Genomic DNA, 51,798 nt, shown 5'->3' with positions numbered 1-51,798 from the left:
TACCGACGCACCCACACAGCCGCATCGACGAACTGCTGCCGCATCGCTGGCAGCAAAGCTGACCACCCCGTCACGCACGCTGCCGTCCGTTGCGGCCATCGTCAAGATGTGTTCGCCGCGTGCTTACAATGCAGCGGCAGGGCATCGAGAAGGCCAAGCAGGCAAGCAGGCAAGCAGGCAAGCAGGACAACCCCGAGAAGTATTCCGGCAGGCCGCCCAAAGCCGACGCTGCTGTGGTGAACTCGTGGCGAGCAGAGCAAGGCGCGAGCATCGCCGCCAATGCGGCGCACTTCGGTCTCGGAAAGGCCACAGTGGCGCGGTACTGGGCCTCTCGGTAGCGCCTATGTCGCCCTAAGGCGGTGCCGCACACCACGCCCTGCGTGGGAGTGATAGAGCACCACATAGAGACGGCCTTCCCGGATCATTCTCAACACCCCCTCGTCTTGGTCGCAAAGCCCGATCCATTGACCGCCCGCTTCGAACCTGTACGGCAGTTTTTGAGCCTGCGAAGGGTCCGTGACGATGAAGGCAGCAATGTTCTTGTTTCGCCGGAAGGTTGCGTCGAACCAGTTGCGGTAGTGCAGAAAGCCGAGGTTCGTGATCGTCGTCGGGCGGTCGCCTCGATTCACTGCCGTCACAGAGACGTAGGTCTTGTCGCCGGGCACGGCGCCGCCGACGAGCTTCATGCCAGTTGAAGCGGTTATCAAAATCTTTGGCCCGGAATGCAGCCACTTGTAGGCATCCCAGCCCAGGACGAACGTCGAGACAACCGCTGCGTATCCTGCGATCCCGAGTGTCCACAGTTCGTTCGTGGTCATGGTGGAGTGATCTGGAATGTCGATCCCAACCTACGCTGGTGCGCTACCGTCCCGCGGTCGGCTGTTCAGTTTGCACTCCAACGCCATGACGTAGGCACGTTGGAAGTGAGGAGCAAGGTCTTGGCCGAGTGCGTTGTGTTGATCAATCACCACAGCCGTGTCCGAGTCCCCAAGGCGATCGCAGAAGATCAACCATGAAAACAAATGCGGAGTTGTCTGAACATACGAGTGCCCGGCGTCCAAGGCCAATCTGCGAGCTTTTTGATCATCGGTAAGAACCGCCTGTCGAATCCTCATGGCGAAAGCAATCGACGACAGCTCTCCTTTGCCCAAGCGCTTGCGCTTCTCCAGCACCTCCACCGATTGAAGGTCGTCAATCGAGCAAGCATGCGCCTTGAAGGCCCCTCGGCCCTGCTCCGAAACCAAACGCGCCATTAGCGTCTGACCCGCTGCATCAGGTGCGGTTCGACGCTTGACCAAACACTCGTAGCGGACGAACTCCGTGATGCAGAACTCACACCGCGCTTCTTTGGCCGCGTTATAGAGACGCAAAGACGACAGAACATTCCACACGGCGCAAGTGTCGACGACGTTGACCAGCTGGAACTTTGACGGATCAAGTGGCATTGAGACTCCGCCCGTACAGCGAGGCCAGACTGGCGAGTTCGGCTCGGCTACTCAACAACGCCTCCGATAAACGCCCCACACTGATGACCCCTTCCTTTAGGGCGTCGAAGCACAGCCCCACGTAGAAGTCCGACAAGCCGAGCTGAAGCAGGTGAGCCTTGCGTTCGCGCTGAGCAGCGCTTAGGCCCTCCTGCAGTTCGGGGTCGAGCTTCGCATCTCTGGGCACCCTTAGACGCTGAATCTGTTGGCTACGCTCTTCGCTAATGAGATTCGCTGCCCGCAGCGCGATCCCGAGCGCGTGACAACTCACACGCAACTTGTTGGCCCACTCGATTGCAACGGCGTCAGTCCATTGCCTTGGAGACGGCAGCCCCGCCAGGAACGCGGGTGGCATGATGAAGCAGGAAGCAAAGCGGTTCGCCCTCACCTCACGTAAATCTCCACCGGTCGGCCGCTCGTACGTCACGCTCGCAACTTGGTCCGCATCAAAAATCGCATGCGCCATCTCGTGCGCTGCGCTGAAGCGTTGTCGGTAGATGTCCTCGCTGTAGTTCACAAGCGCGCATTTGCCTGCGACGGGATGCTTGATGAACAACCCGGAGATGTTGGAGTTTCCCAAGCGCCGTCGGAAAAGGTGAACGCCGGCCCTACGAATTTCTGCGTACACATCGCGTGGAACCTCCCTGTCGCTATAGCCGTGGGCCACTCGCAGGGCGCGGGCAGCCTCCTCGCCGTGGGCCTTCATAAAGTTGCCTGTTGGAGAGAACACGAACTCAGTACCAGAACGTCCCAGTTCCGAGAGCAAGAACGCCTCCGTCTCGCACAGATACAGAAACTCCTGCACTGCCCGCCTGTCGCTCTTGGTGAAGTCTTGACCATGCGCACGATAAAGCGTCTCGGTCTGTTCGAAGGGGGCGACTCGCTCGTTCGAGATGAAGAATTTGAAATCGCACTGAAAGTAGTCAGCGAGGATCAAGACCTCATCGCCGGTCGGCTCCAGATTCCCGGCCTCGATTGAGGCGAGCCGGGCAGGCTCGATGCCTGTCGCTGCGGCGACTTCAGCGATGGTCTCCTGGAGTTGATCCCGATACTTGCCCAGCTTCGCACCTAGCATTGAGAGATTGATACCCATGGGGCGCGATCATAGGTCGGGAGTGCGTGGGGTGTTGGGATCGATGCGCTGTCCAAGACTGCGGGCCGCAACATCGACAAGCACGGGCCACGCTGTCGAAAGCCTTCAAAACGAGACCCCGGTAGGAGACCTCAGCCTTGCTCGGGCTGCTCGCCGACTATGATCTTCGCCACAAGCACAGGAGAAGATTCGATGGCGCAACCCGACCCGGGTGCTGACTCAAGGGTGGCGGTCCTGGTGGACTGCGACAACACGACGCCGGAAATTTTGGAGTACGCCCTGCGCGTCGTTGCTCAGTTTGGCCGCGTGGTGCTACGTCGTGGCTATGGCAACCACGGCACGCTCGCCAACAAATGGCAAGATGCTCTGGTCCGTCTAGCCTTTACCCCGTGCCTGCAATACCAGTACGTCGCTGGCAAGAACACTTCGGACATCGCGCTCGCGCTTGACGCGATGGAAGCCCTCTTCGACCAACGCGCCGAGACCTTCTGCTTGGTGACGAGTGATTCGGACTTCGCCTATTTGTGCCGCAAGCTACGCGAGCGCAGCGCCACAGTGCACATCGTCGGCGAAGCCAAGACTCCTGACGCGCTGCGAAATGCCAGCGACCAGTTCTTCGAATGGACGCCTTCCGAGCCTTCCATTGGTTCAAGCACCTCGGCCCAAGCCGCAAGAGCCGCCGCACCGGCTAAGACCAAACTTCGACCCAAGTCCGTTGTGAACGCCGTGAAGCTCATGGCTGCAGACAGCCCCGACGGGCGAGTGCACGTTGGCAGCCTTGGCGCATACCTGCGCCGCACCGATCCTGCGTTTTCGCCTCAGACCTCCGGACATTCTGGGTTGGTCAGCATGCTCAAGACCTATGACTTGCTCGGACTTCGCCAAGAGCTGGGCGGACATTGGACGGTGGCGCTCGCGGCGCCGAAGGAAATCTCGGAAACGGGACACAGCATCGACACGCCTCCTGAGGCGCAAGGTCATGCATAACATTCCAGATCTTAGAGCGCTGGCAAGTCTGCGAGGCGGAGAGGAGTCAGCGGAGGTGCACCATTGCTGCGAGCCAACTGCAGAATCAGCTTCTGGACCGCCTGTTCCAGCCATAAGTGCTCCTCTGATTGGAGGGGGCGTGCGGCATCCGGTCGCTTTCGTGCCGTAAGGCTGTCGCCGCGTGTTGATGACAACTCGCCGATCTTGCGTAACACGCTCTCCTCGACGTTAAACGTCCTTGCAGCAGCCGGTCGGGAGTTTCCTCCCAAGGCCTCAACAACCGTGAGAACAAAGTAGGCCATGCTTAGAAGCGGTTCTTTGCCTCGCTTGTATCCGCAGTATCGTTGCCAAAGAGAGCCTACATCCGGCGTGACTCTTAGAGTAGCGTCGGGAGCCGGGGGATGGCGGTTGAACGTTCGAACAATCGTCGCATCCATGAAAGTGGCGCCGAACGCGATGCTTTCTGATTGAAGCTCGACGACGCCGGGCGTCGGGGCGCGATCCACCAACTCTGTCTGCTCGTATTTGAGCCGAACATCGACCGAACCAAAGTCCACTGCAATCATCAGTTGCCACGCCCGCACAAGGGGCTCACACGCGACGAGCACCGCCTCGCTGCTCGGGTAATGTGCCTGCGGCAAGAGGACCACGTGTCGCCCATCGACCCGAACGGTGAACTCTGTCAGGCTGTATTCCACAGGTGCTTCCGGTGGCTGATAGATGACAGTTTCGTCCAATTCCAAGTTGTAGTGGACAGCGACAACGTGCGGATCGTTCATGCATTGATAGTAACGATCGATTCGGCCCGAATTTCGATGGGGGATTTCTGCGGGTGCACGCCGCTCGCCCGCGCCCAGCCGCCCCCATGGCCCCAGTCCGGCGAATGCCTGCGACAGCCACCGGCTGAGGGGCGACGTCACGGCGGGGCCGTGTCCGTCTTCATGGCGCAGCCCGCAAGCAGGTTGCCCTGTCCGAGCTTCTCAGGGCCGGATTTTCCCGCCAGTGTCCCACGGAGGCCTGACGGAACGACCTCAACATTGTGCGGACGAGGAGATCAGTCGCCCGGATAGCCCGTGCCCGTCTCCGCCTTATGGATGGTTGCCGGGCGGGGTGGATGCACGGGAGAAGTCGGAAGTCGATTCGCTTCGTTGAACCATCCACACCTGATGGCTACCTTCACTGTGCCTACCCAGCCCGTAGAGGACTGCCATTCTGTGATGGCCCTCGAGGAGGTCATACGGAACTGAGTACCTAAGCCCCCAAGGCGCCGCAAACACTCCATCTGAGTTGTCGAAAACGAGAGGCGGTACAGGCCATGTTCCGTGTGCGGAGATGTATTCGCCGAGACGGTTCATTCGCTGGCTTGGTGTGCCTCTCATAAAGTAATCCCGGTATTGCACAACGGTCTCGTGTTCTTGTAAGCAACGCAGACCCAAAACGTCGGGCCCGATCTCAGTCAACACGAAACGAAGATTGGAGTAGTCCAGCCAAACGTATTCTTCGATGCACTGGTGGTGCTCAAAGAACCACTGTGTGACTACCTGCTCGGGGAAGTTGGGCAAGACTTGCCGCACCCGGTGCGCATACGCTGATGGCGTCTCTATCGGCTGCTCCTGGTTGTCGAGCTTCGGATGCAGTTCTTCGATCTCTTTTCGGGATAGTGTCATCGGACACCATTTTGGCTTGGCCCAGGGCAAAAAATTGCCGGAGATTTTCCCGGAGCCTCACGCCCCCGTCCGCACTGCTCCCGCCCCCCGTGGCCCCGGTCCGGAGAACACTCGGAAATGGCGGCACGAGCAACATGCCGCAGAAGGGCCGTTGGCAGTGCGCCGCACCCTTGCCTACCCGCCGCACTATGGCCCCGCGTGCGGCGATTGGACACGCGAAAGGGCAGTGCAGCAGGAGAGCAGAGCCTTCGCTGACTGGCTGGTACTTAATCGACCGTATCTGTACCAGCGTGAGCGATACGCGAAGAGTGGTACGAAAGTCCTTGACGCCGAATTGTGTACCAACGATGATTCGTACCACGTCAACGTACCAACACAGAGGAACCATGTCCCGCACCTTCTTGTACTGCCGCGTCAGCACCGCCGAGCAAACCACCGAGAACCAAACCCTTCAGGCCAAGCAGGCGGGGTATGAGGTCAAGCCCGCCCGCGTGGTGGCCGAGACGATCAGCGGCACCGTCCCGGCGATGGACCGGCCGGCCTTTGCCAAGCTGGTGGACAAGCTGGAGGAGGGCGACACGCTCATCGTCACGAAGCTGGACCGCCTCGGGAGAAACGCCAGCGACATTGACCGCACCGTGGAGCATCTGCGGCAGGCAGGCATTCGTCTGATCGTGCTGGACCTGCCCGTGGCCGAGGTCACGTCAGCAGCCGGCGACTTGGTGCGGCGCATGTTCTCGGCCTTTGCTCAGTTCGAGCGGGACCAACTTGTCGAGCGCACGCATGCTGGGCTGGAGCGGGCCAGGGCCGAGGGCAAGCGTCTTGGTAGAAAGCCGGCCCTGTCGGACGCACAGCAGGCGCAAGCGCGGGCGCTGCTGGTCGAGGGCAAGGGGGTGCGGGAAGTGGCCCGCATGCTCGGCGTGTCGCACCCGACGATCCTGCGAATGCAGCCGGCCTAGGCAGCCGCCATCCCACCAGCCCAAGGCGCCCCTCGCGGGCGCTTTGTCGTTCCTGGCCCTACGAGACGCGCACGAGGCACTCCGCACCGTTGCCCTAGTCCGATGCGCAGCGTGTGCTGGGCGCCGTCTGGACACGCGGAATCGGTATGCGTGTCTGCGCTCCTCATCGGATCAGTGCCAAAGGCTCGCCTCGGGGACTGTGGGCCATCCTCCAGCTACGCGGGAGCGCGGGCAGGGCGCCCCTTCCCGTACAGACAGGTAGGCCCGGCAGACAGCCTCGCCTAGCCCGCGTCACCTTGCCGCAACCGCAGTTCGGCTTTTTGTCCTCCTATCCGGACAAACCAAACGTCCGTCTAAGTGCGCCAGCGCGCCGAGCCGCGCCTTTCCATAAGCACGGCCAGCGGCCCAAAGACGGCCCATTCCCTCACTTCCACCCCGCCGGAACCCGCGCCGATGCTGGATTCCTGCTGTTTCCCCGAATACACATCAAGGAGCGATCGAACATGAGAAGCACCAGCGCAACGCGCATCACCGGAACCGAAACGGTGAACCTGGACAGCCTCGCCATCTGGTCCGTGAACCTGACAAAGCGCGGCAAGGTTCGGAGCATCGGCGAGTACCTCGACACCGCCACCGGAGAGATCATCCCGGCCGAGCAATTGACCGTCTCGACCTTGGACATTCGGAACAAGCTTCCCGCTCGGGATGCAGTGTTTGATTCCCTGCGGCCCGAGGTGCGCAAGTTCGCCAGCTTCGTCCTCAAGTTCGCCAACAAGCGCCGGGGCATCACGCCGGGCATCGATGCGCTGTGCAAGTGGTACGCCGACCTGCACGGGAAGCGCATTGACAACGTGCGCCGCTACGTCCGGCCGCTGATCGACGCGGGCGTGCTCGTGCATGGAAGCCTCCTAGGTCCGCTGTTCCAGCGCACTGGCGGATCGGCCCGCGCCCATCTCTCGGAGGCTGCGGAGGCGAGCGGCATCTACATGCGAATGCTGAACAGAGCGAAGCCCGTCCGGACCGAGAAGCACCCCGGCGCGGCGCCTGTGCTTGTGTCGCAGGAAGTAGCCCGACTCGATGCAGAACTTGACGCCGAGCGCGAGGCGTGGAAAGCCATCCGCACGGCACAACTCCCGGTCGCGGCCTTCGCCTGACCGACCAAAGGAACGAACATGAACAATCACATTCTTGAGAAAAGCGCGAGCGCGAGAGCCTTCGTCGCGCAGGCACGCGCCGCCGACAACAGCAACGCACTCGCCGGGTATCGCCGGGGCGTGCTGGACGCGACAGGCGCGCTGCCGTCCTGGCTGGAGCGAGGCAAGGGCGGCAGGCCGCGTGCGGCGCTCGACGTGGCGCGGGCAATCGCGCTATGGAAGCAGGAGGAATCTTGGGCCAGCATCGCAAGGGCGCTCGACTCCAGCAGCACCACGGTACGCCGCGCTGTCCTGCGGGCTATTGGCGTTCTATGAGCAAGGGCGCCGGCCGACGCACGCACGATGCGCAGTGGTCCGCATGGCAACAACAGCCACGGGCGCAGAAACTAACCCGGCGCACCCGACAGATTGCGCAGGCTGACGACCAGTTCGCGCAGGCGCTCAGGCTTCGCACCGAGCCGGCCCGCATTGATGCCCTTGTGGCCGGGCGAGGGCAGTTCACCAGCGCCACAGCCTGCCCGCGCTGCGGCAACGCTGAGCGCCGCGTGTCTGACCGCGCCTGCTGGCATTGCTGGCAACGGCACAGACCGGCCGCGCAGTGGGCAACAGTCCGGGCTGGCACGGGCTACACGGGCGGCAAACGAAGCCGGGACGGACACCTCGCGCATCTCGCATGGCAGCGCGAGCAAGCCGCGCAGGGCGTGCGGACCTACCAGCGCGGGCCGTGGACTGTCCACCAGCACCCGGACCAGCGCGTAGAGCTTTGGAACAGCGTGCGCGCCTCGCACTGCCCCGACCTACAGCGCGAATTCAACAACAACGCTGCCGCATGGTTCGCACTCGCTCAGGCGGATGCGGACTTGACGGCACTGCTACAGGACGACCTTGGATGGTGAACCAACCGACAACCATGCCACCCTTCCCCACGGAGCCCGACAGGGGCGACTGGTGGGAAGCCGCGATGACGCTCTACACCTTGCCGTCATGGTGGACGACCCCGATTCAGCACGCCGACCCGCTTGGCCGAATCGCAGCACGCGCCCGCGACATCATGCGGACGCGGCACACCCGCACCCCGGCCTATCAAGCATTCCTCGCAAGCGAGGAGGCGAAGCGTCGCGCCGCTGCCGCCGCAGAGGACGCCGAACGCGCCCGCCGCAATGCCGCCACGACCGAGAAGGAGCGTGCCGAGGAAGCTGCCTTCTATGCCGATGGCGGCACCGCTCTCGAATGGTCGATACAGCAAGAGGCGAACCAGCAGGCCAAGGCCGACGCCGCGAAGAAGCGCGCTACGTCCCGCATGCGTGCGAAGGCACGAACAACCCCAAGGCGGAAGCGCACCAGCGCGACCGCTTGACCAACCCACAAGGAAACCATGAACGAGAACACATCCCCCTTCAACGGCCAGCACGGTCCTACCGGCTTCTCGGGCCGCAGCGTCACCAGCGCCCGCGCTGAGATGGCCCAAGCAGGCCGCAACGAGTCTGCGCTTGTCAGCACCAGCCCAGCCACGTACAGCCGCAGCGACGCGCCTACGTCCCGCGAATTCCTGGCGCACCAGCACCAGCAGCAGGCTCGCGCAGATGCATCGGTCTGGTACGACCACAGCACCGCCGCGCCGGTCGTATCGGGCAACGTCCATTCGGACCACAACCCCGAGTCGTTCCTGGCGGCACACGGCTTCCGCGCCACCAACGCGCAGGGCGAGGACGTTGCGCTTACGCCGCGTCAGGCACGCGGGCTGATTGGTCGCTACATGGATTCGCTGACCCGTGGCGCGAACGAGAGCGTCAGCTTCCGCGACGACAGCCTGCCCCCGGCGCGAGCGACGGTCTTTCTGCGTCGTCGCTGAGAGCCACACCTACCCACCACGGGGCGCCGAGTGCGCCCCTTTTCACATCCCCAAGGAACATACATGACCACCAACCACATCGCCGCCGTCAAGGCAGAACTCTCCACCGTCACGGCCCTGGCCGACCAACTCCGCGCCATACAGGCCGCAGTCGCCCGCGAGGCCGACCTGAAGCGGAAGCTGACGCAACTTGAAGCGCAACAGGCCGACGCCGACCGTGCTGCCGCTGGGAAAGCCGCTGCCGTCGCACGGTTCCAGAACATCCGCGTTGAGGGCACCGGGAAGGGCAACCCACGCATAGACGACTACACGATCCACTACACCGCGTCACACTGGGATTCGATGCTTGGCGAGCAGGTGCGCCGCCCCGGCAAGCAATCTCTCACGGGTCCGACGCCCGAGCTTTACGCCGCCGTCCTCGCCGACCCTAGCGTGCTGCCCGCTGCGATCCTCGCCTTGGATGCAGACGCGGACGCCGCCGTGCGTCGGTACTGCCGCGATAAGGCCCGTGGCTACGTCAGCGCCTGAGGGGAAAGAGCATGTCGAGAAACACCCAGAACCGCCCCTCCTTCGCCCAGTTGGCCCGCCGCTACCTTGGCACCTTAAACGAGTACCGCGACGCCAAGGCGGCTGTCAGCGTAGCCGAGCACATCGGCCACGATGTCGGCGATCTGGGGTACCACGCGGCGCAAGCGCACGCCCGCCACCAGGATGCGTTCGGCGAACTTGTCCGCCTTGCTGTGCGCCTACACGAAACAGGTGCGCTGGCATGAGCGCTGAGTACACCCTGATGCACAGACAGGGGGCTGCAGCTCGAAGCGGCAACAGCGCTGCGTACACCGCCGCGAGTGCCGCTGTTGAAACTGCGCGAGCCGAGGACTTCCTGCTGCGGGAGGTTGAAGCGCGGACCGAGCAACTACTCGAATCCCGGCAGAAGATCGAGCGCGCCAAACGGGCGCTTGCGGATGCCCGCGCTGCGTTGATCCAAGGTGCTTGGACGGATGGCACGTTGGCCGACGCACATCCGCTCAGCGTTGAGGTAGCTCGACTACTGGAGCGGCCACGGGATTGTGGCGGGCGAGCTACGGACTGAAAAATTGCTCTTGTCCCACACGTGTCCCATGCGGGGGGGCGATGCGGGCTCTGACCGAGTTGGCGCGGGTCGTGTGTCACCTGCATTGCCGGTGCTGGGTCTGTGTTGACGGCCTTCAGTAGGTCTTGCAACACTGGCCGCGCATCAACCAAGAAAGGCACCTCATGCAACGCGGCTTCCCGCCCCTTCCTCCCGGCATGCGAGTCATCGCAGACATGACCGTTGCCCTCATCGATGACTTTGGCTGCTTCGCGGACGGCGAGAAGGGCCGCGCTTTGCACGTCGATGCTGACAGTGCGCTCGCATGGATCGCGTTCGACCACGGGGGGTCAAGTCTGGTTCCTCTCGCCCTGCTTGCCGAGCCCAGCGCTGAGTCCCGGCGTGCAGGCCGCATGTGGCTCAAAAGGGGTATCGAACTTGGGACAAATTTGGGACAATCCATCCCGCCGCAGGGGTAGAGCACAGCATTGAAGCCCCTGCGGCGCAAGCCGTGGGGGCGCTTTCACACTGCTGGGGTCGGAGGTTCGAAACCTCCACCGCCCACCAAGTTTCTCCATCGGAAAAAGCGACCTGGATCTCCAGGTCGCTTTTTTTTCGCCCGCGGCGCGCCTCTACTTCAGTCCCAGCGCGCGCCCGCCACTTGGCGCACCGTCACGTTGAAGCGGTTCCACACGTTGATCGCGCCGATGCATGCAATCAGCGCGGCCAGCGCGCGCTCGTCGAAATGGCGGGCCGCTTCGTCATAGATGTCATCGGGCACCGGGTCGGGCCGGTCGCTCAGGCGCGTCACGGCCTCGGTCAGCGCCAGCGCGGCACGCTCCGCATCGGTGAACCAGGGCGCATCGCGCCACGCGGCCACCGCGAACAGGCGCTCGTCCTTCTCGCCCGCCTTGCGCAGCTCGCGTGCATGCATGTCCACGCAGACGCTGCAGCCGTTGATCTGGCTGGCGCGCAAGTGCACCAGCTTGGTCGTCACATAGGGCAGGCCTTCGATGCTTTCCGTGGCCTTGTTCAGCGCCATCATGGCCTGCATGACGGCAGGCAGGACCAGGGCGGGGTTCTTCATACGTGCTTGCATTGGGATCATTCCTATCAAAGTTGGACGTTGGATGGGCGACGAACACCCGTCGGGGGCCAAGGCCCGCCGTAACATCGGCCAGCCTTCGTCCGTCATAGGCATGACGAAGCAGCAACGGGAAACGTGACACATGGACGCGCAAATTCTTCTGGCCGAGCGATTCCAGGCCCAACGCAACCGCCTGCGTGGCGTGGCCTACCGCATGCTCGGCTCGCTCAGCGAAGCCGAAGACGCGGTGCAGGAAACCTGGCTGCGCCTCGGGCGCACCGAGGCCGGCGAAATCGCCAACCTGGCGGGCTGGCTGACCACGGTGATCGGCCGCGTCTGCCTGGACATGCTGCGCAGCCGCAAGTCACGGCGCGAGGATTCGCTCGATGCGGACGACGACGCCGTGTGCACCCCGAGCCCGTCGCCGAAGGCCCCGGCGGTGGCGATCCGCAGGCCGAAGCCGAACTGGCGGATGCCGTCGGCCTGGCGCTGCTGGTGGTGCTGGAGACGTTGACGCCGGCCGAGCGCGTGGCTTTCGTGCTGCACGACATGTTCGATCTGTCCTTCGAGGAAATCGCGCCGATCGTCGAGCGCTCGCCGCTGGCCACGCGGCAGCTGGCCAGCCGGGCCAGGCGCCGTGTGCAGGGGCGGCCCGCGGCGCCCGAGCCGGTGCTTCGCGAGCAGCGCAGCGTGATCGAGGCCTTTCTCGCCGCTGCGCGCGCCGGTGATCTTCCCGGCTTGCTGGCGGTGCTCGCCCCCGATGTGGTGTTTCGGGCCGACGTCGCCGCAGCGCGCCTGGGGTCCCAGCCGGAGATTCTTGGCGCGGCCGCCGTGGCCAAGGCCTACGCCGGTCGTGCCCAGCAGGCGCGCGCTGCCTTGGTCGACGGCCAGGTCGGCGTGCTGGTGGCGCCGAGCGGCCATCTCTTGCTGGTTCTCAGCGTGCGGGTCGAGGGCGGGCGCATCGTCGCCATCGATGCCATGGCCGATCCGGATCGGCTGCCACGCCTCGAGCTGGCGGCTTTGCCCGATTGAAACTTGGCCGGGCTTTGCCTTGTGGCGCATCGCGGTGCACACTCATGCCCCATCTGGAGTAGCGCATGGCCCTGAAACCAGAACTTCATACACCGCACAAGCCCGGCCCAGCCGATCCTGGCGAGATGCCGGTCGAGCCGGACGAAGGGCCGGTGCCGCCACCCGCCCAGCCGGACGACCCGGCCGAACCCATCGCGCCGCCGCATTGAGCGTCAGGGGGCGGCGCCGCGCCGCTAAGCTTGCGGCATGCAAGCAGAAAGAATCGATTGCGCCGTCGTCGGCGCTGGCGTGGTCGGCCTGGCGGTCGCGCGCGCCCTGGCCATGGCAGGGCGTGAAGTGGTGGTCCTCGAGAGCGAGGGCGGCATCGGCACCGGCACCAGTTCGCGCAACAGCGAGGTCATCCACGCAGGCATCTATTACCCGCAGGGCTCGCTGAAGGCGCGCCTGTGCGTGCAGGGCAACCAGATGCTGTATGCCTACGCCGGCGAGCGCGGGCTGCCTTTTCGCCGCTGTGGCAAGCTGATCGTCGCGACCTCGCCCGAGCAGGTGGGCGAACTGGAAGGCATCGTCGCCAAGGCACGCGCCAATGGCGTCGACGACCTGGTGCTGCTCAGTCGCGACGAGGTGGCGGGCCTGGAGCCGCAGCTTCAATGCGTGGCGGCGGTGCATTCGCCCAGCACCGGCATCATCGACAGCCACGCGCTGATGCTGAGCCTGCAAGGCGACCTGGAGAACGCAGGTGGGATGGTGGCGATGAAGTCGCCGGTCGAGCGCGCCGAATGCGCGAACGGCTCGATCGATCTCATCGCACAGGACGGCACGGTCTTGCGCTGCGCCAGCGTGGTGAATGCCGCCGGGCTGCATGCGCCGGCGCTGGCGCGCTGCTTTGCCGGGCTGCCCGCGCGGGCCGTGCCAGAGGCGTACTTTGCCAAGGGCAGCTACTTCACCCTGAGCGGGCGTGCGCCCTTCAGCCGGCTCGTCTACCCAGTGCCCGAGCCGGGCGGGCTGGGCGTGCATCTCACGCTGGACCTGGGCGGCCAGGCCAAGTTCGGGCCGGACGTCCAATGGGTGGATTCGCCCGAAGACCTGGTGGTCGATCCGGCGCGCGGCCAGGCTTTCTACGGCGAGGTGCGCAAGTACTGGCCGGCCTTGCCCGATGGCGCGCTGGTCCCCGGCTATGCCGGGATCCGGCCCAAGATTTCCGGGCCTGGCGAGCCCGCGCGCGACTTCATGCTGCAGGGCGCGCACGAGCATGGCGTGGCGGGCCTGGTCAATCTTTTCGGCATCGAATCGCCGGGCCTCACCAGCAGCCTGGCGATCGGCGCACACGTGGCTGAAATGCTGGCGTAGCGCCGGGCAGCCTGTAACATGAGGCCATGCGCCATTTGTGGTGTGTGACACCGTCGGCGTGTGGCCGGCGAACTTCAGTCCAGGAGGATAGTCAGTAATGTCAACATCAACCGCCAACCTCGAAGCAGCCGCCAACCAGGTGGTCGAAGACATCGCCAGCGACGTGCGTGGCGTGCTCTCGAGCAAGGAACTGGAATCGGTCCCGCACATCAAGGCCCTGCGTCAGCGCGTCGATGCCAAGCTGGCCATTGCGCGCGAACTGGCCGCCGAGAAGGGCAAGCTCGCGGCCAAGAAGGCGCGCGAGGCGGCCGGCCAAGCCAACGCCTACGCACACGACGAGCCCTGGCAGATTGCCGGCGCGGCACTGGCTGTCGGCGTCCTCGTGGGCCTGCTGCTTGGCCGTCGCTGAGCACATGAAATTCCGGGCCGTGGCGCCCGGCCAAGCGGTGTCGAGCAGGGCCCGCACATGATGGGCCCGCTGACCGAGCGGCTGCTTGCGCTCACGGGCCTGGACGGAAAGCTGCGCAACCTGCGCGTGGCCGTGGGCGAGAGCGCCCTGGCGGCCGAAGACCGCGCCCAGTTGCTGCAGATGGCCTGGGAGGAAGAGAAGCGGCGCCTGCAGCTCGTCACCCTGCTGGTGGTGGCGGTCATGGGCCTGACGACGGTGGCCGTAGCGCTGCTGTCGGTGGCAGTGGTCGTGCATTTCTGGGAAACGCCCCAGCGCGTGGCCGCCGCCTGGATCGTGGCCGGCATCTGGGTGGTGATCTGGCTGGGCTTTCTGGCCTGGCTGCTGAAGGCTCTGCGCACCAAGTCCGAAGGCATCGAACTGGCACGCAACGAGTTCGCACGCGACTGGCACTGGGTGCAGGCGGAAATTGGCGCCAGGCCGCGCGACCCCGCATTGCGCGAGCCGCGCCCGGCCACCCGCGACGAATTGCTGGCGCGGATGGAGCGCCAGCGCGAGCGCATCCTGCGCCTGCAGAATCCCCCGCCGGGCTCCGGCGCGGCAGCCGGTCAGAAGGCACCCTTGAGCGCCATGCTGACCCAGACCGTGCGCGAGCACCCGGTGGCCACCACAGCCGCCGCGCTTGGCATCGTTGCGGTCGTTGGCCCGAAGCGCCTGGTGCGCTGGGCGGCCTGGGTGGCGCCCATTCTTTGGCGCATGCGCTGAGTTTCTTCGCTCAGCCCGGTGCGCGCGCTGCCGCCAGCGCGCGCGCCCCTTCCCGCACCAGCGCCGGTCCCCGGTAGATGAGCCCGGTATAGATCTGAACCACGTCGGCCCCGGCCGCGCGCTTGGCGCGGGCGTCCTCGCCACTGAGCACACCGCCGACACCGATGATGGGAAAGTCCTCGCCCAGGGCCGCGCGCAACTGCGCGATCACGCGGTTGCTGGCGGCCTGCACCGGCCGGCCCGACAGGCCGCCGGCCTCGTCGGCATGGCGCAGGCCGGTCACGGCGTCGCGCGCCAGCGTGGTGTTGGTGGCGATCACGCCGTCCATGCCGTTGCGCTGCAAGGTGGCGGCAATCAGCTGCACCTGCGCTTCGTCGAGGTCGGGCGCGATCTTCACGAAGATGGGCACGCGCTTGCCATGCTGCGCGGCCAGCTCCTCCCGCCGCTGCGCGATCGCCGCGAGCAAGCGGTCCAGCGCCTCGTCGCTTTGCAGGCTGCGCAGGTTGGCGGTGTTGGGGCTGGAGATGTTGACGGTGACGTAATCGGCATGCGGATACACGCCGGCCAGGCCGATCAGGTAGTCGTCCACCGCGTTCTCGATCGGCGTGGCCGCGTTCTTGCCGATATTGAGGCCCAGCAGCATCGGCTTGGCCTGGCCGGCGCCACGGCGAAAGCGCGCGCGCTGCACGTTGCGCAAAAAGGCGTCCAGCCCCTCGTTGTTGAAGCCCAGCCGGTTGATCAGCGCGTCGCGTTCGGGCAGGCGGAAGATGCGCGGCTTGGGATTGCCCGGTTGTGCCTTCGGCGTCACCGTGCCGACCTCGACGAAGCCGAAGCCCATGGCGGCAAAGGCGTCGATGCAGCGTGCGTTCTTGTCCAGTCCGGCGGCCAGGCCCAGCCGGTTGGGGAAGCTGAGGCCGGCCAGGCTCACCGGGTCTTCGACGCGCGTTTGCGCATAGAAGCAGGCCAACGGTGTGTTCTGCGTGCGCGCCAGGGCCTCCAGCGTGATCTCATGGGCCTGCTCGGCATCCAGGCCGAAGAGGAAAGGGCGGGCGAGGCCGTAGGGAACGAGTGACATCGGATAATTCTCTTTTCTTCGTAGCAGCCAAGGATTTTCCCCGATGAACAGCATCCCCCCGACCCAGGACGAACTCAAGGCGCAGGTCGGACGCGCCGCGCTGGCTTATGTGAAGCCGGGCAGCATCGTCGGCGTCGGCACCGGTTCGACGGTGAACAAGTTCATCGACGCGCTGGCCGGCATCAAGGATCAGATCAAGGGCGCGGTGTCCAGTTCGGTGGCTTCCACCGAACGGCTGCGGGCGCTGGGCATTCCGGTTTTCGACAGCAACGAGGTCGAGGAGCTGGCGGTCTACATCGATGGCGCCGACGAGATCGACGGCGGCGGCCACATGATCAAGGGCGGCGGCGCGGCCCTGACGCGCGAGAAGATCGTCGCCGCGCAGTCGCGCCAGTTCATCTGCATCGCCGATGCCTCCAAGAAGGTGCAGACGCTGGGCGCCTTTCCGCTGCCGGTGGAAGTCATCCCGATGGCGGCGCGCCGCATCATGCGCCAGTTTGCCGCGATGGGCGGCCTGGCCCAGGTGCGCGAAAAGGATGGCGCCGCGCTGGTTACCGACAACGGGCAGCACATCATCGACGTGACGGGTCTGCGCATCACCGACCCCAGGGCCTTCGAGCTTGAAGTAAGCCAGTGGCCCGGCGTGGTCACCGTCGGCGTGTTTGCCTTTCAGCGCGCCAGCGTCTGCCTGCTGGGCACGCCCTCGGGCGTCGAGACGCTGAACTTCGACTGAAGGCCGGGCCTGTTCACACTGTTTACGCGATCCCCGTAAACAGTGTGAACAGGCCCTAGAACTTGATGCCGGCCGGATTGTCCGGCGTCGGTCCGCTGGGTGCGGCTGGCGTTGGGGCGGTTGCGGGCCGCGCGGGGGCTGGGGCTGCAGCGGGCGGTGCAACCGGAGCCTGCGCCACCAATGGCGAAGCCGGCGCATGGCGGTAGCTGGGCGGCAGGCGCGAACTCGAAGGATAGCCCGCCGCATCCAGGTAGCGCGTCCATTCGCCATCCTGGAAACCGACCAATTGCTGAGCGCCGATGGCGAGCGTGGGCAGACCGTTCTGGCCGGTCAGGCGCTGCAGCGCTTCGTTGTCCTGAGCGGTCTGCACCGTGCGTTCCGTGAAGGGCACGCCACGCGTGGTCAGCAGCGAGCGCCCGGCGTCGCAGGGCTGGCAATCGCTGCGGGTGTAGAGCGTGACCGGATAGCGCTGAGTCACCTGGCGCAGCTCGTAGGGCAGGCTGCTGTCGACCGGCAACGAGGTCACGCCGTCGGAGCGCACCGGCTGCGCCGTGCGCGCGCTGGGTGGCTGGTCGGTGTAGGTGACCTTGCCGTTGGCATCGACCTGCCGGTAGACCGATTGGGCACAGGCGCTGCCTGCGACCAGGGCCAGCGCGATCCAGCCAATGCGGCCTTTCAACTTCATTGCGAGCTCCGATGTTTGCGAACGAACGATCGGTTGAGTATGCCAAGCGCTTTGCGATTGCGGCACCCAAGCGAGCCGCGTCGATGCGAAAACGCCACTTCGCGCGAGCTCAGGCCGTTGTGGGTGCCATGCCCTGGTGGCGCAGCAGCGCGTCCAGCTGCGGCGCCCGGCCGCGGAAGGCCTTGAAGGACTCCATGGCCGGCCGGCTGCCGCCCGCCTCCAGGATGGCGGTGCGGTAGCGGCGCCCGGTCTCGATGTTGGGCTTGCCCTCGGCGTCCGCGCTTTCTTCAAACGCGGCGTAGGCGTCGGCGCTCAGCACCTCGGCCCACTTGTAGCTGTAGTAGCCGGCCGCATAGCCGCCCGAGAAGATGTGGGTGAAGGTGTTGGGCGTGCGGCTGAAGGGGGCGGTCGGCATCACGGCCACCTCGGCGCGCACCTTGTCCAGCAGGGCCATGACGGCGCCCGGCTGCGCACTGCTGGCGTCGTGCTCGGTGTGCAGCAGCATGTCAAACAGCGAGAACTCGATTTGCCGCACGGTTTGCAGGCCGCTCTGGTAGTTTTTGGCCGCAGTCATCTTGTCGAACAGCGCGCGCGGTAGCGGCTCGCCCGTCGCGACATGGGCCGTCATGTGGCGCAGCACGTCCCATTCCCAGCAGAAGTTTTCCATGAACTGGCTGGGCAGCTCCACCGCGTCCCATTCGACGCCGCTGATGCCCGAGACGTCGCGTTCGTTCACCTGCGTCAGCATGTGGTGCAGGCCATGGCCGAACTCATGGAAGAGGGTGGTCACGTCGTCGTGCGTGAGGAGCGGCGGCTTGCCATCCACGCCATCGGCGAAGTTGCACACCAGCTGCGCCACCGGCGTCTGCAGCGTGTTGTTGTCGGGGCGCAGCCAGCGGGCGCGCACATCATCCATCCAGGCGCCACCGCGCTTGGCCGAGCGCGCCGACGGATCGAGGTAGAACTGGCCCACCAGTTGCACGCCCTTGGGGCCCTGGCGCTCGATGCGGTAGAACTCGACGCTGGGGTGCCATACCGGCGCGCTGTCGCGGCGGATCGAGACCTCGAACAGCGTTTCGACGATCTTGAACAGGCCCGCCATCACCTTGGGCGCGGTGAAGTACTGCTTGACCTCCTGCTCACTGAAGGCATAGCGCGCCTCCTTGAGCTTCTCGCCGATGTAGCTCCAGTCCCAGGGCTGCGGATCGCTGATGCCCAGCAGTTCGGCCGCAAACGCGCGCAGGTCGGCCAGGTCACGCTCGGCGTAGGGCTTGGCCTTGACGGCCAGGTCGCGCAGGAACTTCAGCACTTCTTCCGGCGACTCCGCCATCTTCGGCACCACCGACAGCTCACCGAAATTGCGGTAGCCCAAGAGCTTGGCTTCTTCCTGGCGCAGCGCCAGGATCTCGCGGATGAGCTCGGTGTTGTCGAAGGCCTCGTCGCCCAGCTCGCTGGCCCGCGTGACATAGGCGCGATAGAGCGCTTCGCGCAGGCGACTGCTCCCGGCGAACTGCATCACCGGCAGGTAGCAGGGCATCTTCAACGTGAGCTTGTAGCCTTCCTTCTGCTCGGCCTGGGCCGCGGCCAGGGCAGTGGCGATCACGTCCTGCGGCACGCCGCCCAGCTCATCAAGCCGTGCGTAGTAGGCGAAGGCATCTGTGGCGTCGAGCGCGTTTTCGCTGAACTTCTGGCTCAGCTCGGCCTGCCGCTCCTGGATGACGGCAAAGCGCTCCTTGTCGGCGCCTTGCAGGTCGGCGCCGCCGAGCACGAAGTTGCGCACCGCGTTCTTGTGCGCCTGGCGCTGCTCGGGGTTGAGGCCGGCTGGATCGATGGCCTTGTATTTGGCATACAGGCGTTCGTCGGAGCCCACGCGGGTCCAGAAGGTGGTGACGCGCGGCATCGCCTCGTTGTAGGCGGCGCGCAGCTCGGGCGTGTCGGCCACGGCATTCAGGTGGCCGACCGCGCCCCAGGCCCGGCTGAAGCGCTCGGTGGAGATATCCAGCTCTTTGGCAATGGCCGTCCAGTCGGCCGGAAACTCTGGCGCGGTGACCGTCTGCAGGGCCTTTTCGGCGTCAGCCAGCAACTGGTCGACCGCCGGCGCCACATGCTCCGGACGGATCTGATCGAACAAGGGGAGGTCGTTGAAGTCGAGCAGCGGATTGGTCATGTCTAGCAAGATGGGGCCGGTTGGGGAAAAGCGCAAGGGCGGTGGCGGATCAGGCTTGCCGCTCGGCCGCCTCGATGGTGTTGACCAGCAGCATGGCGCGCGTCATCGGGCCGACGCCGCCGGGCACCGGCGTGATCCAGCCGGCCACCTGGCGAACGCCGTCGAAATCGACGTCGCCGCACAGCTTGCCTTCGTCGTTGCGGTTCATGCCCACGTCGATCACCACCGCGCCGGGCTTGACCATGTCGGCCGTCAGCACGTTGCGTTTGCCGACGGCGGCGACGATCACGTCGGCCTGCCGCGTCATGGCGCCCAGGTCGGGGGTGGCGCTGTGGCAGATGGTGACGGTGGCGCTTTGCGCCAGCAGCATCATGGCCATCGGCTTGCCGACGATGTTGCTGCGCCCGATCACCACCGCGTGCTTGCCGCGAAGCGAGTAGCCGATGGATTCCAGCATCTTCATGCAGCCGTAGGGCGTGCAGGGCCAGAAGCCCTTGGCGCCGGTCATCAGCGCGCCGGCGCTGGCGATGTGAAAGCCGTCCACGTCCTTGGCCGGCGAGATGGTCTCGATGACCTTCTGGCTGTCCATATGCCTGGGCAGCGGCAGCTGCACCAGGATGCCGTGCACCTTGGGGTCTTCGTTGAGGGTGCGGACGCGCGCCAGCAGATCGGCCTCGCTCATGTCGGCGGGGTAGCGCTCCAGGGTGGCCGACAGGCCGGTCTCGGTGCTGTCGTTGACCTTGTGCTTGGTGTAGACCTGGCTCGCCGGATCCTCGCCGACCAGGATGATCGACAGGTGCGGCTGAACGCCGCGTGCCTTCAGCGCTTGCGTGCGGCCGGCGACTTCGGTGCGGATGGTGCGGGCGAGGGCGTTGCCGTCAATGAGTTGGGCCGTCATGGCGCGATCTGATCCTGAAAGTAGAAACGCCCGCTTGCGCAGGCGTATTCGTGGGGGTTGGAGGGGTGTGGCCTCAGGAGGCCTTCGCGGCGACTTGCCCGAGGGCGATCTTGAGCAGGTCGGCCACCGTGTTGGCGTTGAGCTTTTCCATGATGTTGGCGCGGTGCGCCTCCACCGTCTTGATGCTGATGCCCAGGTCGTCGGCGATCTGCTTGTTCAGGCGGCCGGCGACGATGCGCTCGAGCACCTGTGCCTCGCGGCCGGTGAGCTTGGATAAGAGGGCGTCGCGGCTCGCAGACTGCTGGTGCTGGGCAAAGGTGCCGCGGGCATGCTCGAGCATGCGCTCGACCAGGGCCACCAGTTCTTCGTCATTGAAGGGCTTCTGGATGAAATCCATGGCGCCCTTCTTCATCGAGTCGACCGCCATCGGCACGTCGCCGTGGCCGGTGATGACCACGATGGGCAGCGGCGAGCGGCGCTCGATCAGCCGTTCTTGCAATTCGAGACCCGTCATGCCGCCCATGCGGATATCGACGATCAGGCAGGCCACTTCGCGCGGGTCGTAGCGCGAGAGGAACGATTCTGCGGAGTCGAAGCAGCGAACGCGGTAGTCCTTGCCTTCCAACAGCCATTGCAGCGAATCACGGACGGCTTCGTCGTCGTCGACGACATAGACCGTGCCCTTCTTGGGAATCAAACTCATGCAGGTACCTTTGCCTCGTCGCTTGCTATTGATTTCATGGCGTCGAGTACCGGAATCCAGAATGAGAAACGGCACCCGACGACCTCTGAACCATTGTAGATGTTCTCCGCCTGCATCCGGCCCTTGTGCGACTCGACGATGGTGCGGCACAGATTGAGGCCGATGCCCATGCCTTCGGGCTTGGTGGAGAAGAAGGCTTCATAGAGGCGCTCCATCACTTCGGGGGCCAGGCCCATGCCGGTGTCCTGCACGGAGAACTCCACCGCCGGGTTTCCGTCGATCACGCGCGGCAGCACACGCAGCTCGACGCTGCGGCGCGCCGGCGGGCGCCTGGCCACGTCGATGGCCTCGGCCGCATTGCGCAGCAGGTTCACCAGCACTTGCTCGATCAGGATCGGGTCCACCTGCAGCACCGGCAGGCGCGCCGCCACGTAGTGGTTCAGGCGCACGTTGCGCCGGCGCAGCTCGATGCCGGCCAGCTCGACCGCCTCGCTCACCATGGTGGTGGCCTCGGCCGGCGTGCGGTTGGGTTCGCTGCGCTTCACGAAGGTGCGGATGCGCTGGATGATCTGGCCGGCGCGCTGCGCCTGGCGCGATGTCTTTTCCAGCGCCGAGAGCAGGGAGTCCGAATCGATCTGCGAGCCCTTGATGCGCGACACCATCCCATTGCAGTAATTGGTGATGGCGGTGAGCGGCTGGTTCAGCTCATGCGCCACGCTGGAGGCCATTTCGCCCATGGTGATGAGGCGGCTGGCGGCTTGGGCGCGGTCGGCCTGGGCCGCGTTCTGCTCTTCGGCGTCGCGGCGCTGCGTGATGTCGGTGGCAATCACCATCTGCGCCAGCCGGCCGTCCACCCAGGTCAGGTAGCGCGAACGCACTTCCAGCCACTTGCCCAGCTCGGGCACGAAAATCTCGTTGTTGGCCGGTTGGGCGCCGGTCAGGGAATCGAGCGGCAGGCCGGCGAAGGCGTCGACGTCATCCATCTCCTCGTCATGGGAGGCCGCAGGAGGGACGCCGGCCTGGGCCACCATCCCCAGGTGGCCCACCGTGTCGGAGCCGAACCACAGGCGGTACAGCTTGTTGGCAAACAACAGTTCTTCGCTGCCGATCGGCGCCACCGAGATGGCCGCGTCGAGCGCTTCCAGCACGGTGGTGAAGCGCTCGTAGGAGGCCGACAGCTGCTCGCGGATGCGGGTGGGCTCGGTGATGTCGGTCATCGAGGTCATCCAGCCGGTCTGGTGGCCGCGCGCATCGATCAGGGGCGAGACGTACAGGCGGGCGTTGAACACGCTGCCGTTCTTGCGCTTGACCCGCACCTGGAAGCCGCCGGGCAGTGAACGGCCATGCAGCTCTTCCTCGAGCCGCTCGTTCATGATCTCGCGGTCGGCCTCCAGCCAGTAGGGGAAGGGAGGCGATTGGCCGACCAGCTCTTCCTCGCTCCAGCCCGTCATGGCGCAAAAGGCGGCATTCACGTACGTGATGCGGCCTTCCAGGTCGAGCACCCGCATGCCGGTGGGCATGGAGTTCTCCATGGCGCGGCGAAAATTGGTTTCCGCGACCAGCGCCTGCTGCGCCTGTTGGCGCCGGCGCGTGTGGCGCCAGGTGCCGATCAGCATCCAGCTGGTGAGCACGCTCAGCGCCACCACCAGCCAGAACAGGCCGTTGCCCACCAGGCCTTGCGAAGTGCGGTAGGCCTGGGCTCGCAGCAGCAGGCTGTTGCCCACCGGCGAGACGGGCACTTCGTATTCGTTAAGGTGCTTATGCCAGGGCAGCATGCGTTGTCCGGGCTCCGGCGGGCTGACCTTGTTGCCGGCGATCAGCCTGCCGTTGCCGTCGAGCAGCGCCACCGCGTAGCGAGCCGCCACCTCGGGCGGAATGCCGTAGCGCAGCAGCCCGTCGATGGAAAATTCGCCCAGCACCACGCCGGCAAAAAGGCCTTGGTCGAACAGCGGGATGTGCAGTTGCAGCACTGCCGGCAGGTCGCCACCGCTGCTGGGCTGCGAGAACACCGGTTGCCGCAGCTCGCGCGCCAGCGCGTAGTGGGTTTCGATGTCGCCGGGCCGCAGCACATCGCCGGCCAGGTGCTGCTGGGAAGGATGCACGCTGGGCGCCGAATAGCTGGCCTGGAAGCGCCGGCGGTCGTCGATCCAGCTGATGGCCTGAAGCTCCGGAAACTGGCTGACGAGCGACTCGGAACGGCTGACGAATTCGCTGGCGTCGATCTCCCGGTTGCCGGCGTCGCGGGCCATGCGCATCAGTTGTTCCTGGCGCTCCAGCAAGCGCAGGCGAACGCGCTGCTGCGCGTATTCGACGTCGCGCCGCACCGACTCCTGTTCGCGCTCCAGTTCTTCGGCGCGCAAATACCAGAAGGCCGCGACGATGGCCGACAGAAAGAGCAATACCGCCGCCATCGGCGCCAGCATGGCGACGGCGTCTTGCAGCATCGGCGTCTGGCGGCGCCACCCGCGCCGCCAGACCGCCCATGGCGATGAGGACGTGGACGAGCGCGAACTCGCTCGGACCGCGGTGGACGGCAGGGGAGGCGGGGGCATCGCGCGAGTGTAGGGGAACGGTCAAGACACCTTGGGTTGCGACAACGATTGCCATGCCAATGTCTTGTAATTTCACATTGCAAGATGTGAAAGCACCATTTGAAATTTGCACTTTTTTGTGGGAAACTGCCGCGCAACCTCAACCGGCACTAAATTACAGCCACACCCATCAAGGAGACAAAGCATGTCGGCAAATCCCGAAAACACATTCGGTTCGGCAGCGGCAAACGATGCGGACGCGCAAGAAACGCGCGAATGGATGGACGCCTTGTCCGCCGTGATCCAGAGCGAGGGGCGCGAGCGCGCCCACTTCCTCTTGGAACAACTGCTGGAGCATGCGCGGCAGAACAGCATCGACAAGCCCTTCTCGGCCAACACCGCCTACGTCAACACCATCGAGACCGACCAGGAAGAGCGCAATCCCGGCAACATCGAGATCGAGGAACGGCTGCGTTCCTACATGCGCTGGAACGCGATGGCGATGGTGGTCAAGGCCAACCGCCTGCACCCGCCCGAGGGCGGTGACCTGGGCGGCCACATCGGCTCCTTTGCCTCGCTGGCCAGCATGTTCGGCGCCGGCTTCAATCACTTCTGGCATGCCGAGAGCGAGAAGCATGGCGGCGACTGCCTCTACATCCAGGGCCACGTCTCTCCTGGCATCTATGCCCGCGCCTACCTGGAAGGGCGCCTCACCGAAGAGCAACTGCTCAACTTCCGCCAGGAAGTGGACGGCAAGGGCCTGTCGAGCTACCCGCATCCCAAGCTGATGCCCGAGTTCTGGCAGTTCCCCACGGTCTCGATGGGCCTGGGCCCGCTGATGGCGATCTACCAGGCGCGCTTCCTCAAGTACCTGCATGCCCGCGGCATCGCAGACACCGCCAACCGCAAGGTCTGGGTGTTCTGCGGTGACGGCGAAATGGACGAGGTCGAGTCGCTCGGCGCCATCGGCCTGGCGGCGCGCGAGAAGCTGGACAACCTGATCTTCGTGATCAACTGCAATCTGCAGCGCCTGGACGGCCCGGTGCGCGGCAACGGCAAGATCATCCAGGAGCTGGAAGGCGAGTTCCGTGGTGCCGGCTGGAACGTCATCAAGCTTCTGTGGGGCAGCAACTGGGATCCGCTCCTGGCGCGCGACAAGGAAGGTGCGCTGCGCAAGATCATGATGGAGACCAACGACGGCGACTATCAGTCCTTCAAGGCCAACGACGGCGCCTATGTTCGCAAGCACTTCTTCGGGCGCGATCCGCGCACGGCGGAGATGGTGGCCAAGATGAGCGACGACGACATCTGGAACCTGCGCCGCGGCGGCCACGATTCGCAGAAGGTCTATGCGGCTTTCGCTTCGGCGGTGAAGCACACCGGCCAGCCCACCGTGCTCCTGATCAAGACCGTCAAGGGCTTCGGCATGGGCAAGATCGGCGAAGGCAAGAACACCGTGCACCAGACCAAGAAGCTGGGCGATGAGGACATCAAGGCCTTCCGCGACCGCTTCAACATCCCGATTCCCGACAGCCAGATCGCCGATTTGCCGTTCTACAAGCCGGCCGACGACACGCCGGAGATGAAGTACCTGCACGAGCGCCGCAAGGCGTTGGGCGGCTACCTGCCGTACCGCCGCACCAAGGCCGAAGAGAGCTTCACCGTGCCTTCGCTCGAAACCTTCAAGGCGGTACTCGAGCCCACGGCCGAAGGGCGCGAGATCTCCACCACGCAAGCCTATGTGCGCTTCCTCACGCAGCTGTTGCGTGACCAGGCGCTGGGTCCGCGCGTGGTGCCGATCCTGGTCGACGAGGCACGCACCTTCGGCATGGAAGGCCTGTTCCGCCAGGTTGGCATCTACAACCCCGAAGGGCAGCAGTACACCCCGGTCGACAAGGACCAGGTCATGTACTACAAGGAAGACAAGTCCGGCCAGATCCTGCAAGAAGGCATCAACGAGGCCGGCGGCATGTCCAGCTGGATCGCAGCTGCCACGTCGTACAGCACCAGCAACCGCATCATGGTGCCGTTCTACGTGTACTACTCGATGTTCGGCTTTCAGCGCATCGGCGACCTGGCCTGGGCGGCCGGCGACATGCAGGCACGCGGCTTCCTCTTGGGCGGCACCTCGGGGCGCACCACGCTCAACGGCGAAGGCCTGCAGCACGAGGACGGCCACAGCCACATCCTGGCCAACACCATTCCCAATTGCCTGAGCTACGACCCGACCTTCGCGCACGAAGTCGGCGTGATCCTGCACCATGGCCTGAAGCGCATGGTGGAAAAGCAGGACAACGTCTACTACTACATCACCCTGCTCAACGAGAACTACCCGATGCCCGGGCTGCAACCCGGCACCGAGGAGCAGATCATCAAGGGCATGTACCTGTGCAAGCAGGCGCCGGTGATCAAGGCAGCCAAGGGCAAGGAAGCGCCCTCGGTGCAACTGCTGGGTAGCGGCACCATCCTGCGGGAGTCCTTCTTCGCGCAAGAGCTGCTCGAAAAAGACTGGGGCGTGGCAGCCGCCATCTGGAGCTGCCCGAGCTTCAACGAGCTGACCCGTGACGGCCTGGACGCCGATCGCTGGAACCTGCTGCACCCAACCGACGAGCCGCGCGTGCCCTTCATCGCGCAGCAGCTGGCGGCCAGCAGCGGCCCGGTGGTGGCATCCACCGACTACATGAAGGCCTATGCCGATCAGGTGCGCGCCTTCATTCCCAAGGGCCGCAACTACAAGGTGCTGGGCACCGACGGCTTCGGCCGCAGCGACTTCCGCAGCAAGCTGCGCGAGCACTTCGAGATCAACCGCCACTACATCGTGGTGGCGGCGCTCAAGGCGCTGGCCGAAGACGGCGTGCTGCCGGCGGCCAAGGTGGCCGAAGCGATCAAGAAGTACGGCATCAACGCCGACAAGGTCAACCCGCTCTACGCGTAATCAACAACCTCAACAAGCAACAACACGCTTTCGAGCGGGAGACACAACATGGCAATTGTGGAAGTGAAGGTGCCGGATATCGGCGATTTCGACGAGGTCGCAGTCATCGAAGTGCTGGTCAAAGTCGGCGACACGGTCAAGCCCGAGCAGTCGCTCATCACGGTCGAATCGGACAAGGCCTCGATGGAGATTCCTTCGTCGGCCGCCGGTGTCGTCAAGGAGCTCAAGGTCCAGGTTGGCAGCAAGGTGAAAGAGGGCAGCGTGGTGCTGGTGCTCGAGGCCGAAGGGGCTGGAGCCGCAGCCCCGCCGGCTGCAGCGTCTTCGCCTGCGCCGGCACCTGGACCGGCACCTGCCGCCGCCCCGGCCCAGGCGCCTGCAGCCGCAGCGCCGGCTGCCAGCAGCGGCCCGGTCGAGGTGAAGGTGCCCGACATCGGCGACTTCAAGGACGTGGCCGTCATCGAAGTGCTGGTCAAGCCGGGCGATGCCGTCAAGGTCGAGCAGTCGCTGATCACGGTCGAATCGGACAAGGCCTCGATGGAGATTCCGTCCTCGGCCGCCGGCACCCTGAAGGAACTCAAGGTCAAGGTGGGCGACAAGGTCAACGTGGGCGACCTGATCGCGGTGCTGGAAGGCGCCGCCGGTGCCGCAGCGCCTGTACCGGCTCCGGCGGCCGCAGCGCCGGCGCCCGCAACGGCAGCTGCAGCAGCTCCAGCCCCGGCGCTTGCCGCTGCGCCTGCAGCAGCCGTGCCAGCGCATGAGCCGACCGCGGCCCCCAGCGGCCAGCTGCCGCATGCCTCGCCCTCGGTGCGCAAGTTCGCACGCGAGCTTGGCGTGGCGCTGGACGAAGTGAAGGGCAGCGGACTCAAGGGCCGCATCACCCAGGACGACGTGCAGAACTTCACCCGCGCCGTGATGAGCGGCCAGGTGGTGCCCAAGGCGGCGGCTGGCGCACGTCCCGCGGCGGCCGGCGGCGGCGCCGGCCTGGACCTGCTGCCCTGGCCCAAGGTGGACTTCAGCAAGTTCGGCCAGTTCGAGCGCAAGGAGCTGTCCCGCATCAAGAAGATCAGCGGCGCCAACCTGCATCGCAACTGGGTGATGATCCCGCACGTCACCAACAACGACGAGGCCGACATCACCGAGCTGGAGGCCTTCCGCGTGGCCACCAACAAGGAGAACGAGAAGTCCGGCATCAAGGTGACGATGCTGGCCTTCGTCATCAAGGCGGTGGTCGCGGCGCTCAAGAAGTTCCCCGAGTTCAACACCAGCCTGGACGGCGACGCGCTGGTCTACAAGCAGTACTTCAACGTCGGCTTCGCGGCGGACACGCCCAACGGCCTGGTGGTGCCGGTGCTCAAGAACGCCGACCAGAAGGGCATCCTCGCGATCAGCCAGGAGATGGGCGAACTCGCCAAGAAGGCGCGCGACGGCAAGCTGGGCGCGGCCGACATGCAGGGCGGGTGCTTCTCGATCAGCTCGCTGGGCGGCATCGGCGGCACGCATTTCACGCCGATCATCAACGCCCCGGAAGTCGCCATCCTGGGCCTGTCCAAGAGTGCGATGAAGCCGGTGTGGGACGGCAAGCAGTTCGTGCCGCGCCTGACCCTGCCGATGTCTCTGTCCTATGACCACCGGGTGATCGATGGCGCGTCGGCCGCGCGCTTCAACGCCTACCTGGGCCAGGTGCTGGCGGACTTCCGCCGGATCCTGCTGTGAGCCACTTCAGGGCGCACGCATGACCACGGTAGTGGCCGTCCGCAAAGGCGGCCAGGTGGCGCTGATGGCCGACACGCTGGTCACCTTCGGGGACACGCGGCTGTCGCATCGCATGGAGGCCAACCAGAAGGCCTTCGTGGTGGAAGACGCGCAGGGCAAGAGCATCTTTGCCGCTGCCGGGGCCGCCGCGCATTTCCTGGTGCTGCGGCATGCGCTGGCAGCGCAGCCCCGGGAAGAACTGCGCCTTGGCAGCAAGGACGACGTGTTTCGCACGCTGATGCGCCTGCATCCGGTGCTCAAGGAACACTTCTTCCTGCAGACCAAGGAAGACGACCATGACCCGTACGAGTCGAGCCAGTTCACGCTGCTGATCGCCAATCGTGCAGGCATTTTCGGCGTCTACAGCTACCGCGAGGTGTTCGAGTTCAAGGAGTTCTGGAGCATCGGCTCGGGGCGCAGCTTTGCGCTCGGCGCCATGCATGCGGCCTACGCCAAGGCGCGCACGGCGCGCGAGATTGCCCAGGCCGGCATCGATGCCGCCTGCGAATTCGATCGCAATTCGGCCGGACCGGTCGACGTATTCACACTCAAGTTGAAGGTGTAGAAAAAATGAGCGAACAACAAATCAAGGTGCCCGACATTGGCGACTTCGACGAAGTGGCGGTGATCGAGGTGCTGGTCCAGGTGGGCGACAAGATCAAGGCCGAGCAGTCGCTGATCACGGTCGAATCGGACAAGGCCTCGATGGAGATTCCCTCCAGCCACGCCGGCACCGTGAAGTCGCTGGCCGTGAAGGTGGGCGACAAGGTGAGCGAAGGCTCGGTGGTGCTGACGCTGGAGGTGGAAGAGGGCGCAGGTGCACCCACACCGGCTCCGGCACCAGCACCCGCTGCAGCCGCGGCACCTGCATCAGCAGCGCCCGCCGCCAGCCCGGCGCCCGCGCCGGTGGCGGCGGCCCCGGCCGGCAGCTACGGCGGTCCGGTGGACCTCGAATGCGACGTGCTGGTGCTGGGCGCCGGCCCCGGCGGGTACTCGGGTGCATTCCGCTCTGCCGACCTGGGCCTCAAGGTCGTGCTGGTCGAGCGCTATTCGACCCTGGGCGGCGTCTGCCTCAACGTGGGCTGCATCCCGTCCAAGGCCTTCTTGCACGTGGCTTCGGTGATGGACGAGGTGAAGCACTTCGCCGACCTCGGCGTGGACTACGGCACGCCGAAGGTGGACCGCAGCAAGCTCCTGGGCTACAAGAACAAGGTGGTGGGCCGGCTCACCGGCGGCCTCACCGCCATGGCCAAGATGCGCAAGGTGACGACCGTGCGCGGCGTCGGCAGCTTCCTCGACCCCTACCACGTGCAGGTGGAAGAAACCACCGGCAGCGGCCAGGACAAGAGCGGCAAGAAGCAGGTCATCAAGTTCCGCCACTGCATCATCGCGGCCGGCTCGCAGTCGGTTCAGCTGCCCTTCATGCCGAAGGATCCGCGCGTGGTCGACTCCACCGGCGCGCTCGAGATGGCGCACGAGCCCAAGCGCATGCTGGTCCTGGGCGGCGGCATCATCGGCCTGGAGATGGGCACGGTGTATTCGACCTTGGGCGCGCGCCTGGATGTCGTCGAGATGCTGGACGGCCTGATGCAGGGCGCCGACCGCGACCTGGTGAAGGTCTGGCAGAAGATCAACGCTCCGCGCTTCGACAACATCATGCTCAAGACGAAGACGGTGGCCGCCGAGGCGACGAAGGAGGGCATCCGCGTGAGCTTCGAGGGCGAGCAGGCGCCCAAGGAGCCGCAGCTCTATGACCTGGTGCTGCAGTCCGTGGGCCGCAGCCCCAACGGCAAGAAGATCGCCGCGGAGAAGGCCGGCATCGCAGTCAGCGATCGCGGCTTCATTCCGGTCGACATCCAGATGCGCACCAACGTGCCGCACATCTTTGCGGTGGGCGACATCGTCGGCCAGCCGATGCTCGAGCACAAGGCCGTGCACGAGGCACACGTGGCGGCCGAAGTCATTGCCGGCGAACAAAAGGGCGACAAGGAACTGGCGAGCGCTGCCTTCAATGCGCGGGTGATTCCCAGCGTGGCTTTCACCGATCCCGAGCTGGCGTGGGTCGGCCTTACCGAAGACCAGGCCAAGGCGGAAGGCATTGCGATCAAGAAGGGCCTGTTCCCCTGGAGCGCTTCGGGCCGTGCGATTGCGAACGGCCGCGACGAGGGCATGACCAAGCTGCTGTTTGACGCGCAAACACACCGAATCCTGGGCGGCGGCATCGTCGGCACCCACGCCGGCGACCTGATCAGCGAAATTGCGCTGGCCATCGAGATGGGCGCCGACGACATCGACATCGGCAAGACCATTCACCCGCACCCGACCCTGGGCGAGAGCGTGGGCCTGGCGGCCGAGGCGGCGCACGGCAGCTGTACGGACTTGCCGCCACAGAGGCGCTAGAAGCAGCAAGCCCGCCACTGGCGGGTTGCTCATGCAATGAAACACACGTTGCCTTCATTGGAATAGCCATGGCGCCTCGCAGCGCGGAACATTCGTGCTGCCATCACGGCTTGTCTTCAAGGAGCGCACCATGCATTCAACGCAGTCCACGGCAGTGTCCCCGCTCGCCAGTCTCGCGGGCATTGCCGTCCTTCTCGCCGCAGGCAACGCCTTCGCGAACGATGATTTCGAAACTCAGCTCAGGAGTTACGCGGAGGTTCCCTCGGTGTCATCGACCGCCTCGGGGCGTTTCAAGGCATCGCTCGACCGCAAGTCCGCCTCCATCCGCTATGAGCTTTCCTATCGAGACCTGCAAGGCGAGGTGCGCCAGGCGCACATCCACTTGGGGCAGAGAGGGGTGAACGGCGCGATCATGGTGTTTCTCTGCCAGACTGCGGCCAACCCCGACCCGACCGGCCTGGCGCCGCAATGCGTGCAATCGGGTAGCGTCCAGGGCGTCCTGCAAGCCGCCAATGTGGGCGCGGCCGCTGCGGCGCAGGGGGTCGCCGCGATGGAGTTCGAAGAGATGGCGGACGCCATTCGCGCCGGCGTTGCCTACGTCAATGTCCACTCGTCCACCTTCCCTGGTGGTGAGCTGCGCGGGCAGCTGCGAGAAGACTGAAAACCGAGTGCCGGACTATTCGCCGGCCGGTGCCGCAGCCGCGTCGCCGCCAGCGACCACGCGCCGCGCGCCATTGAAGCGGCGCTGCCAGTAGCTGCCGTTCATGTCTTCGATGCGCACGGATGCGCCGGTGCGGGGCGCATGGACGAACTTGCCGTCACCGATGTAGACGCCCACATGGCTGAAGGCGCGGCGCATGGTGTTGAAGAAAACCAGGTCGCCGGGTTTGAGCTCGGAGCGGTCGATCTTCTCGGTGGCCGCGGCCTGCTCTTCGGCGCGGCGCGGCAGCACCAGGCCCAAGGTCTGGTTGTATACGGCGCGCACCAAGCCACTGCAGTCGAGCCCGGTTTCGGCGGTGTTGCCGCCACGCCGGTAGGGTACGCCCAGAAAACCGAGGGCGCCGGTTACCAGGACAGAAGTCCTGTCCGTGACCGTCTGGCGAACCTGCTCGAGCTGGGCGATCAAGCCCTGGTCGACCATCAGGCGGCCGATCTCGTCATTGCGCTCGATCTGCGGTGCCGCGATGGCGGTCGTGCACACGGCCAGCAGGAGTACAGGTAAGACGATAAAACGCATGACGCGTAGGATATTGATGACATTGGGTCATGTCAAACAAAGTTGCAGATGAAATACGACCTGCAACTCCTTGTCGCACAATGCTTTTTCCCAGACGTTTGATTATGGAAATGTAACTTGTTTGGCCCGCCCTCGATGGGTGGATCAAGCAAGTAATGGCAAAGTTTTCTTATTTGGACTGGAGGCTTTATGCGCTTTCCGTGCTTTCTTGCCTGGCTTTTGGCGGTTTTTGGCGCTACCGCAGCGCTTGCCGAGCCGCGCCCGGTGGTGTTGGCGCGCGGTCTCGAAAACCCCTGGGCGCTGGCCTTCCTGCCCGGCGGCCGTTTTCTGGTGACCGAAAAACTGGGCCGCATGCGCGTCGTCGAGGCGGATGGCAAGGTCGGCCCGCCTCTCTTGGGCGTGCCGCCAGTGGCCGTCGGCGGCCAGGGCGGATTGCTGGATCTGGTGCTGGATTCCGCCTTCGAAACCAATCGCACGCTGTACTTCTGCTATTCCGAGCCGGATAGCGAAGCCGAGGGCGGCCGCACCAACAGCACCGCCCTGGCGCGGGCCCAACTCTCGACCGACCGTGCCCGCCTGGAAGGCGTGCGCGTGATCTTCAGCCAGAAGCCCAAGGTGGCAAGCCGCAACCACTTTGGCTGCCGCATTGCCGAGGCACGGGACGGCACGCTGTTCATGACCCTGGGTGACCGCTTCAACCGCAAGGACGATGCACAAACCCTGGACAACCACCTGGGCAAGATCGTGCGCGTCACCAAAGAGGGCGCGGCGCCGCCAGACAACCCCTTTGTCGCACGGGCCGGCGCACTGCCGGAGATCTGGAGTTATGGGCACCGCAACGGCCAGGGCCTGGCCTGGGCGCCTGATGGTCGCCTGTGGATGAGCGAGCACGGGCCGCAGGGCGGCGATGAGCTCAACATCGTGCAGCCCGGGCACAACTACGGCTGGCCGGTCATCACCTACGGCGAGAACTATGGCGGCGGCAAGATCGGCGAGGGCATCAGCGCCAGGGAAGGCCTGGACCAGCCGCTGCACCACTGGGTGCCTTCCATCGCGCCCTCCGGCATGGTGTTTTTGAGCAGCGACCGCTATGGCAAGAGCTGGCGCGGCAATCTCTTTGTCGGCTCCCTCAAGTTCGGCTACCTGGACCGCATCGATCTGCAAGGCGGCAAGGTGGCGGCCGAGCACAAGCTGCTGGACGAAGGGCGGGCCCGCATCCGCGATGTGCGCCAGGGCCCCGACGGCCTGCTCTACGTGCTGACCGACCAGAGCAACGGGCAGCTGATTCGGCTGCAGCCCTGATGCCCTTTTCGGCTGCTGAGCCAGCGAACTCAAGCTCCTGCCGCGCTGATGGCTGTCTTTCGGTGGTACGGTCGAACCATCGCTTTTGAACCTGAAACCATGCTGCTCGACGCCTCCCAATCCCAACTCGTGCTGGTCGACTACCAGGCCAAGTTGATGCCCGCCATCTTCGAGGCCGAGGCCGTGACCCGCAATGCCGTGCGCCTGGGCCAGCTGGCCAAGCTGCTGAAGGTGCCGGCCTGGGGCACGGAAGAGAACCCGTCCGGCCTGGGCCCGAATCTGCCCGAGATTCGCGCCCTGTGTCTGCGCACCCTGTCCAAGATGCAGTTCAGCGCGGTGGAGGAAGGCCTGGCCGAATGGCTGCGCACCCCCACACCCGCAGCGCCGCGCGGTAACGCGCGCAGCCTGCCCAAGCACCTGCAGAAGGCGGTGCCCGCGGCCGAGGAGCGCAACATGATCGTCATCGCCGGATGCGAGGCCCATGTCTGCCTCTTGCAGACGGCGCTGGACCTGATCGAGGACGAGTTCGAGGTCTGGGTCGTCACCGACGCCTGCAGCTCGCGCACCGAGCGCAATCGCGACGCCGCCTTCGACCGCCTGGCCGGTGCCGGCGCCGAGCTGGTGACGACCGAAATGGTGGCTTTCGAATGGCTGCGCGGCTGCGAGCATCCGGCCTTCCGCGAGGCGTTGGCGCTGGTGCGTTGAGACTGCGGGCAGGGCCTGCGAAGGCGTGAACGAGGAGACAAGGAACCATGAGCCCCACCAGCCGCTACGACGAGTTCTACCGTCAGTCGATCGAATCGCCCGAGGCTTTCTGGGCCGAGCAGGCCAAGCTGATCGACTGGCAAACGCCACCGGCGCGCATCCTGGATGCCGACAAGCCGCCCTTCGTGAATTGGTTCGTCGGCGGCACCACCAACCTGTGCCACAACGCAGTCGACCGGCACCTGGCGGCGCGCGGCGACCAGCCGGCGCTGATCCATGTCTCCACCGAAACGGGCAGCGAGAAGACCTACACCTTCCGCCAGCTGCACGAAGAGGTGCAGCGCAGCGCCGCCAGCCTGCTGGCACTGGGCGTGGGCAAGGGGGACCGCGTGCTGATCTACATGCCGATGATTCCGCAGGCAGCCTTTGCCATGCTGGCCTGCGCGCGCATCGGCGCCATCCACTGCGTGGTGTTCGGCGGCTTTGCCAGCGGCGCGCTGGCCTCCCGCATCGAGGACGCCGCGCCCAAGGTCATCGTCAGCGCCGATGCCGGTTCGCGCGGCGGCAAGGTGGTGGCCTACAAGCCGCTGCTCGATGAAGCCATCCGCATTTCCAGCTACAAGCCCGAAGCGGTGCTGCTGACCGATCGCGGCCTGGCGCCGATGGCGCTGACACCGGGGCGCGACCACCTGGCCAGCGAGGTGGCCGCCAGGCTCCCGTCGACTGACGTGCCTTGCACCTGGCTGGCCGCCACCGACATCAGCTACACCATCTACACCAGCGGCACCACTGGCCGGCCCAAGGGCGTGCAGCGCGACACCGGCGGCTACGCGGTAGCGCTGGCGGCCAGCATGAAGCACATCTTCGATGGCCGTGCGGGCGAGACCTACTTCTCCACCAGCGACATCGGCTGGGTGGTGGGCCACAGCTACATCGTCTACGGTCCGTTGATCGCCGGCATGGCCACGCTCATGTACGAGGGCCTGCCGACGCAGGGCATGAACCGCGAGCCTGACGGCGGCATCTGGTGGCGCCTGGTCGAGAAGTACAAGGTGACGGTGATGTTCAGCGCGCCGACGGCAGTGCGTGTGCTGAAGAAGCAAGACCCGGCGCTCTTGAAGAAGTACGACCTGTCTTCCTTGCGTGCGCTGTTCCTGGCCGGCGAGCCGCTGGACGAGCCTACGGCGCGCTGGATCAGCGATGGCCTGGGCGTGCCCATCATCGACAACTACTGGCAGACCGAATCGGGCTGGCCGATCATTGCCCTCGCCAACGGGGTGGAGCAGAGGCCCAGCAAATTCGGCAGCCCCGGCCTGCCGATGTACGGCTATAAGGTGAAGATCGTTCACGAGAGCACCGGCGAGGAACTGACTGGCGCCAACGAGAAGGGCGTAGTCGCGATCGAGGGCCCGACACCGCCCGGCTTCATGCAGACCGTGTGGAAGGACGACGCGCGCTACGTCAACACTTATTGGAAGAGCATTCCCGGCTGCATGGTGTATTCGACCTTCGACTGGGGCATCCGCGACGAGGACGGCTACTTCTACATCTTGGGCCGTACCGACGACGTGATCAACGTGGCAGGCCACCGCCTGGGTACGCGCGAGGTCGAGGAATGCATCTCCGGCCATGCCGGTGTCGCGGAAGTGGCGGTGGTTGGCGTGGCCGACGCGCTCAAGGGCCAGGTGGCCATGGCCTTTGTCGTGCCCAAGGACTCGGCGGTCCTCGGCGACAACGCGCGCGCCCTGGCACTCGAGGGCGAAATCATGCAGCGCGTGAACGACGAACTGGGTGCGGTGGCGCGGCCGGCGCGCGTGCGCTTCGTCTCGGCGCTGCCCAAGACGCGCAGCGGCAAGTTGCTGCGCCGGGCCATCCAGGCCGTGTGCGAGCAACGCGACCCGGGCGACCTCACGACCATGGACGATCCGGCCTCGCTGCAGCAGATCAAGCAGCTCGTGCAAGCCTGAATCAGACGGTCTGGAATTCGCGCCGGGCGCTGCCATATTCTTGAAGTGGCACAATGCGAGGGTACTCAGGCCCTTCCAGCCACAGTCGCATCCGCCAATCGGTTCAGCCGTGTCGCGGAAGGTTTTTCCAACCAGCTAGTGCTTCCTGCAGGGAAGCGAAGGTCAGCGCAACATGAGCGATCCGTCTTCGACGTCCGGTCCGGGCGTCTATCAAGCCTATCAAGGCAACACCTATCTCTTTGGCGGCAACGCTCCGTACGTCGAAGAGATGTACGAGAACTACCTCGCCAATCCCACCAGCGTGCCGGACAACTGGCGCTCGTACTTCGACGCGCTGCAGAACGTACCCGCCACCGACGGCAGCAACACCAAGGATGTTCCGCACCAGCCGGTCATCAACGCCTTTGCCGACCTGGCCAAGAAGGGCACGACCAAGGTCGTGCAGGCCAGCGGCGCCGATTCCGAACTGGGCCGCAAGCGCACCGCCGCCCAGCAGCTGATCGCCGCCTACCGCAATGTCGGCGCTCGCTGGGCCGACCTGGATCCGCTCAAGCGCGCCGAGCGCCCCGCCATTCCCGAGCTGGAGCCCTCGTTCTACGACTTCAAGGACGCCGACCTCGAGACGGTGTTCAACACCAGCAACACCTTCTTCGGCAAGGACACCATGTCCCTGCGCGACCTGCTGAATGCGTTGCGCGAGACCTACTGCGGCTCGATCGGCGCCGAGTACATGTATATCACCGACCAGACGCAAAAGCGCTGGTGGCAAGAGCGGCTCGAGAGCGCGCGCACCAACCCGCAGCTGAATGCCGACGAGAAGAAGCATGTGCTGGATCGCCTGACGGCCGCCGAAGGCCTGGAGCGCTTCCTGCACACCAAGTACGTCGGCCAGAAGCGCTTCTCGCTGGAAGGCGGCGAGAGCTTCATCGTCTCGATGGACGAGCTCATCAACCAGGCCGGCGTCAAGGGCGTGCAGGAAATCGTGATCGGCATGGCCCACCGCGGCCGCCTGAACGTGCTGGTCAATTCGCTCGGCAAGATGCCGGCCGACCTGTTCGCCGAGTTCGACCACACCGCGCCTGAAGACCTGCCCAGCGGCGACGTGAAGTACCACCAGGGCTTCAGCTCGGACGTGACGACGGCCGGCGGCCCGGTGCACCTCAGCCTGGCCTTCAATCCCTCGCACCTGGAAATCGTGAACCCGGTGGTCGAGGGCTCGGTGCGCGCCCGCATGGACCGCCGCGCCGACCCGCAAGGCAAGCAGGTGCTGCCGGTGCTGGTGCACGGCGATGCCGCCTTTGCCGGCCAGGGCGTGGTGATGGAAACGCTGGCGCTGGCCGAGACCCGGGGCTACTTCACCGGCGGCACGGTGCACATCGTCATCAACAACCAGATCGGCTTCACCACCAGCGACCCGCGCGACAGCCGCTCCACGCTGTATTGCACCGACATCGTCAAGATGATCGAGGCGCCGGTGCTGCACGTGAACGGCGACGACCCCGAGGCCGTGGTGCTGGCCACCCAGCTGGCGCTGGAGTTCCGCATGGAATTCCAGAAGGACGTGGTGCTGGACATCATCTGCTTCCGCAAGTTGGGCCACAACGAGCAGGACACGCCCTCGCTGACCCAGCCGCTGATGTACAAGAAGATCGCCAAGCATCCCGGCACGCGCAAGCTGTACGCCGACAAGCTGGCGACGCAGGGCCTGGGCGACACGCTGGGCGACGACATGGTCAAGGCCTACCGCGCCGCCATGGACGCCGGCAAGCACACCATCGACCCGGTGCTGACCAACTTCAAGAGCAAGTACGCGGTCGACTGGAGCCCCTTCCTCAACAAGAAGTGGACTGATGCGGGCGACACCGCGATCCCGACTTCCGAATGGAAGCGCCTGGCCGAGCGCGTCACGTCGACGCCTGCCAACTTCACGGTACATCCGCTGGTGAAGAAGGTGCTGGACGACCGCGCCGCCATGGGCCGCGGCGAGGTGAACGTGGACTGGGGCATGGGCGAGCACATGGCCTTTGCTTCGCTGGTCTCCAGCGGCTACCCGGTGCGCCTGTCGGGCGAGGACTGCGGCCGCGGCACCTTCACGCACCGCCACGCGGTGCTGCACGACCAGAACCGCGAGAAGTTCGACGAGGGCACCTTCGTGCCGCTGCAGAACGTGGCCGACAACCAGGCGCCCTTCGTCGTGATCGACTCGATCCTGTCGGAAGAAGCGGTGTTGGCCTTCGAATACGGCTACGCCTCCAACGACCCCAACACCCTGGTGATCTGGGAAGCGCAGTTCGGTGATTTCGTCAACGGCGCGCAAGTGGTGATCGACCAGTTCATTGCCTCGGGCGAAGTGAAGTGGGGCCGCGTCAACGGCATCACGCTGATGCTGCCGCACGGCTACGAAGGCCAAGGCCCCGAGCACAGCTCGGCGCGCCTGGAGCGCTTCATGCAACTGGCCGCCGACACCAACATGCAGATCGTGCAGCCCACCACGGCCAGCCAGATCTTCCACGTGCTGCGCCGCCAGGTGGTGCGCAACCTGCGCAAGCCCTTGGTCATCATGACGCCCAAGTCGCTGCTGCGTAACAAGGATGCGACCTCGCCGCTGTCCGAGTTCACCAAGGGCAGCTTCCAGACGGTGATTCCGGACAGCCGCGACCTGAAGGCCGAGAAGGTCAAGCGCCTGGTCGCGTGCTCGGGCAAGGTCTATTACGACCTGGCCAAGAAGCGCGAGGAACTGGACCGCGAAGACGTCGCGATCATCCGGGTCGAGCAGCTGTACCCCTTCCCGCACAAGGCTTTTGCTGCGGAACTGAAGAAGTATCCGAATCTGGTCGACGTGGTGTGGTGCCAGGACGAGCCGCAGAACCAGGGCGCCTGGTTCTTCGTGCAGCACCAGATCCACGAGAACATGCAGGAAGGCCAGAAGCTGGGCTACTCCGGCCGCGCCGCCTCGGCCTCGCCGGCGGTGGGCTACTCGCACCTGCATCAGGAACAGCAGAAGGCACTGGTCGATGGCGCCTTCGGCAAGCTCAAGGGCTTCGTGCTGACCAAGTAAGAACAACGACCAAAGTCAATCAGAGAACACGAAGCGGAGCACCCTTCAAATGTCTATCGTAGAAGTCAAAGTCCCCCAGTTGTCCGAATCGGTGGCCGAAGCCACCATGCTGCAGTGGAAGAAGAAGCCCGGCGAGGCCGTGGCGATCGATGAAATCCTGATCGAGATCGAGACCGACAAGGTCGTGCTGGAAGTGCCGGCACCGGCAGCCGGCGTGCTGTCCGAGATCATCGCGGGCGACGGCGCCACCGTGGTCGCCGAACAGCTGATCGCCAAGATCGACACGGCCGCCAAGGCCGGCGCCGCTGCACCCGCGGCGGCACCCGCAGCCCCTGCCGCTGCATCGGCCCCCGCAGTCGCTGCCGCCCCGGCAGCAACCGGCGGCAGCAAGGGCGACGTCGCCATGCCGGCGGCTGCCAAGCTGCTGGCTGACAACCAGCTCACCACCGCCCAGGTGGCCGGCTCCGGCAAGGACGGCCGCGTGACAAAGGGCGACGTGCTGGCGGCCGTGGCTGGCGGCGCCAAGCCGGCGCAGTCGGCCGCTGTGATCCCGATGCCCGCCGCCAAGCCGGCCCTGCAGCAAGTCGCCGCGCCCACCAGCGCGCCCGACCTGGGCGAGCGCCCCGAACAGCGCGTGCCGATGAGCCGCCTGCGCGCCCGCATCGCCGAGCGCCTGCTGCAATCGCAAGGCACCAACGCCATCCTGACCACCTTCAACGAGGTGAACATGGCGCCCGTGATGGAAATGCGCAAGCGCTTCCAGGAGAAGTTCGAGAAGGAGCACGGCGTCAAGATCGGCTTCATGAGCTTCTTCGTGAAGGCCGCGGTGCACGCCCTCAAGAAGTACCCGGTGCTCAACGCCTCGGTGGACGGCAACGACATCCTCTACCACGGCTACTTTGACATCGGTATCGCCGTCGGTTCGCCGCGCGGCCTGGTGGTACCGATCCTGCGCAATGCCGACCAGATGAGCTTTGCCGACATCGAGAAGAAGATTGCCGAGTACGGTGCCAAGGCGCGCGACGGCAAGCTGGGCATCGAAGAGATGACCGGCGGCACCTTCTCCATCAGCAATGGCGGCGTGTTCGGCTCGATGCTGTCCACCCCCATCATCAACCCGCCGCAGTCGGCCATCCTGGGCGTGCACGCCACCAAGGACCGTGCCGTGGTCGAGAACGGCCAGATCGTGGTGCGCCCGATGAACTACCTGGCCATGAGCTACGACCACCGCATCATCGACGGCCGCGAAGCCGTGCTGGGCCTGGTGGCCATGAAGGAGGCGCTCGAAGACCCCGCTCGCCTGCTGTTCGACATCTAAGGAGAAGCAGATGTCCAACAAGCAATTCGACGTCGTCGTCATCGGCGGCGGTCCCGGGGGCTACGTTGCCGCGATCCGCGCGGCGCAGCTGGGCTTCAATGTGGCCTGCATCGACGAGTGGAAGAACGCCAAGGGCGGCCCCGCCCTGGGCGGCACCTGCACCAACGTGGGTTGCATTCCCTCCAAGGCGCTGCTGCAGTCGTCCGAGCACTACGAGCACGCCGGCAAGCACTTCGCCGACCATGGCATCCAGATCGAAGGCCTGGGCCTGGACCTGGCGAAGATGGTCGGCCGCAAGGATGCGGTGGTGAAGCAGAACAACGACGGCATCCAGTTCCTCTTCAAGAAGAACAAGGTGACGTTCTTCCACGGTCGCGGCTCGTTCGCGAAGGCTGGCGAGGGCGGCTACGAGATCAAGGTGAGCGGCGCAGCCGAGGAAACCATCTCCGGCCAGCACATCATCCTGGCCACCGGCTCCAACGCCCGTGCACTGCCCGGCGCTCCCTTCGACGAGGAGAACGTCCTGTCGAACGACGGCGCCCTGCGCATCGGCGGCGTGCCCAAGAAGCTGGGCCTGATCGGCTCGGGCGTGATCGGCCTGGAAATGGGTTCGGTCTGGCGCCGCCTCGGCTCCGAGGTGACCGTGCTGGAAGCGCTGCCCACCTTCCTGGGCGTGATCGACGAGCAGATCGCCAAGGAAGCGAAGAAGGCCTTCGACAAGCAGGGCCTGAAGATCGAGCTGGGCGTGAAGGTCGGCGAAGTGAAGTCCTCCAAGAAGGGCGTCAGCATCGCTTATGAAAACGCCAAGGGCGAAGCGCAGCAGATCGAAGTCGACAAGCTGATCGTCTCGATCGGCCGCGTGCCCAACACCATCGGCCTCAATGCCGAAGCGGTGGGCCTGCAGCTCGACGAGCGCGGCACCATCGTGGTGGACGCGGACTGCAAGACCAATCTTCCCAAGGTCTGGGCCATCGGCGACGTGGTGCGCGGCCCGATGCTGGCGCACAAGGCCGAGGAAGAGGGCGTGGCGGTGGCCGAGCGTATTGCCGGCCAGCATGGACACGTCAACTTCAACACCATCCCCTGGGTGATCTACACCTCGCCCGAGATCGCCTGGGTCGGCCAGACCGAGCAGCAGCTCAAGGCCGAAGGCCGCGCCTACAAGGCCGGCACCTTCCCCTTCCTGGCCAACGGCCGCGCGCGCGCACTGGGCGACACCACCGGCATGGTGAAGTTCCTGGCCGATGCCGCCACCGACGAGATCCTGGGCGTTCACATCGTGGGCCCGATGGCCAGCGAGCTCATCTCCGAGGCGGTGGTGGCGATGGAGTTCAAGGCCAGCGCCGAGGACATCGCCCGCATCTGCCACGCGCACCCGTCCCTGAGCGAAGCGACCAAGGAAGCTGCCCTGGCGGTCGACAAGCGCACGCTGAATTTTTGAGCGTGAACGACGTCAGCGCACCTTCGGTGCGCTCCGTCTACGAGGCGGAGCTGAAGGCGCGGGGTTTCCAGAGCGACCCCGCGCAGCTGCGCGCCATCGACGCGCTGGAGCGCTGTTGCCAGGACTGGGTCGCCTACAAGGCCCAGCGCTCCAACGCCTTCAAGAAGCTGATCAACCGGCCGGATATTCCGCGCGGCGTCTACATGTACGGCGGGGTGGGGCGCGGCAAAAGCTTCCTGATGGATTGCTTCTACACGGCCGTGCCGCTGCACCGCAAGACGCGCCTGCACTTTCACGAGTTCATGCGCGAGGTGCACCGCGAGTTGGCCGATCTGCAGGGCACCGTCAATCCGCTGGACGAGTTGGGCCGGCGCATGGCCAAGCGCTACCGGCTGATCTGCTTCGACGAGTTCCATGTCGCCGACATCACCGACGCGATGATCCTGCACCGCCTGCTGGTGGCGCTGTTCGACAACGGAGTGGGCTTTGTCACCACCTCCAACTTCAAGCCGGACGGGCTGTACCCGAACGGCCTGCACCGGGACCGCATCCTGCCGGCCATCCAACTCCTCAACGAGCGGATGGAGGTGATCAACGTCGACAACGGCACCGACTATCGGCGCCGCACGCTGGAGACGGTGCGCCTGTACCTGACGCCCAATGGCGCCGAGGCCGATCACGAGATGCGCGAGGCCTTCCACCGCCTGGCCGAAACGCATGCCGACGAAGACCCGGTGCTGCACATCGAAGCGCGCGAGATCCGCGCGCGGCGCAAGGCCGGCGGCGTGGTCTGGTTCGACTTCAAGACCTTGTGCGGCGGCCCGCGCTCGCAGAACGACTACCTGGAAATTGCCAGCCAGTTCCACACCGTGCTGCTGTCGGACGTGCCGTACATGCCGGTGCGGATGGCTTCGGAAGCCCGCCGCTTCACATGGTTGGTGGACGTGCTGTACGACAGGCGTGTCAAACTCATCATGTCGGCAGCGGTGCCGCCTGAGGCGTTGTACACCGAAGGCCCGCTGGTCCACGAGTTTCCCCGCACCGTCTCGCGCTTGCACGAGATGCAGTCGGCGGAGTTCCTGGCCCTGGAGCCACGGTCGGTCGATACCCGCATCACATGAAGACAAGGCGTTTCCTTCCTTTTTTCCTCCTCGCAGCCCTGGCCTTGCCGGCCGCGGCGCAGGCGCCGTCGGCCCAGGCTGATGCGGAGGCCGAGAAGACCCGCATCGCGGGCGAGCGCAAGGCCATCGATGAGCGCTACGGGCAGGAGCGCGCGGTCTGCCATCAGAAGTTCGCGGTGCAAGACTGCCTGACCGATGCCCGGCGCCGCCGGCGCGTGCAGGTCGAGGACCTGAACCGGCAGGAAGCCATCCTTAACGATGCGGAGCGCAAGCGCCGCGCCGCCGCCGCTCTCGAAAGGCTGGATCAGAAGGCCAGTCCCGCGTCGGCTGCCGAAGACGCTGCCAACCGCGAGCGGGCCCAGCAGTCGCAGCAAAACCGCGAACAGCGAGCCGCCGAACGTGCCGCCGACCGTCAGGCCAGGGACGCACAGGCCGCCGCCAACCGCCGCGCCTACGAGGAAAAGCAGCGTGCGCACGCCCAGGAGCAGGCCAAGACAGCCGAACGGCGCTCGCAGGAGCAGATCGAGCGCGAGCGCTACGAGGCCAAGCTGAAGCAGGCCGAGCAGGAGCGGGCCGAACTGGAAGCGCGCAACGCCAAGCGCACCAAGCCGCGGTCGCCGCCGCTGCCGACGCCCGCGCCCTGAGCTTCAGTCAGTCAAATCTCAGGCGCGCTGCCCTTTGGCAGCGGCTCGAGCTTGAGGATGGCCAGCGAGATGTTGTCGCCGGTGCCACGGGCGCGCACACGCGCCTCGTCGATCAAGAGTTCGACCGATTCGCGCGGTGTTCTCTCGGCGATCAGCGCGCCCATCTCTTCCGGGGTGAAGTAGTGCCAGAGGCCGTCGCTGCAGGCCAGCAGCGCGTCGCCCGGGCCCAGTTCGGGAATGACGTGCGTGTCGATCGGCGGCGGCTGATTGGCCATGCCCAGGCAGCCGAGCAGGATGTTGGACTGTGGATGCTCTTCCATCTCGTCCTCGTTGATCTCGCCGCGGTCGTGCAGGGCCTGCACATAGGAGTGGTCGCGCGTGCGCTTGACCAGGCGGCCCTTGCGGAACTGGTAGATGCGCGAATCGCCCACGTGGATCCACGTGCATTCGCCACGCGGATTCATGATGAAGGCCGCCACCGTGCTGTGCGGTTCCTGCTCGGCCGACAGGGCCGTGAGCTTGATCACCGTGTGGGAGTCTTCCACCAGCTGCTTGAGCAGCAGTGGGGCGCTGTCGGTGTCGGGCGAGTACTTGGCGAACAGCTGGCGCGCCGTCATCAGCACCTGGTCGGAGGCCTTGCGGCCGCCGCTGCGCCCCCCCATGCCGTCGGCCACCACGGCCATCACGCAACCCTGGATGCGGGGATGGCCAAGCATCAGGACCTGGTCCTGCTGGTAGGGTCGATCGCCGCGGTGAAGCCCGCTGGCGGCAGCTAGTCGAAAGCCTTGTGTCATCGGTGCAGCGGGCGCCGGTGGCGCGCAGTGCCTTTCCTTCTTGCTTCGGGGGTGATTGGACTATTATCAAGCGAACAGGGTCCGCGTCCCATCGTAGTGTGCGCGCGGCGCAACTTTGGACTCCAATCTCCACTCCCTTTCCCGCCAGCTGATCGAGTTCCGCATGGAACATGCGGACCTGGACGCCACCATCGATCGCCTGGCCGAGGCCGTTCCGCTCGACGAGCTGCTGCTGCGGCGCCTGAAGAAGCGCCGCCTGGCTTTGCGCGACCAGATCGCGCGGCTCGAGCGCGAACTCGACCCGCAAGAGCCCGCTTGATGATGCAACTCGAAGAACGGGTGCGCGAGGTTTTCGCGCAGGGAGGCGCACTGTCGCGAGCCGCCGAGCAATTCCTCGAGCGCGAGGGCCAGACCCGCATGGCGCTGGCGGTGGCGCAGGCGATCGAGGAGGGCGGCGCGCTGGTGGTGGAGGCCGGCACCGGCGTCGGCAAGACCTTCTCCTACCTGGTGCCCGCCCTTCTGAGCGGTGAGCGCGTGCTGCTGTCCACTGCCACCAAGACACTGCAGGACCAGCTCTTCGGACGCGACCTGCCACGCCTGATCGAGGCGCTGGGCCTGCCGGTGCGCAGCGCCCTGCTCAAGGGCCGTGCCAGCTACCTGTGCCTGCACCGGCTGGAGCTGGCCCAGCGCGATGCCTCGCCCGAGCGGGCCTCGCAGCGCACCCTGGCCAAGATCGAGCAATGGTCCAAGGCCACTCGGACTGGCGATCTGGCGGAACTGCCGGGCCTGGACGAGCGCTCGCCGGTGATTCCGCTGGTCACCTCCACCCGGGAGAACTGCCTGGGCGCGCAGTGCCCGCAGTTTCGCGCCTGCCACGTCAACCTGGCGCGGCGCGAGGCGCTGGCGGCGGACGTGGTGGTGGTGAATCACCACCTGTTCTTTGCCGACCTGGCGGTGCGCGAATCCGGCATGGCCGAGTTGCTGCCCTCGGTGCGGGTGGTGGTGTTCGACGAGGCGCATCAGCTCAACGAGACCGGTGTGCAGTTCCTGGGCGTGCAACTGGGCAGCGCCCAGGCGCTGGACTTCTCGCGCGACCTGCTGGCCGCCGGCCTTTTGCATGCGCGCGGGCTGGTCGACTGGCAGCAACTGGCGGCTCGCGTCGAGCGCGCCGCGCGCGAGCTGCGCCTGGCGGTCGGCAAGCAATGGGCCGGCACCAAGCTGCGCTGGACCGAGGCCGCGCCGGAAGGCATCCCCGAGCAGCTCTGGCAGGGCGCACTCGACGAGATGCAGGATGCCTTCGAGCAGGCCGCCGAAGGCCTGGACATGGTTACTGAACTCTCGCCCGACTTCGTGCGCCTGCACGAGCGCGCCGCCGAGCTGGCGCGGCGCAGCGCGCGCTTTGCCCAGCCCTGCGCCGGCGGGTCGGTGCGCTGGGTTGACGTGGGCAATCAGCTGCGGCTGGTGGAGTCGCCGCTGGACATTGCACAGGCCGTGAAGAGCCGCATGCTCAAGGAGGATTCCGAAGACCCCGAGGCGCAGGGCCGCAGCTGGATCTTCACCTCCGCCACCCTGGGCGACGAGCCGCAGCTGCGCTGGTTCACCGAGCCTTGCGGGCTGGAAGCAGCCAATGTGCTGCGCGTCTCCAGCCCCTTCGACTATCCGCAGCAGGCGGCCCTGTACGTGCCGCGCAACTTTCCCAAGCCCAGCGACCCGGCGCACAGCGCGCAGGTGGCGCGGCTGGCGGGGCGCGGCGCCGCGCGGCTGGGCGGGCGCACCCTGGTGCTGACCACCACCTTGCGGGCCTTGCGCAGCATCGGCGACGACCTGCGCCGCCAGTTCGAGCAAGGAGATGCGGCGCAACAGCTGGAAGTGCTGGTGCAGGGCGAGTTGCCCAAGCGCGTGCTGATGGAGCGCTTTCGCGAAGGCGGCGCGCACGGCCGGCCGGGTTGCGTGCTGGTGGCATCGGCGTCCTTCTGGGAAGGTTTCGACGCGCCGGGTGAGGCCTTGCAGCTGGTGGTGATCGACAAGCTGCCCTTTCCTCCGCCCAACGACCCGCTGGTCGAAGCGCGCTCCAAGCGGCTCGAATCGCAGGGCCGCAGCGCCTTCAACGACTACTTTCTGCCGGAAGCGGCGGTGGCCCTCAAGCAGGGCGCCGGGCGGTTGATCCGGCGCGAGAGCGACCGCGGCGTGCTGGCAATCTGCGACACCCGCTTGACCGCCATGGGCTACGGCAAGCGCCTGCTGTCCGCCGTGCCCGGCATGCGCCGCCTCGACAGCGAAGCCGACTTCGACGCCGCGCTGGCAACCCTGCTGAGCTGAGATCTCGCTTCAGTATCAGCCCCACACCGCGGAACCGGCTTTGCCGGGCCGCAGATGAGGTCCCCTCCTCGGGAGGTGGCGAATTACACGCAGCGAAGCGAAGTGAAAAGCCGGGAGGCCCCAGTAATCACCAGAGCTTCCACCAAGGGTCGTCCTTGGCGCGGAAGCCCTGGGTGAGATAGCTGCTTTGCGGATAGTTGGTGGTGAGCACGCGCTGGGCGTCGTCGCGCAGCTGCGTCATGCCCAGGGCGTCGTAGGAACGCACCATGATGTAGAGCGCTTCCTCGATGGCAGGCACTTCACGGTAGTCCGCGATCGCCAGCTGTGCCCGGTTGATGGCCGCCAGGTAGGCGCCGCGCGAGTAGTAGTAGCGCGCCACATGCACTTCGTACTGCGCCAGCGAATTGACGATGTAGTTCATGCGCGCACGCGCATCGGGCGTGTAGCGCGAGCCGGGAAAGCGCGTCACCAGCTCCTTGAAGGACTCGAAGGATTCCTTGGCCGCCTTCTGGTCGCGCTCCGACAGGTCTTGCCGGGTGAACGACGAGAACATGCCCAGGTCGTCGTTGAAGTTGATGATGCCGCGCATGTACAGCGCGTAGTCCAGTGCCGGGCTGGCCGGGTGCAGCTTCATGAAGCGGTCGAGCGTGGCGACGGCGGCGGCCCGGTCGCCAGCCTTGTACTGCGCATAGGCCTTCTCGAGCTGCGCCTGCTGTGCCAGCGGCGTGCCGGCGGCGCGGCCCTCGAGCTTCTCGTACAGGGGGACGGCCTTGTCGAAGGCGCCGGAATCCGCTTCGTCCTTGGCTTCGGAGTAAATGCGGTTGGGGCTCCAGTTGGCCGTCTTGTCGACGTTGTCGCTCGCGCATCCGGCCATCAGTGCCGCCGTCGCGGCCAACGCGATCCAGCGGGGGACAGCCGATAATTTGGTGCGAAACATCACTAGAAGCTTTCGTGAAACAGGTGCCCTTAATTATATCGACCGACCCTTTGGACGAAGGCGCAGACGGATGGCCCCAGGGCGATCCCGAGCAGGCCAGCGAAATCCGCGAGTTCACCATTCCTGTGGCGCACCACAAGGACCGGCTGGACCGCGCGCTGGCCGAACTGATTCCCGAGTTCTCGCGCAACTACCTGCGCCAGCTGATCGAGGCCGGCGCCGTGCAGCTGAAAGGACGCGTGCTGACCAAGCCTTCGGCCAGCGTGCAGGCGGGCGAGACCGGGCAGATCGAGTTGCGGCCGACGCCGCAAAGCCAGGCCTTCAAGCCCGAGCCCATGGCCTTGCGCGTGGTGCACGAGGATGCGCATCTGCGCGTGATCGACAAGCCGGTCGGCCTGGTGGTCCATCCGGCGCCGGGCCACTGGAGCGGTACGCTGCTCAATGGCCTCTTGGCGCTCGATCCGCAGGCCGCCCATCTGCCCCGTGCCGGCATCGTGCACCGGCTCGACCGGGACACCAGCGGCCTGATGGTGGTGGCGCGCACGCGCGCCGCCATGGACGCGCTGGTGACGATGATCGGCGCGCGCGAAGTCACCCGCCAGTACCTGGCGCTGGCGCACCGGGCCTGGCAGGGCGCCGGCGCGCGCCATGTGGATGCGCCGATCGGGCGCGATCCGCGCAACCGGCTGCGCATGGCGGTGGTCGACCTGGCTCGCCATGCGGGCAAGCCGGCGCGCACCTTGGTCGAGCGCCTGGACAGCAGTGACGAAGGCTGCGTGGTGCGTTGCACCCTGGAGACCGGGCGCACGCACCAGATCCGCGTGCACATGGCGTCCATCGGCCATCCGCTGGTGGGCGACGCGCTGTACGGCGGCGCGGCCTCGGCCGAGCTGAGCCGCCAGGCGCTGCATGCCTTCCGCCTGGCCTTTGCCCATCCGATGACCGGCGAGCCGCTGGCCCTCGTCTCGCCGCCGCCGGCCGATCTGGTGGCGGGCTTGCGCGCCTGGGGCCTGGACTACAATCGCGCGTGATGGCCCGCTGGGCCTCGCCGGTCCTTGCAAGCCGGCCCCGCGTTGCTCCTGCCCAGGTGCCGGCAACGCCTTCCTCGACCTTCCAAATCTGAACGCGCCTCCCGGCGCTTATTCCGGATCACGCGAACCATGAATACCGCGGATGCCAAGCGCATTCTCGAAACCGCCTTGATCTGTTCGGCCCAGCCGCTGCCGGTGCGCGAGCTGCGCGTGCTGTTTGACGATGAGCTTGGCGCCGACACCATCAAGACCTTGCTGAGCGAACTGCAGGACGAATGGACGCAGCGCGGGCTGGAACTGGTCAACGTGGCCAGCGGCTGGCGCTTCCAGAGCCGTCCGGACATGCGCGACCACCTGGACCGGATGCACCCCGAGAAGCCGCCGCGCTACACCCGCGCCGCGCTCGAGACCCTGGCCATCATTGCCTACCGCCAGCCGGTGACGCGCGGCGACATGGAAGACATTCGCGGCGTCACCATCAACTCGCAGATCCTCAAGCAGCTCGAAGACCGCAGCTGGGTCGAGGTGATCGGGCATCGCGAGACGGTGGGGCGGCCGGCCCTCTACGCCACCACCAAGCAGTTTCTCGACGACCTGGGCCTGGAGTCGCTCGACCAGTTGCCGCTGATCGAATCGCCGGCGCAGCAGGGCGCCTTTGTCGACGCCCTGGCCGGCGCGGCGGATGCCGCGGTCAAGCAGGGCACGCTGCCGATCGAGGAAGCGGCGCCCGATGCGGCAGTGCCCCCCGCTGAAGAAGAAGCCCCTGCAACCGACCTGCCCACCGACGCCGTGGCCTCGAACGACCCTGCCTCGAACGACCCGGCCTTGGCCGAGCGCGCGGACGAGCAAGAAGAAGACGACGACACACCGGGCATTGCGCCCTCCGGAATTCCATCATGACCCCTGAAGATCCCGTCGTTCCCATGCCGACCCTCGAGCCCAAGGGCGCAGAGGATTCGAGCGGCGCACCCGCCGCGCCTGCCGTGCAAGGCGAGCAGGGCGCCGCGCCCAAGCGCCGCCCGCGCCCGCGCAAGCCCAAGCCGGTCGACGCCGAGGCAACGCCGTCCGCCGATGCGCAAGAGGCCGCTGATGCCAAGGAAGGCGCCGATGCGCCGGAGGAAGCCGATCGGCCGGTGCCGCCCCAGGCCGGCGCGCCATTGCCCGTGCCGGTGACGGCGCCGCCCGTGGCGCAGCACGACGACGAAGACGACGAGGTGGACGAAGACGATCTGGACGAGGAAGAGGACGACCTGGACCGCGCTCGCCGCGCCGCCGATCGCGAAGCCCGCAACGCGCCGCCGACCGAGCCGATCCGTTTTTCCGACGTGGTGTCGGGCCAGTTCGACGCCGACGAGGACAGCCCCGAGGTCGCGCCGCTCAAGCGCGTGCTGCTGCCGGAGGCCGATTCGCCCAAGCTGCACAAGGTGCTGGCCCAGGCCGGCCTGGGCTCGCGCCTGGAGATGGAGCAGCTCATCCTGCAGGGGCGCATTTCGGTCAACAACGAGCCGGCCCACATCGGCCAGCGCATCCAGTACGGCGACCAGGTCAAGATCAACGGCAAGCCGATCCGCTACCGCATCGCGCCGCCGGCGGCGCGCGTGATCGCCTATCACAAGCCGGCTGGCGAAGTCGTCACCCACGACGATCCGCAGAACCGGCCCACGGTGTTTCGCAAGCTCCCGCGCCTGCAGCAAGGCAAGTGGCAGTCGGTGGGACGGCTCGACCTGAACACCGAAGGCCTGCTGCTGTTCACCAGTTCGGGCGAGCTGGCCAACAAGCTGATGCATCCGCGCTTTGGCCTGGAGCGCGAATACGCCGTGCGCGTGCTCGGCGCCCTGAGCAACGAGGAAAAGAAGCAGTTGCTGGAAGGCGTGCGGCTGGAAGACGGCATGGCCCGCTTCGGCAGCATCGAAGAAGGCGGCGGCGAAGGCTCCAACTGCTGGTACCGCGTCACCATCTCGGAAGGGCGCAACCGCGAGGTGCGGCGCATGTGCGAGGCGGTGGGCCATGCCGTCAGCCGGCTGATCCGCATCCGCTATGGCGCCATGGTGCTGCCGCGCGGCCTCAAGCGCGGTGCCTGGATGGAGCTGGACGAGCGCGACATCCGCGCCCTGACCCAGGCCGTCGGGGGCATGGCCGAGCGTCCGCAGCAGCAGCAGCATCAGCGCGGCGGCGAGCAGGATGGCGGTCGCGGCAAGCGCAACAACAACAAGCGCCGCCGCGGCGGCCAGGGCGGCGGCAACAACGGCCAGCGCGCCGAGGGCGGCGCGCCCATGCCCAACCCGATGGGCGGTGGCGAGGGGCAGCGCGGCCGCGGCGGCCGCAATCGCGGCCCGGGCGGCAACAACCCCGACGCCGGCCAGCGGCGCGGCAACAGCAGCGGGGGCGGCGAGGGCGGTGGCAACCGCGGCGATCGCCCGCAGGGCGGCGCCCAGCCCGATCCGATGAAGACCTCGCTGGGCTACATCGGCGCCGACAGCTTCTCGCGGCAGCGCCGCGAAGGGCGCGGTGGTGGCGGTGGCGGTAGTGGTGGTGGCGGCGGCGGCGGCGGCGGTGCACGCCGCAGCGGCGGTGGTTCCGGCGGTGGTGGCCAAGGCGGCCGGCGCCGCGGCCGCTGAAGCCGGCGCGCACAACAAATACCCCTGCACTTCGCCCCTGTCCTCTGGGCGGGGGCGCGGCCCGGTTAAAATAAAAGGCTTTGTCAAGGCGGGACTGCCGCAGGCGCCCGTCTTGACGAAATATCTCCAAAATCAACGCTCAGGAAGCATTTCCAAATGGCTATCGAACGCACCCTCTCCATCATCAAGCCCGACGCCGTCGCCAAGAACGTCATCGGCAAGATCGTTTCCCGCTTCGAAGCTGCCGGTCTGAAGATCGTTGCCGCCAAGCTGATCCACCTGTCGCGCGCCGAAGCCGAGCAGTTCTACGCCGTGCACAAGGAGCGTCCTTTCTTCAAGGATCTGGTCGACTTCATGATCTCCGGTCCGGTGTTCGTGCAAGCGCTGGAAGGCGAGAACGCCATCGCCAAGAATCGCGACCTGATGGGCGCCACCGACCCCAAGAAGGCAGCGGCCGGCACCATCCGCGCCGACTTCGCCGACAGCATCGACGCCAATGCCGTGCACGGCTCGGACGCC

At 66.0% G+C, this 51,798-nt stretch carries 50 protein-coding genes (1 of these 50 cut by a window edge); 36 read left to right on the top strand and 14 right to left on the bottom strand.

Features of this window, described 5'->3' with window-relative positions; all coding sequences use genetic code 11:
- Nucleotides 1-341 precede the first annotated feature (341 nt).
- Genes ACIPRI_RS23230 through ACIPRI_RS23220 form a run of 3 tightly spaced genes read right to left on the bottom strand, consistent with a single transcriptional unit; the run spans nt 342 to nt 2,577 of the window.
- Nucleotides 342-818, bottom strand: coding sequence for a hypothetical protein (locus ACIPRI_RS23230; protein ID WP_446623855.1), 477 nt, complete (start codon nt 816-818; stop codon nt 342-344).
- 30 nt (nt 819-848) lie between these two features.
- Nucleotides 849-1,445 carry a hypothetical protein gene (locus tag ACIPRI_RS23225; RefSeq protein ID WP_446623854.1) on the bottom strand — a complete coding sequence of 199 codons (597 nt, stop codon included), beginning with the start codon at nt 1,443-1,445 and terminating at the stop codon, nt 849-851.
- On the bottom strand, nt 1,435-2,577 hold the full coding sequence (locus ACIPRI_RS23220; RefSeq protein WP_446623853.1) for an ImmA/IrrE family metallo-endopeptidase: 1,143 nt from the start codon (nt 2,575-2,577) through the stop codon (nt 1,435-1,437). The genes ACIPRI_RS23225 and ACIPRI_RS23220 overlap by 11 nt, the downstream gene beginning before the upstream one ends.
- A gap of 192 nt (nt 2,578-2,769) precedes the next feature.
- Here ACIPRI_RS23220 and ACIPRI_RS23215 point away from each other — a divergent pair, with 192 nt between their 5' ends.
- Nucleotides 2,770-3,564: an NYN domain-containing protein gene (locus ACIPRI_RS23215; protein ID WP_446623852.1), complete on the top strand. Its 795-nt coding sequence runs from the start codon at nt 2,770-2,772 to the stop codon at nt 3,562-3,564.
- A gap of 11 nt (nt 3,565-3,575) precedes the next feature.
- Here ACIPRI_RS23215 and ACIPRI_RS23210 read toward each other — a convergent pair whose 3' ends face one another.
- Nucleotides 3,576-4,484: a hypothetical protein gene (locus tag ACIPRI_RS23210; RefSeq protein WP_446623851.1), complete on the bottom strand. Its 909-nt coding sequence runs from the start codon at nt 4,482-4,484 to the stop codon at nt 3,576-3,578.
- A 1,133-nt stretch (nt 4,485-5,617) separates the two neighbouring features.
- On the opposite strand from ACIPRI_RS23210, the gene ACIPRI_RS23205 reads away from it, so the two are divergent.
- The 9 genes from ACIPRI_RS23205 (at nt 5,618) to ACIPRI_RS23165 (ending at nt 10,747) form a co-directional block, all read left to right on the top strand.
- Nucleotides 5,618-6,190: a recombinase family protein gene (locus ACIPRI_RS23205; RefSeq protein ID WP_446623850.1), complete on the top strand. Its 573-nt coding sequence runs from the start codon at nt 5,618-5,620 to the stop codon at nt 6,188-6,190.
- A 503-nt stretch (nt 6,191-6,693) separates the two neighbouring features.
- On the top strand, nt 6,694-7,344 hold the full coding sequence (locus ACIPRI_RS23200; RefSeq protein WP_446623849.1) for a hypothetical protein: 651 nt from the start codon (nt 6,694-6,696) through the stop codon (nt 7,342-7,344).
- 18 nt (nt 7,345-7,362) lie between these two features.
- Complete coding sequence (locus tag ACIPRI_RS23195) at nt 7,363-7,659, top strand: hypothetical protein (protein ID WP_446623848.1); 297 nt, start codon at nt 7,363-7,365, stop codon at nt 7,657-7,659.
- Nucleotides 7,656-8,240: a hypothetical protein gene (locus ACIPRI_RS23190; RefSeq protein ID WP_446623847.1), complete on the top strand. Its 585-nt coding sequence runs from the start codon at nt 7,656-7,658 to the stop codon at nt 8,238-8,240. The genes ACIPRI_RS23195 and ACIPRI_RS23190 overlap by 4 nt, the downstream gene beginning before the upstream one ends.
- A gap of 65 nt (nt 8,241-8,305) precedes the next feature.
- Nucleotides 8,306-8,701: a hypothetical protein gene (locus ACIPRI_RS23185; protein ID WP_446623846.1), complete on the top strand. Its 396-nt coding sequence runs from the start codon at nt 8,306-8,308 to the stop codon at nt 8,699-8,701.
- Nucleotides 8,702-8,719: 18 nt separating this feature from the next.
- On the top strand, nt 8,720-9,196 hold the full coding sequence (locus tag ACIPRI_RS23180) for a hypothetical protein (protein ID WP_446623845.1): 477 nt from the start codon (nt 8,720-8,722) through the stop codon (nt 9,194-9,196).
- Nucleotides 9,197-9,259: 63 nt separating this feature from the next.
- Nucleotides 9,260-9,724 carry a hypothetical protein gene (locus ACIPRI_RS23175; RefSeq protein ID WP_446623844.1) on the top strand — a complete coding sequence of 155 codons (465 nt, stop codon included), beginning with the start codon at nt 9,260-9,262 and terminating at the stop codon, nt 9,722-9,724.
- Nucleotides 9,725-9,735: 11 nt separating this feature from the next.
- The gene (locus ACIPRI_RS23170) at nt 9,736-9,969 is read left to right on the top strand and encodes a hypothetical protein (RefSeq protein WP_446623843.1); all 234 of its coding nucleotides are present in this window, start codon (nt 9,736-9,738) and stop codon (nt 9,967-9,969) included.
- Nucleotides 9,970-10,453: 484 nt separating this feature from the next.
- Complete coding sequence (locus tag ACIPRI_RS23165) at nt 10,454-10,747, top strand: hypothetical protein (protein WP_446623842.1); 294 nt, start codon at nt 10,454-10,456, stop codon at nt 10,745-10,747.
- A 158-nt stretch (nt 10,748-10,905) separates the two neighbouring features.
- On the opposite strand, the gene ACIPRI_RS23160 is transcribed toward ACIPRI_RS23165, so the two are convergent.
- Nucleotides 10,906-11,367, bottom strand: a complete 462-nt coding sequence (locus ACIPRI_RS23160; RefSeq protein WP_446623841.1) for a carboxymuconolactone decarboxylase family protein — start codon at nt 11,365-11,367, stop codon at nt 10,906-10,908.
- Between the two features lie 130 nt (nt 11,368-11,497).
- On the opposite strand from ACIPRI_RS23160, the gene ACIPRI_RS23155 reads away from it, so the two are divergent.
- The 6 genes from ACIPRI_RS23155 (at nt 11,498) to ACIPRI_RS23130 (ending at nt 14,908) form a co-directional block, all read left to right on the top strand.
- A complete protein-coding gene (locus ACIPRI_RS23155) occupies nt 11,498-11,869 on the top strand; it encodes a sigma factor (protein ID WP_446623840.1) in 372 nt (123 codons plus the stop codon).
- The gene (locus ACIPRI_RS23150; protein ID WP_446623839.1) at nt 11,761-12,387 is read left to right on the top strand and encodes a sigma factor-like helix-turn-helix DNA-binding protein; all 627 of its coding nucleotides are present in this window, start codon (nt 11,761-11,763) and stop codon (nt 12,385-12,387) included. The genes ACIPRI_RS23155 and ACIPRI_RS23150 overlap by 109 nt, the downstream gene beginning before the upstream one ends.
- A 65-nt stretch (nt 12,388-12,452) precedes the next feature.
- Nucleotides 12,453-12,596, top strand: a complete 144-nt coding sequence (locus tag ACIPRI_RS23145; RefSeq protein ID WP_446623838.1) for a stereocilin — start codon at nt 12,453-12,455, stop codon at nt 12,594-12,596.
- 37 nt (nt 12,597-12,633) lie between these two features.
- The gene (locus ACIPRI_RS23140) at nt 12,634-13,737 is read left to right on the top strand and encodes an NAD(P)/FAD-dependent oxidoreductase (RefSeq protein WP_446623837.1); all 1,104 of its coding nucleotides are present in this window, start codon (nt 12,634-12,636) and stop codon (nt 13,735-13,737) included.
- A gap of 97 nt (nt 13,738-13,834) precedes the next feature.
- On the top strand, nt 13,835-14,146 hold the full coding sequence (locus ACIPRI_RS23135) for a glycine zipper domain-containing protein (protein WP_446623836.1): 312 nt from the start codon (nt 13,835-13,837) through the stop codon (nt 14,144-14,146).
- 57 nt (nt 14,147-14,203) lie between these two features.
- Entirely contained in the window at nt 14,204-14,908 is a 705-nt protein-coding gene (locus ACIPRI_RS23130; protein WP_446623835.1) for a phage holin family protein, read from the top strand.
- A 10-nt stretch (nt 14,909-14,918) separates the two neighbouring features.
- Here the strand turns inward: ACIPRI_RS23130 and ACIPRI_RS23125 are convergent, their stop codons facing one another.
- Nucleotides 14,919-15,983 (bottom strand): quinone-dependent dihydroorotate dehydrogenase, encoded by a 1,065-nt coding sequence (locus ACIPRI_RS23125; protein WP_446623834.1) that lies wholly within the window; start codon nt 15,981-15,983, stop codon nt 14,919-14,921.
- Between the two features lie 43 nt (nt 15,984-16,026).
- Here ACIPRI_RS23125 and rpiA point away from each other — a divergent pair, with 43 nt between their 5' ends.
- Nucleotides 16,027-16,716, top strand: a complete 690-nt coding sequence (gene rpiA / locus ACIPRI_RS23120; protein WP_446623833.1) for a ribose-5-phosphate isomerase RpiA — start codon at nt 16,027-16,029, stop codon at nt 16,714-16,716.
- Nucleotides 16,717-16,771: 55 nt separating this feature from the next.
- Here rpiA and ACIPRI_RS23115 read toward each other — a convergent pair whose 3' ends face one another.
- The 5 genes from ACIPRI_RS23115 to ACIPRI_RS23095 all read right to left on the bottom strand — a co-directional run bounded on the left by ACIPRI_RS23115 (nt 16,772) and on the right by ACIPRI_RS23095 (nt 23,721).
- The gene (locus ACIPRI_RS23115) at nt 16,772-17,401 is read right to left on the bottom strand and encodes a DUF4124 domain-containing protein (RefSeq protein ID WP_446623832.1); all 630 of its coding nucleotides are present in this window, start codon (nt 17,399-17,401) and stop codon (nt 16,772-16,774) included.
- 109 nt (nt 17,402-17,510) lie between these two features.
- Nucleotides 17,511-19,568, bottom strand: a complete 2,058-nt coding sequence (locus tag ACIPRI_RS23110; RefSeq protein ID WP_446623831.1) for a M3 family metallopeptidase — start codon at nt 19,566-19,568, stop codon at nt 17,511-17,513.
- A 49-nt stretch (nt 19,569-19,617) separates the two neighbouring features.
- The gene (locus ACIPRI_RS23105; RefSeq protein WP_446623830.1) at nt 19,618-20,466 is read right to left on the bottom strand and encodes a bifunctional methylenetetrahydrofolate dehydrogenase/methenyltetrahydrofolate cyclohydrolase; all 849 of its coding nucleotides are present in this window, start codon (nt 20,464-20,466) and stop codon (nt 19,618-19,620) included.
- A gap of 73 nt (nt 20,467-20,539) precedes the next feature.
- Nucleotides 20,540-21,169: a response regulator transcription factor gene (locus tag ACIPRI_RS23100; RefSeq protein ID WP_446623829.1), complete on the bottom strand. Its 630-nt coding sequence runs from the start codon at nt 21,167-21,169 to the stop codon at nt 20,540-20,542.
- Nucleotides 21,166-23,721 carry a PAS domain-containing sensor histidine kinase gene (locus ACIPRI_RS23095; protein ID WP_446623828.1) on the bottom strand — a complete coding sequence of 852 codons (2,556 nt, stop codon included), beginning with the start codon at nt 23,719-23,721 and terminating at the stop codon, nt 21,166-21,168. The genes ACIPRI_RS23100 and ACIPRI_RS23095 overlap by 4 nt, the downstream gene beginning before the upstream one ends.
- Before the next feature lie 184 nt (nt 23,722-23,905).
- Here ACIPRI_RS23095 and aceE point away from each other — a divergent pair, with 184 nt between their 5' ends.
- The 5 genes from aceE (at nt 23,906) to ACIPRI_RS23070 (ending at nt 31,448) form a co-directional block, all read left to right on the top strand.
- Nucleotides 23,906-26,635 carry a pyruvate dehydrogenase (acetyl-transferring), homodimeric type gene (gene aceE, locus ACIPRI_RS23090; protein ID WP_446623827.1) on the top strand — a complete coding sequence of 910 codons (2,730 nt, stop codon included), beginning with the start codon at nt 23,906-23,908 and terminating at the stop codon, nt 26,633-26,635.
- 48 nt (nt 26,636-26,683) lie between these two features.
- Nucleotides 26,684-28,348, top strand: a complete 1,665-nt coding sequence (gene aceF / locus ACIPRI_RS23085) for a dihydrolipoyllysine-residue acetyltransferase (RefSeq protein ID WP_446623826.1) — start codon at nt 26,684-26,686, stop codon at nt 28,346-28,348.
- A 19-nt stretch (nt 28,349-28,367) separates the two neighbouring features.
- Nucleotides 28,368-28,952, top strand: a complete 585-nt coding sequence (locus ACIPRI_RS23080; RefSeq protein WP_446623825.1) for an MFS transporter — start codon at nt 28,368-28,370, stop codon at nt 28,950-28,952.
- 5 nt (nt 28,953-28,957) lie between these two features.
- Nucleotides 28,958-30,787: a dihydrolipoyl dehydrogenase gene (gene lpdA, locus ACIPRI_RS23075; RefSeq protein ID WP_446623824.1), complete on the top strand. Its 1,830-nt coding sequence runs from the start codon at nt 28,958-28,960 to the stop codon at nt 30,785-30,787.
- 130 nt (nt 30,788-30,917) lie between these two features.
- Nucleotides 30,918-31,448: a CHRD domain-containing protein gene (locus tag ACIPRI_RS23070; protein WP_446623823.1), complete on the top strand. Its 531-nt coding sequence runs from the start codon at nt 30,918-30,920 to the stop codon at nt 31,446-31,448.
- A 15-nt stretch (nt 31,449-31,463) separates the two neighbouring features.
- Here the strand turns inward: ACIPRI_RS23070 and ACIPRI_RS23065 are convergent, their stop codons facing one another.
- A complete protein-coding gene (locus tag ACIPRI_RS23065; protein ID WP_446623822.1) occupies nt 31,464-32,024 on the bottom strand; it encodes a C40 family peptidase in 561 nt (186 codons plus the stop codon).
- Nucleotides 32,025-32,213: 189 nt separating this feature from the next.
- On the opposite strand from ACIPRI_RS23065, the gene ACIPRI_RS23060 reads away from it, so the two are divergent.
- The 8 genes from ACIPRI_RS23060 (at nt 32,214) to ACIPRI_RS23025 (ending at nt 43,580) form a co-directional block, all read left to right on the top strand.
- Nucleotides 32,214-33,326, top strand: coding sequence for a PQQ-dependent sugar dehydrogenase (locus ACIPRI_RS23060; protein ID WP_446623821.1), 1,113 nt, complete (start codon nt 32,214-32,216; stop codon nt 33,324-33,326).
- A 99-nt stretch (nt 33,327-33,425) separates the two neighbouring features.
- Nucleotides 33,426-34,031 (top strand): isochorismatase family protein, encoded by a 606-nt coding sequence (locus tag ACIPRI_RS23055; RefSeq protein WP_446623820.1) that lies wholly within the window; start codon nt 33,426-33,428, stop codon nt 34,029-34,031.
- 47 nt (nt 34,032-34,078) lie between these two features.
- Nucleotides 34,079-35,998, top strand: coding sequence for a propionate--CoA ligase (locus tag ACIPRI_RS23050; protein WP_446623819.1), 1,920 nt, complete (start codon nt 34,079-34,081; stop codon nt 35,996-35,998).
- Nucleotides 35,999-36,170: 172 nt separating this feature from the next.
- Nucleotides 36,171-39,056 (top strand): 2-oxoglutarate dehydrogenase E1 component, encoded by a 2,886-nt coding sequence (locus ACIPRI_RS23045; RefSeq protein WP_446623818.1) that lies wholly within the window; start codon nt 36,171-36,173, stop codon nt 39,054-39,056.
- 49 nt (nt 39,057-39,105) lie between these two features.
- Nucleotides 39,106-40,374 carry a 2-oxoglutarate dehydrogenase complex dihydrolipoyllysine-residue succinyltransferase gene (gene odhB, locus ACIPRI_RS23040; RefSeq protein WP_446623817.1) on the top strand — a complete coding sequence of 423 codons (1,269 nt, stop codon included), beginning with the start codon at nt 39,106-39,108 and terminating at the stop codon, nt 40,372-40,374.
- Between the two features lie 10 nt (nt 40,375-40,384).
- Nucleotides 40,385-41,815: a dihydrolipoyl dehydrogenase gene (gene lpdA / locus ACIPRI_RS23035; RefSeq protein ID WP_446623816.1), complete on the top strand. Its 1,431-nt coding sequence runs from the start codon at nt 40,385-40,387 to the stop codon at nt 41,813-41,815.
- Between the two features lie 2 nt (nt 41,816-41,817).
- Nucleotides 41,818-42,936, top strand: a complete 1,119-nt coding sequence (gene zapE / locus ACIPRI_RS23030) for a cell division protein ZapE (RefSeq protein ID WP_446623815.1) — start codon at nt 41,818-41,820, stop codon at nt 42,934-42,936.
- Entirely contained in the window at nt 42,933-43,580 is a 648-nt protein-coding gene (locus ACIPRI_RS23025) for a hypothetical protein (protein WP_446623814.1), read from the top strand. Before zapE ends, ACIPRI_RS23025 begins: the two co-directional genes overlap by 4 nt.
- 11 nt (nt 43,581-43,591) lie before the next feature.
- Here ACIPRI_RS23025 and ACIPRI_RS23020 read toward each other — a convergent pair whose 3' ends face one another.
- Nucleotides 43,592-44,374, bottom strand: a complete 783-nt coding sequence (locus tag ACIPRI_RS23020; protein WP_446623813.1) for a PP2C family protein-serine/threonine phosphatase — start codon at nt 44,372-44,374, stop codon at nt 43,592-43,594.
- Between the two features lie 115 nt (nt 44,375-44,489).
- Here ACIPRI_RS23020 and ACIPRI_RS23015 point away from each other — a divergent pair, with 115 nt between their 5' ends.
- Nucleotides 44,490-44,693 carry a DUF465 domain-containing protein gene (locus tag ACIPRI_RS23015; RefSeq protein WP_446623812.1) on the top strand — a complete coding sequence of 68 codons (204 nt, stop codon included), beginning with the start codon at nt 44,490-44,492 and terminating at the stop codon, nt 44,691-44,693.
- Nucleotides 44,694-44,695: 2 nt separating this feature from the next.
- On the top strand, nt 44,696-46,693 hold the full coding sequence (locus ACIPRI_RS23010) for an ATP-dependent DNA helicase (RefSeq protein WP_446623861.1): 1,998 nt from the start codon (nt 44,696-44,698) through the stop codon (nt 46,691-46,693).
- A 127-nt stretch (nt 46,694-46,820) separates the two neighbouring features.
- On the opposite strand, the gene ACIPRI_RS23005 is transcribed toward ACIPRI_RS23010, so the two are convergent.
- Nucleotides 46,821-47,630 carry an outer membrane protein assembly factor BamD gene (locus ACIPRI_RS23005; protein ID WP_446623811.1) on the bottom strand — a complete coding sequence of 270 codons (810 nt, stop codon included), beginning with the start codon at nt 47,628-47,630 and terminating at the stop codon, nt 46,821-46,823.
- Nucleotides 47,631-47,653: 23 nt separating this feature from the next.
- Between ACIPRI_RS23005 and ACIPRI_RS23000 the strand changes: the two genes are divergently transcribed.
- The 4 genes from ACIPRI_RS23000 to ndk all read left to right on the top strand — a co-directional run.
- Nucleotides 47,654-48,661, top strand: coding sequence for an RluA family pseudouridine synthase (locus ACIPRI_RS23000; RefSeq protein WP_446623860.1), 1,008 nt, complete (start codon nt 47,654-47,656; stop codon nt 48,659-48,661).
- Nucleotides 48,662-48,790: 129 nt separating this feature from the next.
- Nucleotides 48,791-49,561: an SMC-Scp complex subunit ScpB gene (gene scpB / locus ACIPRI_RS22995; RefSeq protein WP_446623810.1), complete on the top strand. Its 771-nt coding sequence runs from the start codon at nt 48,791-48,793 to the stop codon at nt 49,559-49,561.
- Entirely contained in the window at nt 49,558-51,279 is a 1,722-nt protein-coding gene (locus tag ACIPRI_RS22990; RefSeq protein WP_446623809.1) for a pseudouridine synthase, read from the top strand. Before scpB ends, ACIPRI_RS22990 begins: the two co-directional genes overlap by 4 nt.
- A gap of 156 nt (nt 51,280-51,435) precedes the next feature.
- On the top strand, nt 51,436-51,798 hold the 5' portion of the coding sequence (gene ndk / locus ACIPRI_RS22985; RefSeq protein WP_446623808.1) for a nucleoside-diphosphate kinase. Its footprint extends 63 nt past the window's final position; 363 of the gene's 426 nt are visible here — the first part of the coding sequence; the start codon lies at nt 51,436-51,438; its stop codon lies beyond the right edge, outside the window.

This window comes from Variovorax sp. LARHSF232 (assembly GCF_052871435.1).
This window is presented reverse-complemented; position numbering and strand designations above follow the sequence as displayed.

Coding starts and splice junctions, on each gene's coding strand:
- ACIPRI_RS23230 (WP_446623855.1), bottom strand. CDS start 818: ATGACCACGAACGAACTGTGGACACTCGGGATCGCAGGATACGCAGCG.
- ACIPRI_RS23225 (WP_446623854.1), bottom strand. CDS start 1,445: ATGCCACTTGATCCGTCAAAGTTCCAGCTGGTCAACGTCGTCGACACT.
- ACIPRI_RS23220 (WP_446623853.1), bottom strand. CDS start 2,577: ATGGGTATCAATCTCTCAATGCTAGGTGCGAAGCTGGGCAAGTATCGG.
- ACIPRI_RS23215 (WP_446623852.1), top strand. CDS start 2,770: ATGGCGCAACCCGACCCGGGTGCTGACTCAAGGGTGGCGGTCCTGGTG.
- ACIPRI_RS23205 (WP_446623850.1), top strand. CDS start 5,618: ATGTCCCGCACCTTCTTGTACTGCCGCGTCAGCACCGCCGAGCAAACC.
- ACIPRI_RS23200 (WP_446623849.1), top strand. CDS start 6,694: ATGAGAAGCACCAGCGCAACGCGCATCACCGGAACCGAAACGGTGAAC.
- ACIPRI_RS23195 (WP_446623848.1), top strand. CDS start 7,363: ATGAACAATCACATTCTTGAGAAAAGCGCGAGCGCGAGAGCCTTCGTC.
- ACIPRI_RS23190 (WP_446623847.1), top strand. CDS start 7,656: ATGAGCAAGGGCGCCGGCCGACGCACGCACGATGCGCAGTGGTCCGCA.
- ACIPRI_RS23185 (WP_446623846.1), top strand. CDS start 8,306: ATGACGCTCTACACCTTGCCGTCATGGTGGACGACCCCGATTCAGCAC.
- ACIPRI_RS23180 (WP_446623845.1), top strand. CDS start 8,720: ATGAACGAGAACACATCCCCCTTCAACGGCCAGCACGGTCCTACCGGC.
- ACIPRI_RS23175 (WP_446623844.1), top strand. CDS start 9,260: ATGACCACCAACCACATCGCCGCCGTCAAGGCAGAACTCTCCACCGTC.
- ACIPRI_RS23170 (WP_446623843.1), top strand. CDS start 9,736: ATGTCGAGAAACACCCAGAACCGCCCCTCCTTCGCCCAGTTGGCCCGC.
- ACIPRI_RS23165 (WP_446623842.1), top strand. CDS start 10,454: ATGCAACGCGGCTTCCCGCCCCTTCCTCCCGGCATGCGAGTCATCGCA.
- ACIPRI_RS23160 (WP_446623841.1), bottom strand. CDS start 11,367: ATGCAAGCACGTATGAAGAACCCCGCCCTGGTCCTGCCTGCCGTCATG.
- ACIPRI_RS23155 (WP_446623840.1), top strand. CDS start 11,498: ATGGACGCGCAAATTCTTCTGGCCGAGCGATTCCAGGCCCAACGCAAC.
- ACIPRI_RS23145 (WP_446623838.1), top strand. CDS start 12,453: ATGGCCCTGAAACCAGAACTTCATACACCGCACAAGCCCGGCCCAGCC.
- ACIPRI_RS23140 (WP_446623837.1), top strand. CDS start 12,634: ATGCAAGCAGAAAGAATCGATTGCGCCGTCGTCGGCGCTGGCGTGGTC.
- ACIPRI_RS23135 (WP_446623836.1), top strand. CDS start 13,835: ATGTCAACATCAACCGCCAACCTCGAAGCAGCCGCCAACCAGGTGGTC.
- ACIPRI_RS23130 (WP_446623835.1), top strand. CDS start 14,204: ATGATGGGCCCGCTGACCGAGCGGCTGCTTGCGCTCACGGGCCTGGAC.
- ACIPRI_RS23125 (WP_446623834.1), bottom strand. CDS start 15,983: ATGTCACTCGTTCCCTACGGCCTCGCCCGCCCTTTCCTCTTCGGCCTG.
- rpiA (WP_446623833.1), top strand. CDS start 16,027: ATGAACAGCATCCCCCCGACCCAGGACGAACTCAAGGCGCAGGTCGGA.
- ACIPRI_RS23115 (WP_446623832.1), bottom strand. CDS start 17,401: ATGAAGTTGAAAGGCCGCATTGGCTGGATCGCGCTGGCCCTGGTCGCA.
- ACIPRI_RS23110 (WP_446623831.1), bottom strand. CDS start 19,568: ATGACCAATCCGCTGCTCGACTTCAACGACCTCCCCTTGTTCGATCAG.
- ACIPRI_RS23105 (WP_446623830.1), bottom strand. CDS start 20,466: ATGACGGCCCAACTCATTGACGGCAACGCCCTCGCCCGCACCATCCGC.
- ACIPRI_RS23100 (WP_446623829.1), bottom strand. CDS start 21,169: ATGAGTTTGATTCCCAAGAAGGGCACGGTCTATGTCGTCGACGACGAC.
- ACIPRI_RS23095 (WP_446623828.1), bottom strand. CDS start 23,721: ATGCCCCCGCCTCCCCTGCCGTCCACCGCGGTCCGAGCGAGTTCGCGC.
- aceE (WP_446623827.1), top strand. CDS start 23,906: ATGTCGGCAAATCCCGAAAACACATTCGGTTCGGCAGCGGCAAACGAT.
- aceF (WP_446623826.1), top strand. CDS start 26,684: ATGGCAATTGTGGAAGTGAAGGTGCCGGATATCGGCGATTTCGACGAG.
- ACIPRI_RS23080 (WP_446623825.1), top strand. CDS start 28,368: ATGACCACGGTAGTGGCCGTCCGCAAAGGCGGCCAGGTGGCGCTGATG.
- lpdA (WP_446623824.1), top strand. CDS start 28,958: ATGAGCGAACAACAAATCAAGGTGCCCGACATTGGCGACTTCGACGAA.
- ACIPRI_RS23070 (WP_446623823.1), top strand. CDS start 30,918: ATGCATTCAACGCAGTCCACGGCAGTGTCCCCGCTCGCCAGTCTCGCG.
- ACIPRI_RS23065 (WP_446623822.1), bottom strand. CDS start 32,024: ATGCGTTTTATCGTCTTACCTGTACTCCTGCTGGCCGTGTGCACGACC.
- ACIPRI_RS23060 (WP_446623821.1), top strand. CDS start 32,214: ATGCGCTTTCCGTGCTTTCTTGCCTGGCTTTTGGCGGTTTTTGGCGCT.
- ACIPRI_RS23055 (WP_446623820.1), top strand. CDS start 33,426: ATGCTGCTCGACGCCTCCCAATCCCAACTCGTGCTGGTCGACTACCAG.
- ACIPRI_RS23050 (WP_446623819.1), top strand. CDS start 34,079: ATGAGCCCCACCAGCCGCTACGACGAGTTCTACCGTCAGTCGATCGAA.
- ACIPRI_RS23045 (WP_446623818.1), top strand. CDS start 36,171: ATGAGCGATCCGTCTTCGACGTCCGGTCCGGGCGTCTATCAAGCCTAT.
- odhB (WP_446623817.1), top strand. CDS start 39,106: ATGTCTATCGTAGAAGTCAAAGTCCCCCAGTTGTCCGAATCGGTGGCC.
- lpdA (WP_446623816.1), top strand. CDS start 40,385: ATGTCCAACAAGCAATTCGACGTCGTCGTCATCGGCGGCGGTCCCGGG.
- ACIPRI_RS23025 (WP_446623814.1), top strand. CDS start 42,933: ATGAAGACAAGGCGTTTCCTTCCTTTTTTCCTCCTCGCAGCCCTGGCC.
- ACIPRI_RS23020 (WP_446623813.1), bottom strand. CDS start 44,374: ATGACACAAGGCTTTCGACTAGCTGCCGCCAGCGGGCTTCACCGCGGC.
- ACIPRI_RS23010 (WP_446623861.1), top strand. CDS start 44,696: ATGCAACTCGAAGAACGGGTGCGCGAGGTTTTCGCGCAGGGAGGCGCA.
- ACIPRI_RS23005 (WP_446623811.1), bottom strand. CDS start 47,630: ATGTTTCGCACCAAATTATCGGCTGTCCCCCGCTGGATCGCGTTGGCC.
- scpB (WP_446623810.1), top strand. CDS start 48,791: ATGAATACCGCGGATGCCAAGCGCATTCTCGAAACCGCCTTGATCTGT.
- ACIPRI_RS22990 (WP_446623809.1), top strand. CDS start 49,558: ATGACCCCTGAAGATCCCGTCGTTCCCATGCCGACCCTCGAGCCCAAG.